The following is a 56226-nucleotide window of genomic DNA, read 5'->3' as shown; positions in this document are numbered from 1 at the left end:
ACCCAGCGCTGCGCTGGCGCCGTCGAGGATCTGGTCATAGCCATAACCCTCACGCAGATAGGGATCGCCGCGCAGCATTTGCGCGAAACCGGCGACCTCGATCGAGAAGCGGGTTTCCTGGTCCGCCGCCGCGAAATCGGTGACCGCATCGGCGGGCGTCACCGGCCGCTCGATCAGATTGCTCTCATCCTCGCCGGGATGCTTGTAGCGAATGCGCAGCAGGCCGTATTCCGATGACAGGTCTGATGCGGCCGCCGGCGCTTCGCCATAGCGCAGCGGATCGATCAGCGCGCCTTCAGAACCCGGCGCCGCAATCTCATAGATGGCGGTGACAGCATGGCCGGACCCGACCTCGCCGGCATCGACCGCGTCATTGTTGAAATCGGCGCGTTCGAGCATGCGCGTCTCATAGCCGATCAGACGGTACTCAGCGATGCGGGCCGGGTTGAACTCGACCTGGATCTTGACGTCATTGGCGATCGGGAACAGCGCGCTCGAGCTTTCCTCGACCAGCATGCGCCGCGCCTCGGCCCGGCTGTCGATATAGGCGGCGGTGCCATTGCCGGCCTGGGCGATGGTCTGCATCATGGCGTCGTTGTAATTGCCGCGACCAAAGCCCATCACCGAGAGATAGATGCCACTGTCGCGCTTGCGGGCGACGAAATCCTCAAGCCGCTCGTTCTGGGTGACGCCGACATTGAAATCGCCATCGGTCAGAAGCATGACGCGATTGACCGCCTCGGGATCGAAATTGCGTTCCGCGAGGTCATAGGCCAGTGACAGACCGGCCCCGCCGGCGGTCGATCCGCCGGCCCGCATGCGGTCCAGGGCCTCGTGGATCTGGCGCGCATCGCGGGCCTGGGTCGGCTCGAGCACGGCCCCGGCTGCACCGGCATAGACCACGATGGCGACGGTATCGTCGGGATCGAGTTCATCGACCAGCAAATGCATCGCCTGCACGGCGAGCGGCAGTTTATCGGGCGAATTCATCGAGCCGGAGACATCGATCAGGAAGACCAGATTGGCGCGCGGACGCTCCTCGGGCACCAGCTCATAGCCCTGCACCGAGACATGCATCAGCTGCGTCGCCGGTTTCCACGGATTGGGCGTCACCTGGACCCGGGCCGCGAAGGGCTCGTCCATGCTTTCGGGCAGCGCGTAGTCGTAATCGAAATAATTGACCATCTCCTCGACGCGCACCGCATCCTGGGGCGGCAGGTTGCAGTCATTGAGATAGTCACGCACGACGGCATAGCTGGCGGTGTCGACATCGATCGAGAAGGTCGAGACCGGTTCCTCGGCGGTCGCGTGCACGGTGTTGAGCTCGACATGCTCATAGCGTTCGCGGTCGACATTGCCCGGATGCGGCATCACCGGCAGTGGCGCATAGCCGCGCATGTTCTGCTCCTGCGGCGGCGCCATCATGTCGGCCTGTGCCACCGAAGAGTGCGGTGGCGGCGGTGGCGGCGGGGGTGGCGGCGGTGACGGCTGCGGCGCTTCGGCCTGGACCGCGCCGGCGATCAGGCGCGAGCCGGTCACGCTGACCTGTTCGCGCAGACCGACACCATCGCGCCCGCGATTGCGGCAGGCGGCGGGGATGGCGTCGAGCAATTCCTGCTTGGCCGCCTCGTCCCGGGCCAGCGCCATCGGCGCCGACTGTATCGAGGTGGCGGCAACCAGCGCAGCGAGCGCGGTGCCCATTTTCAGATTCCGTGTCATGCAAGTCTCCCCTTCCCGTTCCCAGCTCCGGCATTTGCACGCACGAATTGATCGGAGGCAAGGCGAGAACGGGGCGATCTCAAGGCGTCTTGTTCATCGCCGCGCGCGCCGTGACGAACACGCCCAGCCCCTTGACGAGTTCAGGCACCAGCAGGATCGGGACCGCCAGCAACAGGATACGCTGCCACGCCGCCCCGTCCAGCGGCACCGAATGCAGCACCAGCTGCAGCGGCGGCCAGTAGACCGCGCCCAGCTGCAGCGCGATCGAGACGGCGATCGCCAGCAAGAGCCAGGGATTGGAGAACAGGCCAATCAACGCCAGTGGCCGGTCGAGGGAGCGGAAATTGAGCACATTGGTCTTCTCGAACACGATCAGCCCGGTAAAGACCAGCGTCTGCGCGTAGAGCAGGCTCTCGCCGCGCGCCAGCGCATCCTGGAACAGCCACAGCGAGGCCAGCCCCATATAGCTCGCCAGCAGGATCACCACGACGAGCCCGCCGCGGCTGACCACGGCGGCATCGGCCGCGGCCGGCGGATGGCGCATCAGATCGCGGTCGGCCCGCTCGATCCCCAGCGCCAGCGCGGTGGGCCCGTCGGTGACCAGATTCATCCACAACACCTGCACCGGCAGCAGGATCAGCGGCCAGCCCATCAGCAGGGCCGCGCCGATGGCAATGAGTTCGGCCATGTTGGAGGAGAGGAGATAGCGGACGAATTTGCGGATATTGGCGTATTGCCGCCGCCCCTCCTCGACCGCACCGATAATGGTGGCGAAATTATCGTCCATCAGCACCATTTCAGCCGCATCCTTGGCCGCATCGGTGCCGCGTATGCCCATGGCGACGCCAATATCGGCACGCTTCAGCGCCGGCGCGTCATTGACGCCATCGCCGGTCATGGCAACGATCTCGCCATCACGCTGCAGGATCTCGACCAGACGCAGCTTGTGCTCCGGTGCCACGCGCGAGAACACGGCGCCGTCATGGATGGCGCGCAGCAGGGCGGCATCCTGCATCGCGTCGAGCTCAACGCCGGTCAAGGCAGACCGGGCATCAAGGCCGATACTGTGCGCCACCGCCAGCGCCGTCGCCGGAGCATCGCCTGTGATCATCACCACGCGCAGACCGGCGGTATGGGCCCGCGCAATCGCGGTCGGCACTTCCTCGCGCGGCGGATCCATGACGCCAAAAAAGCCCAGAAAGGTGAGATCGCGCTCGATTTCGGCATCGGGCGCGTGCGGGTCGGCCGTGGTCTTGCGCGCGACGGCCAGGACGCGCAAACCGCGTTCGGCCATGCCTTCGAACACCCGGTGCAGGTCCTGCACGCCGTCCGCGTCCAGCGGCACATCCGCCCCGCCATCGAACACGCTGCTGCAACGCGCCAGCACTTCTTCCGGCGCGCCCTTGAGATAGACCTTGGCGCAATCGCCGGCCGGGATGATCAGGCTCATGCGCTTGCGTGCCGAGCTGAAGGGGATTTCACGGGCATGCGCCGTCGAGGGCCGATCCAGGCCCGCCTTGAGCGCCGCCGTCACCAGGGCGCCTTCGGTCGGTTCGCCATCGAGCCGCCACAACCCGTCGCGCTCGAACACCCGCGCATGATTGCAGATCAGACCGGCCTCAAGCAGGGCCATCAGGCCGGGATGATTATCCGGATCAATGATATGGCCATGCGCCTTGAACGCACCGCTGGGCTCATAGCCGGCGCCGCCGATCCCGACTCCGGGGCCATCACCATCCTGCGGCGTCCACACCTGCGTCACCGCCATCTCGCCATGGGTGAGCGTGCCGGTCTTGTCGGAACAGATAATCGTCGCCGCCCCCAGCGTCTCGGCGGCCGGCAGGCGGCGTACCAACGCATTGCGCCGCGCCATCGCGCGCACGCCGAGCGCCAGGGTCAGGGTCACGACAGCGGGCAGGCCCTCGGGCACCATCGCCACAGCCAGCGCGACGCCGGTCAGGAACATCTCCAGCGCATCGCGCCCGAGCAGGAAACCGCTCAGCGCCAGCACGGCCGCGACCGCCGCCGCGATCATGCCGAGCCGGGCGCCGAGACGCGCCAGCCGCTTTTGCAGCGGGGTGATATCGCGGTCGATCGAGGTCGCCAGCAAGGCGATACGCCCGAACTGGGTCGCATAACCGGTCGCGGTGACCAGTCCGGTGGCGCGTCCGCGCACCACCAGCCCGCCGGCATAGGCGATGGAACGGCGCTCGGCGATGGCGGCGTCTTCCTCCACCGAGGCCGGGAGCTTGTCCGCGGCGTGCGACTCCCCGGTCAGGGCAGATTCATCGATCGCCAGATCGCGCGCCTCGACCAGACGCAGATCGGCCGGGGTGTGATCGCCCGGCTGCAACCGCACCAGATCGCCCGGCACCAGCTGGCTCGCATCCATCTGCCGGCTGACCCCGTCGCGAATGACCCGGCAACTCGGCGCCAGCAGACGTTTCAGCGCCGCCAGCGCCCGTTCGGCGCGGTATTCCTGGAAAAAGCCGAGCGCGGCATTGAGACTGACAATCGCCAGGATCGCGACGGCATCGACCGGATCGCCGAGCGCCGCGGAAACAGCGGCAGCCGCGAGCAGGATGATGATCAGCACGTCCTTGAACTGGCGCGCCAGCATCACGGGCCAGCGCAGTGTCTCGCGGGCTTCGAAGGCATTGGGCCCGTAGCGCTCCAATCGCCGGGCCGCCTCTTCGGCGCTGAGCCCGGACTCGGCATCGCTGTGCAACAGCTTTGCCGCCTCGTCCGGTGGCAGGGCGTGCCAGGCGCGGGCCTCCGGGCTGGCGACAGTGCTGTCCGCTGTTGATGTCTTGGGCAGGGGGGATGTCATGCCGGTATCAGGCTGCCGTCAGGCCGCGATAGCAAGCGCGATGATGTCGCGCCTCAATCCTCCGGATCGATCCGCCCGTCAAAACCCAGCGCCGCCACCATCGCCGCGATCTCGCCGATGACGGCATCGAGCGCGGCGTCGTCGGTCGAGCGGGCGACGAGATGGGTGCCGCGCTTCACTTCGCCCTGGCTGACCTCGAGGAAATACGGATAGCTGCCGATCGAGACCTGCGGATAGCGCGCCTGCATCTCGCCGAGCGGAATGGCGATATCGCCTTCGCGCAGATTGTCGGCCTTGACCGAGCGCGAGCGGGTGACGGCGCCGCCATGCAGGCGATGGGCGACATCTTCCAGCATGCCGCGCGTGATCGAGGGCACGCCGGCCATCACGAAGACGTTTTCGACCTGGAAGCCGGGCGCGCCGGTGACCGGATTGACGATCAGGCTCGCGCCGTCGGGGATGCGCGCCATGCGCTTGCGGCTCTCGGTCAGCGGCGTCTTGGTCTTGGCATACCAGTGCTCGATCACCTCCAGCGCATCATGGCGGATATCGATGCCGACGCCGAAAGCGGCGGCGATACTGTCGGCGGTGATGTCGTCATGGGTCGGGCCGATACCGCCGGTGGTGAAGACATAATCGGCCTTGGCCCGCAGCGTGTTGACGGTGTCGGCGATCACATCGGCATCGTCCGGAATGGTGCGGCATTCGATGACATTGATCCCCAGCGGCGCCAGGAATTGCGCGATCTGCTGCAGGTTCTTGTCCTGGGTGCGGCCCGAGAGAACCTCATCGCCGATCAACACCACTGCCGCGGTCACGCCTGACGCCTTGCCCATGAGATTGTCCCTCGTTTCCGTGTTCGCCTCGGGTATAGGTGGCGCAACAGGAGAATGCCAAGCCATGAAATTCGCCACACCGCTGATCGAGGGCCTGCTGGTCTCGCGCTACAAGCGCTTCTTTGCCGATGTCGAACTGCCCGGCGGCGAGGTCGTGACAGCGCATTGCGCCAATACCGGCGCCATGGCGGGCATCAAGGACGCCGGCCTCAAGGTCTGGCTTTCCCGGGCGGACAATCCCAAGCGCAAACTCAAATTCACCTGGGAGATCGTTGAAGCCCAGGACACGCTGATCGGCACCCTGCCCGGCCGCGCCAATGAGCTGGCCGAGGAAGCGGTGCAGGCCGGCATCCTCACCGAGCTGACCGGCTATGCCTCGCTGCGGCGCGAAGTGAAATACGGCGAGAACTCCCGCATCGACCTGTTGCTGGAACACGAAGATCGCCCGCCCTGCTGGGTCGAGGTCAAGAATGTCCACTGGATGCGCCAGCCCGGCCTGGCCGAATTCCCCGACGGCGTCACCAGCCGCGGCACCAAGCATCTCGGCGAACTCTCCGCCAAGGCGCAGGCGGGAGAGCGCGCCGTCCAGCTCTTCATCGTCCAGCGCAGCGATTGCGCCCGCCTGCGCCCGGCCGATGATACCGACCCGGTCTATGGCGAGGCCCTGCGCGCGGCGCACCAGGCCGGCGTCGAGATATTGGCCTATCGCTGCGAAGTGACACCGGCGGGCATCGCGATTACCCATCCGATGAGCGTGGAGCTGACATGATGAGCGATTTCCAGTGGGACCTGCCCAACCCTTACGTCCACCGCATCAAGGTGGTGGCCGCCGATATCGATGATTTCGGCCATGCCAATAATGCGCGCTATCTGGAATGGGCCGATGCCGCCGCCTGGACCCACTGGGCCTCGAAGGGATTTTCGCGCGAAGCGTGCGAGGCCGATGATCGCGGCATCGCCATCATCCGCACCGAGGCCGACTATCTCGGCCATGTCCGGCTCGGCGATGAACTTGACTGCGCTGTCTGGATCACCAAATCCGATGGCCGCCTGCGCGCCGAGCGGCGCTATCAATTCGTGCGCGTCAGTGACGGCGTGACGGTATTCCGCGCGCTCACCAAGGTCGTCTGTTTCCAGCTCTCGACCGGCAGGCCGGCGCGGATGACGGAGATCTTCCGCGCGCACTATTCGGTTCCGCCTTCGGTGGCGGCAGCGCTGTCAGCGCAGAACTGAGTCCCTAGAGCCAACCCTTCTCCCGCGCCAGACGCGCCGCCTCGATCCGGTTGGCGGCCCCGAGCTTGGAAATCGCGCTGTGCAGATAATTGCGCACCGTGCCGCGCGCCAAACCGGTCGCTTCGGCCATGGCCGGGCTTTCCAGCCCCGCCTCGGCCAGGCGCAGAAGACGGCGCTCGGCATCGGTAAGAGGATCGTTCTCGCTCCAGGCGCGCTCCGCCAGTTCCGGCGCGATCACCCGTTCACCGGCCGCGACACGCCGGACCGCATCGGCGAGACCGGTCGAAGGCCCGTCTTTCAAAATGAAACCCGCCACGCCCGCCTCGAGCGCGCGGCGCAGATAGCCGGGCCGGTCGAAAGTCGTCACGATCAGCACCCGCGCCCGCGCACCCTCGCGCTTGAGCAGGGCGGCGAGTTCCAGCCCGGTCATGTCCGGCATCTCGATATCGGTGACGACGACATCGGGGTCGTGGCGGCGCACGAGATCATGCGCCTCGCGGCCATTGGACGCCGTGCCGACAATCTCGATATCGGTCTCGAGCCCGAGCAGTGCCGCCAGGGCCTCGCGCAGCAGGGTCTGGTCTTCGGCCAGGATGAGTCTAGGCATGGTCTCCACCTCCACGTCCGGGCAGCCAGGCCTGGACCTGTGTTCCGGTTCCCGGCGTTACGGCCCCGACCAACATCCAGCCCGAGAGCGCCTCGATGCGCGCCGCCAGTCCGCCCAGCCCGCCGCTGCCGGTCCGGGCACCGCCGCGGCCATCATCGCCGATACTCAATTCAATACCGCCATCCAGGCTGGCCGTCCGGATCGTGACATGACGGGCTTCAGCATGGCGCAGGATATTGGTCGCTGCTTCGCGCACCACCATCGCCAGCGCCGTCGATTGCTCCGCCGTCGCGGGGCCTGCCTCAAGCTCGACCGAGACTGCCAGTCCGGCCGCCTCGAGATGCTGACGCGCTTCGGCGGTGGCACTCTCCAGGCTGCGGTCGCGCAGACCGGCGACCGCCTCACGCACCTCGGCGAGGGCCGTCCGGGAAATCGACTGGATTTCGGCCAGCTCGCTGCGAGCCCGTTGCGGCTCTGCATCGAACAACCGCGATGCGAGATCGGCCTTCAGGGTCACCACCGAGAGCGTATGACCGAGCAGATCGTGCAGATCGCGGGCGATGCGCTGGCGCTCGGCCTCGGCTGCGCGGTCCGAAGCCCGTCGTTGACGCGCTTCGCCATCGGCCTCCTGGCGACGGCGCCGCGCGCCCATCGCCGCTCCCCCGGCAGCAATCGCGGCGAGGATGAGGAGCACGGCGGCATAGGGGAGCGGTTGTTGCGTCAGCCAGCCCGCCGCGAGGATGGCCAGCGCGACAGCAACCAGGCCGACGGTGCGCGCCCGGGAATGCGGCAGCCAGCCCAGCATGGCGGCGGCGAAGACCAGATAAACCCCGCCGCCAATGGTCACCGGCATGAAGGCCAGGCCCAGCAGAGCCGCCCCCAGCGCCACCGGATACACTGTCCAGTCGCAGCGTCGCAGGCTGAAAATATAGAGGCTGACAAATCCGGCCATCGCCACCAGACCGATCACCACCTCGTCCCATCCGGGCGGCTGGTAAAGCCAGGCGAAGAAGAAAAAGCCCAGATAGACCAGATGCAGCCAGGGCCGGTTGGGCGATAACAGGGCAAGTATCCGCTGCATCATGGCCTCTCCCCCTTCACCTTCACCTTCACAGCGCGCCCGATCAGGCCGCGCTCACCCCGGCGCGGCGAAAGCGCAGGACTTCCCAGCGCAGGCCCGCAGCCGCGAAAAGATAGAGCCCGGCCACGACAAACGGAATGCCCGTCAGCCGCCATTCGGGAAAGCCGTACCAGATCACTGTCACGGCCGCGACCCGCACGAAGGCGTGGATCAGGCTGACCCGGCTGTGATAGGCCCAGCCGATGATCGGCCAGTGCAGGCTCATGCCGATGGCGAGGGTCAGCGGTGCCGCCTCGGGGAAACCACCGATCAGCAGGATATGAATCGGCCATAGCAGATTGATCGCGGCGATCGCCGCCATGGTGACACCCGACAGGGGCGATTTCGACTTCATGAAGGGCGAGCGCATCGGGGCCTGCAGCAGAATGCCGAGCGGGAAGATCAGTCCCGATCCCGCCGCCGCCGCAATCGCCCATTGTGATGGCGTGAGGTAGAAGCCGAGCCCGCCCATCACCGCCCAGTAGAGCGCGCCGGCGACGGGCAGCGACACACCGCCGCCGGCGGCGACGCAGTAGCGTTTGCGTTCGTGATCTATGGTCTGTCTCAGATCGGTCATGGTGAGGTCGTTCCTGTCCTGTTTGTGAGCTCACCTTGCCGCGCACGGCCACCGGGCGGCAGACACAGGCGTCACCCATCGTCCGTGACAACTGTCATGCCGGACCGGCTGCACCGCCCCTCGACCTCACGGATAATTAACATCCGCTCACATTGTGCCCATGCCTGCGCTCGCTATAGTCCGCGCCAACAATTACCGCTTTTCCAGAGGAGGCTTCGATGAAGTTTCTGGCACCAGCATTGGCCTGTCTCGCGCTCGTCGCCTGCGGCCCCACCGATACGACGATCGGCAGCGCCGTCGAAGCGCCCGCCGATTTCATGCCGAATGTACGCACCGGGAATATCGAGGCGCATATCCGCTTCCTCGCCTCGGACTATCTGCAGGGCCGCGATGTCGGCACGGATGGCTATGAAATCGCCGCCAATTATGTCGCGGCACAGATGCAATTGCTCGGGCTGGAACCGGCTGGCGACAATGGCGGCTATTTCCAGCAGGTACCGTTGCAGGATGTGAGCGCCGACGCGGCCTATAACAGCCTCAGCCTCGACGGCGAGACCTTCGCCCAGGGCGACGACGTCTATGTCGCGACCAATCCGAGCCTGCCCGAAGCGAGCGTCACGGCGCCGCTGGTGTTTGTCGGTTATGGCGTCTCGGCCCCCAATCGCGATCATGACGACTATGCCGGCCTCGACGTTGCCGGCAAGATCGTGGTCATCGTGAATGGTGTCCCGGGCGGCCTGCCCAGCGAAGAGCGGGCCCATCACTTGTCGTCCACCACCAAGCGCAATCTCGCCGCCGCCCATGGCGCCGTCGGCATGATCACCGTGACCAGCCGTACCGACGAGCAGATGCGCACCTACGCCAATGGCACCGCCGCGCTTCCGGTCACCAGCCTGACGCCGGCCACAGGCCCGTCCTCACGTGACCAGATCCGGGTGAGCGCCGAGGTTGGCGCCACGCTCGGTGCACGCCTGTTCGAGGGCGCCGAGATGAGCCTGGAAGACGTCCGGGCCGCGATGTCGGACGAGGAAAACCCGACCTTCCCGCGCTTCGATCTGCCGCACAGCGTCAGCCTGCAGCAGCGCACGATCTCGGAGCCTTTCACAGCCCCCAATGTGGCCGGCCTGCTGCGCGGCAGTGATCCGGTGCTGGCCGACGAGATTGTCGTGCTGACGGCGCATCTCGACCATATCGGCACCATCCACGATCACATGCGCGGCCGCGGTGGCTGCCGCTCAAATGACGGTGAGGATTCGATCTGCAATGGCGCGGTCGACAATGCGTCCGGCGTCTCGATCATGCTGGAAACGGCACGCGCCTTCATGCAACAGGGCACGCCGCGGCGTTCGGTGCTGTTCGTCGCCCTGGCCGGTGAGGAGAAGGGCCTGCTCGGTTCCGAGCATTTTGCCCGCAATCCGACAGTGCCGGCCGACGCCATCGTCGCCAATGTCAATCTCGACATGCCGGTCATCGTCTATGAGTTCAACGACGTCGTCGCCTTTGGCAGCGAGCATTCCAATCTCGGCCCGATTGCCACGCGCGCGGCGGCCCGGATGAATATCGAGGTCAGCCCTGATCCGATCCCGGAGCAATCGATCTTCGTGCGTTCGGACCACTACAACTTCGTGCGCGAGGGCGTGCCGTCGCTCTTCCTGATGACCGGCTTCTCCTCGCCGGATCCGCGCTGGGATGAGGGCGAGGGCTTCATGGGCTTCTTGAGCACCCATTATCATCGTCAGACCGACCAGCTCGACGGCGATCTGGAAGTCCTGTTCGACCAGGGCGCCAAATTTGCCAATATCAACTATCTGATCGCCCGCGAAATCGCCGACAGCGACGAGCGTCCGGCCTGGAATGATGACAGCTTCTTCGGCAATCTCTACGGCCAGGCCAGCGAATAACCGGAAAGAAATTACCAGCAATCCCAGCGCGCGCCGTTTCAAACGGCGCGCGCTTTGGCTATATGGGGGGATAACGGAGGACTGCCCCTTGACGACTGCCTATGACAGCATTGACGATTATGATGCCCCATCGCCGCGCGACGGGCGTATCAAGCTGCACGGAGCCGAAGGTTTCGAGGGCATGCGCAAGGCGGGACGTCTCGGCGCCCAGGTGCTCGACATGCTGGTGCCCGAGGTCAAGGCCGGCGTCACCACGGAGCATCTCGACCGGCTGACGCGCGAATTCATCCTCGATCATGGCGCCACGCCGGCGACGCTGCATTATCGCGGCTATCGCCACTCGCTGTGCACCTCGCTCAACCATGTCGTCTGCCACGGCATTCCCGGGCCCAAGGCGCTGCGCGATGACGATATTCTCAATATCGACGTCACCGTCATCGTCGATGGCTGGCATGGCGATACCAGCCGCATGTACACGGCCGGCCAGCCCAAGCGCAAAGCCGAACGCCTGATCGACATCACCTATGAAGCGATGATGGCCGGGATCGAAGCGGTCAAACCCGGCGTCACGCTGGGCACGATCGGCGCCATCATCCAGGAGCACGCCGAAGCCAATCGCTGCTCGGTGGTGCGTGATTTCTGCGGCCACGGCCTCGGCCAGCTCTTCCATGACAGCCCCAATGTGCTGCATTTCGGCACGCGCGGCGAAGGCGTCGTGCTCAGGGAGGGCATGTTCTTCACCATCGAGCCGATGCTCAATCTCGGCCGGCCCGATGTGAAAGTCCTGGGGGATGGCTGGACGGCCGTCACCCGCGACAAATCGCTCTCGGCCCAGTTCGAGCACTCCCTCGGAGTCACCGCCGATGGCTACGAGATTTTCACCAAATCGCCCAAGGGCCTCGACAAGCCCCCCTACAACGTCTGACGCCATGGCCGGCCCCGCGCAAAACGACGGTCACCGCGAGCGTTTGCGCCAGAAACTAACCTTGGCGGGTGGTGAGGCCCTGCACGATTACGAGCTGCTGGAGCTTTACCTGTTCCGCTCCATCCCGCGCCGCGATGTCAAACCGATCGCCAAGGCGCTGATCGCCCGCTTCGGCGATCTCGGCGGCGTCGCCGCAGCCCCGGTCGAACAACTCATCACCATTGATGGCGTCTCGGAGCGCTGCGCTGCCGAACTCAAGCTGATCCAGGCGCTCTCCGCCCGGCTAGCGCGCGAACAGGTAATCGGCCGCCCCGTCATTGCGTCCTGGGCGGCGCTGGTCGCCTATTGCCGCACGGCGATGCAACACGCCACCACCGAGCAATTCCGCGTCCTCTTCCTCGACCGCAAGAATAAGGTGATCGGCGATGAGGTGCTCGGCACAGGCACGATCGACCACGCCCCGGTCTATCCGCGCGAAGTCGTCAAACGAGCGCTGGCCAATGAGGCCTCGGCGATCATCCTGGTCCACAACCACCCTTCCGGCGACGCCACCCCCAGCCAGGCCGATATCGAGATGACGCGCACCCTGATCGATGTCTGCAAACCCTTCGAGATCGTCGTCCACGACCATCTCGTGATCGGGCGCGAGAACACAGCCAGTTTCAAGACACTGGGGCTGATGTGAAAGCTCTGGTCATGGCGGATCATTGCCCTAGCATGGGCGGCTGACACAACAGCAGAAGCGCCTCGCCATGAAACGACTGATCGCCACCGCCCTTGCCCTGCTCTTGCTGAGCTGGGGCGTGTCGCTGCGGGCGCCGACGGCGTCGCAGCACCAGATTTTCCATGGCGGCACCATCCGAACCATGGCCGGCGATCAGACGGTCGAGGCCGTCTATGTCCGCGACGGCGTCATCATCGCGACCGGCAGCAAGGCCGAGATCGAGGCGCTCGCGCCGTGGAACACCAAGCGGGTCAATCTGCTCGGCGGCACGCTTGTGCCCGGCCTGATCGAGCCGCACACGCATCCGCTCGCCTCGGCGCAGCTGGGCGCGGCGGTTGATGTCAGCGGGGTCAGCCATGCCAGCCGCGAAGAGATCATAGAGACGCTGCGCCGGGCCGCGAGCCAGCGCGGGCTGACGCCGTGGATCATCGCCTTCGGCTGGGATCCGGCGATGCTCGACCCGCTGCCACCGCCCGGCCTGGCCGAGCTCGACGCCATCGCGCCGGAGCGGCCGATGATCATCCTCACCCAGATGATGCATGAGGCCTTCGCCAATTCCGCCGCCCTGGCCGCCGCCGGTCTCGGCAGCACATCGCCCGATCCGGAAAACGGCCAGTTTGAACGCGATGCCGATGGCAATCTCACCGGCCGCCTGATCGAGATCAGCGCCATTGGCCAGGTGATGGCCGCCATGCCGCAGGCCGGCGATGCGGCGCTGAACCTGCTGCTCAATCTTCAATATGATGCCTATGCCCGCGCCGGCTACACCACGATCGGTGCCGCCAGCCTTGTCGGCAATGCCCGCGATCCGCTCGCCCTGGTGCACGGCGTCGCCAGCCAGCCGCGCGCCCCGGTCAACACCGTGCTCTACACGGCCCCGGCGCGGCGCGACCATGCGCTCGAGCTCTGGGCCGGACAGGATGCCAACACCTCGCTGGCCGGGGTCAAGATCTGGATGGATGGCTCGCCCTTCATCGGCGGCGCGGCACTGGCCGAGCCCTATCAGCGCTCGCACTTCACGCAAGACGTGCTGAGCCTCGCCCCCGACTGGCGCGGCACGCTCAACTACAGCCAGGACGCCGCCAATGCCCTGGTGCTCGAGGCCCAGCGCGGCGGCTATCAGATCGCCATCCACGCCCAGGGCGAGGCGGCGATCGAGATGGCGCTCAATGCCATCGAGGCGGCGCAGACCGCCGCGCCGGACCCCATGCTGCATCACCGGCTCGAACATCTCGCCCTGATCACCCCGGCCCAGATCGAGCGCGCCGCCCGGCTCGGCGTCAGCCTCGGCTTCTTCGTCGACCATGTCTGGTTTTATGGCCATATCCTGCCCGACCTGGTCGGCCCGGACCGCACCGCGCGCTACATGCCGGTCGGCGACGCCTTCGCCAGCGGCGCCGTCATCACCCTGCATGGCGATCATCCCGCCACCCCGATCGATCCGATGCGCACCCTGGCCACCGCCATCGAGCGCCAGCCGCGCCAGGGCGGCGAGCTGATCGGGCCCGACCAGCGGCTCAATACGCAACAGGCGCTTGAAGCGATGACGATCAATGCCGCCCGCCAGCTCGAGCTGGAGGCTGAGATCGGCACCATCGAGCCGGGCAAGCGCGCCGATTTCACCTGGCTGGCACGCGATCCGCTGAGCCTTGATGCCGGCGACTTGCGTCAGCTTGAAGTGCGCGGCACCTGGGTCGCCGGCCGTCCGGTCGACACCCGCATGATCACCCTGCGCCATGCCGGATTGGTGTTGAGGGCAATCTGGTCCAGTCTCACCACCTGATCACAAGCCCTGGAGCGCCCATATGCACCACGACTATGTCACCCATCTGGAATGCTCCGAGACCGGCAAGCATTACGACAAGGACCAGCCGCACAATCTCTCCGCCGCCGGCAAGCCGCTGCTGGTGCGCTATGACCTCGCCAAGGCGAAGCGCGAGATTGATCGCGGTGCCATATCGGCGCGGCGCGGCGGCTTCTGGAAATGGCGCGAGCTTCTGCCCGTCGCCGATGACGCGGATGTCTGCCGCCTCGGCGAGCTGACAACGCCGCTGATCGATGTGCCCGCGACGGCGAAAGCCTCCGGCGCCACCGGCCGCGTGCGCATCAAGGATGAGGGCCGCCTGCCGACCGGCAGTTTCAAGGCGCGCGGCCTCGCCCTCGCCGTCGCCATGGCCCACCGTTTCGGCCTCAAGCGCCTCGCCATGCCGACCAATGGCAATGCCGGCGCCGCGATGTCAGCCTATGCCAGCCGCATGGGGATGGAGAGCTATGTCTTCGCGCCCGATGACACGCCCGAGGTCAATATCCGCGAGATGGCGCTGCAGGGCGCCCATGTCTTCCGCGTCAACGGCCTGATCCATCATTGCGGCGCCCTGGTCGCCGCCGGCAAGGAGAAGATGGGCTGGTTTGACCTCTCGACCCTGAAGGAGCCCTACCGGATCGAGGGCAAGAAAACCATGGGCCTGGAACTCGCCCACCAGCTCGGCTGGCGCATGCCCGAAGCGATCTTCTACCCCACCGGCGGCGGCACCGGTCTGATCGGCATGTGGAAAGCCTTCGACGAGATGGAGCAACTCGGCTGGATCGGCAAACGCCGCCCGAAAATGATCGCCGTCCAGGCCGAGGGCTGCGCCCCCATCGTCCGCGCCTGGGACAAGGGCGAGCGCCACGCCGAAGAATGGCTCGACGCCAGCACCGCCGCGATGGGCATCCGCGTCCCCAAGGCGATCGGCGACTTCCTGATCATCGATGCCTGCCGCGAGAGCGAAGGTTTCGCCATCGCCGTCTCCGAGGCGTCCATCGAGGCGGCCCGCGTGCGCTGTGCCCGCGAGGACGGCCTCCTCTTGTGCCCGGAAGGCGCCGCAACGCTGGCCGCGATGGAAAAGGCGATGAATGACGGGCTGATCGAGCGCGATGCGGATTGCGTGCTGTTCAATTGTGGCTCGGGTTTGAAGTATGCGATGCCGGATGGATCGCGGGTGCTGGATCGCAACGCTGAGGTGGATTGGGGGGCGATGTAGCCCCATTCCCTCTCCGCGAGGAGAGGGTGCCCGGCAGGGCGGGTGAGGCGGGCGATGGGCACGGTGCAGGACTGCGTCGCCCCCGCCAATCGCCCACGGTGATTTTGCCCGCCTCATCCGGCGCTTCGCGCCACCTTCTCCTCTCGGAGAAGGACGTGCCCTCCCCTTGACCTTTTCGCCCCCATAACGCATCTCCCGCGCTTGCTCACAACGCGCCGACGGAGCCGCCCATGATCCCCCGCTATACCCGCCCGCAAATGGCCGCCATCTGGTCGGACCAGAACAAGTACAAGATCTGGTATCTGATCGAGGCGCATGCGACCGAGAAGCTGGCGGAGCTGGGTGTGGTGCCGCAATCGGCGGTGGCGGCGGTGTGGTCGGCGAAGGATGTCGAGTTTGATGTCGACCGGATCAATGAGATCGAGGCCGAGGTCAAACATGATGTCATCGCCTTCCTGACCCATCTCGGCGAGCATGTCGGCGAGCAGAGCCGCTTTGTGCACCAGGGCCTGACCTCATCCGACGTGCTCGACACCTGCCTGGCCGTGCAGATGCGCGACAGTGCCGATCTTCTGCTCCAGGGCATGGACCGGGTGCTCGCGGCGCTGAAGACGCGGGCGCTGGAGCATAAATTCACCGTCTGTATCGGCCGCTCGCATGGCATTCATGCCGAGCCGACGACGATGGGGCTGAAATTCGCCCGCTTCTATGCCGAGTTCAAACGCAACCGGGCGCGGCTTGTTGCGGCGCGTGACGAGATCGCCACCTGCGCCATTTCCGGCGCCATCGGCACCTTCGCCAATATCGATCCGCGCGTTGAGGAACATGTCGCAAACGCGATGGGCCTCGCGGTCGAGCCGATCTCGACCCAGGTCATCCCGCGCGACCGCCATGCCAATTATTTCGCTACCCTCGGCCTGATCGCCTCGGCGATCGAGAACCTCGCCATCGAGGTGCGCCATCTGCAGCGCTCCGAAGTGCGCGAGGCGCAGGAGTTTTTCTCCAAGGGGCAAAAGGGCTCCTCGGCAATGCCGCACAAGCGCAATCCGATCCTGACGGAAAACCTCACCGGGCTGGCGCGCCTGGTGCGCTCCGCCGTCACCCCGGCGATGGAAAATGTCGCGCTCTGGCATGAACGAGACATCTCCCACTCCTCGGTCGAGCGCGGTATCGGGCCGGACGCCAATGGCCATCTCGATTTTGCGCTGCAGCGCTGTGCCGGCATGGTTGAAGGTCTGATCGTGCATGCTGATCGCTGCCAGGAAAATCTCGACGCCCAGGGCGGCATCCACAACTCCCAGCGCCTGCTTCTGGCCCTGACCCAGGCCGGTGTGTCACGCGAGGACAGCTATCGCCTCGTGCAGCGCAATGCGATGAAAACCTGGGATGAAGGCGGCCAGCTGGTCGACCATCTCAAGGCCGATCCCGAGGTCACCGCGCATATGAGCAATGCGCAGATCGAAGCCTGTTTCGACGAGGCCTATCACCTCAAACATGTCGACACGATCTTCGCCCGGGTGTTTGCCGACTAGCGACTTTTCTCCCCGGCTCGCCGCCCCATCGGCCCGGACTGCGTCCGGCCCACTTCCCCGTCAGGGACGGGGAAGAAAGCCCGGCGAATGGATGGAAATCATCCGGGTCCCGGCATAAGCTTCTCCCGAGCGAGGGAGACATCCATGAGCAAGATCTACGAGACGATAGACGACAAGGTCACAGCCTTCATCGCGGCGCAGAAGATGTTCTTCGTCGCCACCGCGCCGTCGGGCCATGGCCATGTGAATCTCTCGCCCAAGGGCCACGACACTTTCCGCATTCTCGGCCCGCACGAGGTGGCCTATCTCGATCTCGGCGGGTCCGGCATCGAGACGGTGGCGCATCTGCGCCAGAATGGCCGCATCACCTTCATGTTCTGCGCCATGGACGGGCCGGCCAAGATCTTGCGCCTGTATGGCAAGGGCCATGCGGTGTGTTTCGACGAGCCCGGCTTTGCCGAGAAGCGCGCCCTCTACGGTGATTTCCCCAAGGCGCGCGCCGTCATCACCGCCCGCATCTCGCGCATCCAGGACAGCTGCGGCTGGGGCGTGCCGCTCTACGAGTTCAAGGGCGAACGCGACCAGCTGCTGCGCTATAACGAACACCGCACCGACGCCGAATGGCGCGAGCGCCGCTACACCGGCAACGCCCTGTCGATCGACGGCCTGCCAGGCCTGATCCGGCCGGAAGAGGCGGAGTGAGGCTCACATAACGCGAGTGTGATGGCGGCCGCGCTCGCCTTATCGCCTCGCCCGCCTATAGTCCGGACAGGCATCACACGGAGCTTCGCCACATGCGTACCGCCCTCATCGTCCTCGCCCTGCTGGGGGCTTTTCTGGCGCCGAATTTTCTGCGGGCGGAATGGAGCGCCGAGGCCGAGACCTCGCAGACCGAGCAGGAACGGCCGCGGCTGGTGGCGGCGATGTTTCGCTCATCCTGGTGCGGCGCCTGCCGCATCCTGGAACCGCGCATCGATGATGTCCGCCCCGACTATGCCGATGCCGCGGTGGAATTCGTCCGCTTTGACTTCACCCTCGGTCAGCGCGCCGCGGTGCGCGAACGCGCCGTGGAGGCGGGCATCACCGGGCTCTACGACCAGATGGTCGGCCGCACCGGTTTCCTGGTCCTGATGGACCGCGAGACCGGCACGGTGTTCGAGATCATCACCACCAATTACGACCGCGACCATATCCGCGAGGCGCTGGATCGCTGGCTGTCGGTGACGGCGGAGGTTGAGGCGGCGGGCTGACCCCGCCGCGCGCCTAGCTTTCGGTCTGGATCTGGTCGCGGGCGGTCGCCATCAGTTCATCCATCTGCTTGCGCAGGAGATGATCGGAGAGTTCGACCTTTTTCGCGTCGAGATCGGCGCGGATCTTGCGGAACACGTCGTCATCGCCGGCTTCCTCGAAATCGGCGACGATCACCGTCTTGGCATAGGCCAGGGCTTCCTCGCTATCGAGGCCCATCAGTTCGGCCGCCCACAGGCCCAGCAGCTTGTTGCGCCGGGCATTGGCCTTGAAGTCCAGTTCCTGGTCATGGGCATACTTGTTTTCGAAACCGGATTCGCGATCATCAATGCCAGACATGGCGGCTCTCCTTGGGGATGGGTCGTTGGGGGATTGGTTAGCTTGCCCGCTGCATGAAATCAATCGCCACGGCACAGGCCATGCCGCACCGCAGCAAGGGATTGCGAATAACACAAAGGCCGGATAATTTGCCCCCTCAACGCGCGGTCCGGACTCCGATTCGGGCCGCGTCGCGCATTTTCGGTCCGAACATGACCCGGACCCCGACTGGAGCGCCGCCCATGTCCCGCCGCAAGAAACTCTACGAAGGCAAGGCCAAGATCCTCTATGAAGGTCCCGAGCCGGGCACGATCGTCCAGTATTTCAAGGACGACGCCACCGCCTATAACGGTGAGAAAAAGGCGACGCTCGAAGGCAAGGGCGTGCTCAACAACCGCATCAGCGAATATGTCATGATGCAGCTGGCCCATATCGGCATCCCGACCCATTTCATCCGCCGCCTCAACATGCGTGAGCAATTGGTGCGTCAGGTCGAGATCATTCCGCTGGAAGTCGTCTGCCGCAATGTCGCGGCCGGCTCGATCAGCAAGCGCCTCGGGATCGAGGAAGGTCAGCAATTGCCGCGGGCCATCGTCGAATTCTATTACAAGAAGGACGAGCTCAACGATCCCATGGTATCGGAGGATCACATCACCTCCTTCAACTGGGCCAGCCCGCAGGAAATCGACGACATGATGGCGCTGACCCTGCGCACCAATGATTTCCTCTGCGGCCTGTTCGCGGCCGTCAATATCCGTCTGGTCGATTTCAAGCTCGAATTCGGCCGCCTCTATGAGGGCGATATGGTCCGCACCGTGCTGGCCGATGAAATCAGTCCCGACAGCTGCCGGCTGTGGGACATGGAAACCAATGAGAAGATGGACAAGGACCGCTTCCGCCGCGATCTCGGAAATGTCACCGAGGCCTATGCGGAAGTTGCCCGCCGTCTCGGCGTCATGAAGGACATGCCGCGCTCGGTGCCCGACGCAGCGGACGAAGCGGGCAAATAGTTCGCGGTCCGAACCGGCTTGAGAGCGCCCCCGCATCGCCGGGGGCGTTTTCATGTCTGAAGCGGCCGATCAACTGGCGCTGCTTGATTGCATCGGCAGGCCGCGCGCTTTATGCAGGGCGCATCCGAAGCAGGCCTTAAAAGCGAGTCGTTCCCGTGAAAGCGAAAATCCACGTCTACCTCAAGCCTGGCGTTCTCGACCCACAGGGCGCTGCCGTTGCCGGTGCGCTGCACAATATGGGTTATGCCGAGGTCGCTTCCGTCCGCCAGGGCAAGCTGATCGAGCTTGATCTGACCGGAGATGACATCGAGGCCGCCCGGGTCCGCGTCGACGAGATGTGCGCCAAACTCCTCTCCAATCCGGTGATCGAGAGCTACTCGATCGAGCTGGAATAGGGGCGGCGTGACCATGAAATCCGCCGTCATCGTCTTTCCCGGGTCCAATTGCGACCGCGACGCCCATGATGCGATCGAACGCGTCACCGGCACCGCCCCCGCCATGGTCTGGCACCAGGAAACCGCCCTGCCCGAAGGCACGGATTTCGTCATGGTGCCCGGCGGGTTTTCCTATGGCGACTACTTACGCTGCGGCGCGATGGCGACGCACTCGGCGATCATGCCGGCGATCATCGCCCATGCCGCTACCGGCGCGCCGATCCTGGGCGTGTGCAATGGCTTCCAGATCCTGACCGAATGCGGCCTGCTGCCCGGCGCCCTGATGCGCAATGCGCAGCTCAAATTCGTCTGCGAAGACACCCCCGTCACCGTCACCAACGCCAATACGCGCTTCACATCGCGCTATCCGGCCAATGCCAAGCTGATCATCCCGATCGCGCATCATGACGGCAATTATTTCGCCGACGCCGAAACCCTGGTCCGGATCGAGAATGAAGGCCAGGTCGTCTTCCGCTACGGCGCCAACCCCAATGGCTCCGCCAATGACATTGCCGGCATCGTCAACGAGCAAGGCAATGTGCTCGGCATGATGCCGCATCCCGAGCGCGCTGTTGATGCCAGGCATGGCGGGACTGACGGGCTGGCGCTGTTTGAATCTCTGCTTGGATCGGCCTGATCACATGACTCAATACGCCGAAAATATCACCGCCGAAATCGTCAAGGAACACGGGCTGTCCGAGGCCGAGTACCAGGTCATCCTCGACCGGATGGGCCGGGCTCCGAATATCGTTGAGCTCGGGATTTTCTCGGTGATGTGGTCGGAGCATTGCTCCTACAAGTCCTCGCGCCTGCACCTGGGCAAACTGCCGACCAAGGGCGGACGTGTCATCCAGGGGCCGGGCGAGAATGCCGGCGTGGTTGATATCGGCGATGGCCAGGCCGCCATCTTCAAGATGGAAAGCCATAATCACCCCTCCTATATCGAGCCCTATCAGGGCGCGGCGACCGGGGTTGGCGGCATTTTGCGTGATGTCTTCACCATGGGCGCGCGGCCGATTGCGCTGATGAATGCGCTGCGCTTTGGCGCGCCGGACCATGCCAAGACACGGCAATTGGTCGACGGCGTCGTTGCCGGGATTGGCGGCTATGGCAATTGCGTCGGCGTGCCGACGGTCGGCGGCGAGACCAATTTCCATGCCGGCTATAACGGCAATATCCTCGTCAACGCGATGGCCGTGGGCCTGGCCGATGCCGACAAGATTTTCTATGCCCGCGGTGCCCAGCCGGGCCAGCCGATCGTCTATGTCGGCTCCAAGACCGGCCGCGACGGTATTCACGGCGCCACCATGGCCTCGGCCGAGTTTGATGATGACAGTGCCGAAAAACGCCCCACCGTCCAGGTTGGCGATCCCTTCACCGAAAAGAAGCTGATTGAGGCCTGCCTCGAGCTGATGGCCACCGATGCCATCGCCGCGATCCAGGACATGGGCGCCGCCGGCCTCACCTCCTCCTCGGTCGAGATGGCCGACAAGGGCGACATCGGTATCGAGCTCGACATGGACAAGGTGCCGCAGCGCGAAACCAATATGTCGACCTATGAGATGATGCTCTCGGAAAGCCAGGAGCGCATGCTGGTGATCATGAAGCCGGGCCGCGAAGACGTCGCGATGCGGATTTTCGAAAAATGGGAACTCGATGTCGCCGTCATCGGCCAGACCACGGATTCCAAGCGCATGGTCCTCACCCACAAGGGCGAGACCGTCTGCGATATCCCGATCGCGCCATTGGCCGATGATGCCCCCAAATATGACCGCCCCTGGTTTGCGCCGGAAGTGCGGGCCCAAATCCCGGCCGGCGATGTCGCCAAACCGGCGCATATGGGCGAAATTCTGCTCAAGCTGATGGGTTCATCCGACATGGCGTCGAAGGCCTGGATCTGGTCGCAATATGACCGCCACGTGATGGCCGACACCGTCGCCAGCTCACAGAACCCGTCCGACGCCGCCATCGTGCGCATCCACGGCACCAATAAGGGTCTGGCGATCACCACCGACTGTACGCCACGCTATTGCCAGGCCGATCCGTTCGAGGGCGGCAAACAGGCCGTCGCCGAAGCCTGGCGCAATCTCACCGCCGCCGGTGCCGATCCGATCGCGATCACCGATTGCCTCAATTTCGGCAATCCGGAACGGCGCGAGATCATGGGCCAGTTCGTCGGCTGTATCGATGGCATGGCCGAAGCCTGCGCCAAGCTCGACTTCCCGGTCGTGTCCGGCAATGTCAGCCTGTACAACGAGACCAATGGTGCCGCCATTCCGCCAACGCCCGCCATTGGCGGTGTCGGCCTGATCCCCGATCTCGACAAGCGCGGCCAGTTTGGCGGCCTGAAAGCCGGCGATATCCTGCTGCTGGTCGGCGAGACCAAGGGCGCGATGGGCGCCTCGGTCTATCTCAAGGAAATCGAGGGCCGCGAGGAAGGCGGTGCGCCGCATGTCGATCTCGCGGTCGAAAAAGCCAATGGCGATTTCGTGCGCGGCCAGATCCGCTCCGGCCGCCTGACCGCCTGTCACGACCTCTCCGATGGCGGTCTCGCCTGCGCCGCCGCCGACATGGCACTGGCCTCGGACCTTGGCATCAAGCTCGCCCATGAAGGCGATGTGCCGATGCATGGCTTCCTGTTCGGCGAAGACCAGGCGCGCTATCTCATCGCCGCCAAAAAGGAAGACGCCATCGCCATCCTGCAGGACGCGAAAGCCGACGACATCCCGATCCAGGTGGTCGGTCTGGGCGGCGGCACGGCCATCACGGTCAATGGCGCCCACAGCCTCGAACTGACCCGTCTGCGCGAGGCGTGGGCAGGCTGGCTGCCCGGTCTGATGAACAAGGTCGCGGTGGCGGCGGAATAGCAAGCCCGGCGCGAATTCACAGGTATCGGCGCACCCGGCCACAATAGGCGCGATAGGCGTCACCGAGATCGCGCCTCAGATGAGGCTCCTCCACGCCGGTGACGAACACATGGATGAAGGCGGCGAAGACGAGCGCACCGCCCAGCGCCAGGGCTGACCCTGACGCCAGGCTGCTCCCCAGCATGAGGGCGAAATAGCCGACATATTGCGGGTTCCGTGAACGCCGGTACACGCCCTGTTCAATCAGTTCGTCCTCGCGCAGGCCGTAGACCCGCGCCGTGGAACCAAATCGTCTGCGTCCGATATGGATCATCCATCCGCCAGCTGTGGCCAGGACAAGCCCCGCGACAAGGATGACCGGCGTGACGGCATAAAGGCTGCCTCGATCACTGAAGGCGAGCCCGAGAATGGCCAGCGCCAAACCATGCATCAACACCCCGGAGGCCAGCGCGACGGGGAGCGACCATCGGCCCAGTCGGGCGAAATCCCGCCGGGCTAGGATCACGAAGGGGATGGAAGCCAGCGCGATCACGCCGATGGCAACCAGGAAGGCGACGGTCATTCCAGACATGAGAACCTCACGAAACAATCCTCGAAACGAGTGCCGTGAGCTTAATCTCTCTAGTCGCTAGAGCTTCAAGCCCTGATTTTCCCTAAACTCAGCGCCCCGACCGGTCGCCGATCAAGTCGAGCTGACGGTCGGACTCGCGGGCGAAATCGACCACCGTCTCCGAGGCGTCCTGGAAGAAATCCAGCGTCATGTTCTCATAGGTATCGGTCGGCTCGTGATAATGCGGGTGATAATCGACGCCGAGATAGATGAAGGGGATGCCGACGGCATGGAAAGCGCCGCTATCGGTCGCATTGGTCCAGTCGGCGCCATGATCCTCGGACGGCTCGTCAAAACCGGTCGGCAGATTGACGGCAGAACGCGCGCGCACCGCCTCCACGACCGGCATCAGGAAGGGATAGTGATAGGTCCCGACCGCCCAGAGAATGCGCTCGTCGGACATCGCAAGCATGTCGAGATTGAGATTGAAGGCGATGGTCTCGATCGGCACCGGCGGGCTGGCGACAAAGGCCTCGGCGCCGCGCAGGCCATGCTCTTCGGCATCGAAGGCCACGAAAACAATATCATGTTCGGGCGGGCTGGCGGCAAAGCTCGCGGCCGCCGCCAGCAGGGCCGCGACACCGGAGGCATTGTCATCGGCGCCATTCCAGATCTGGCCGCCGCGCTCGCCCATATGGTCATAATGCGCACTGAGCACCATCACCCGGCCGCTATCGCCGGTGCCGCGCAGGCGGCCGATGATATTGGTGCCGACCGTGGTCGGGCTCCAGCCATTGGGGCGATCGAATTCGAAGGTCGACACGAAGCTGTCATTGATCGGCTCGATGCCGATCTCCTGGAAGCGCGAAATAATATAGGCGCGGGCGCGTTCACTGCCCGCCGTCGCCACGAGGCGGCCTTGCATGTCATCGGCCGCGAGAATGCGCAGATCCTCGAGCAATTGCGCCCGGTCCATCGCCGGTGCGACGGCGGAACCGGCAGCCGCCGCGGTCTCGGCCTCCGGTGCGGAGATTGTCGTCGGTGCCTGGCACGCAACAGCAAGGACAGTACAGGCGGCAGTGGCCAACAGGTGCAGGTAACGCATGAGATCTCCCCGTATAATCTGCGTCGCACTCTGCCACGGCGTCGGCGTCAACCCCATTTGTTTTTCTGCGAGTTCAGAACCAACGGCTCGGGCGAGCCGCCGGACCGGCCTCGAGCGCGGGCCAATTGGCTTCCGAGCGGGCCAGATAGCCGGGGATGTCGGATTGCCAGCGGCGATGGATGGCGGGAGAGAAATTGAGGTAGAGCCGGCCATCGACAATCTGCCAGGCCAGCGGATCGCTGCGCACCTTGCGGCCATCAGCGAGGGCAAAGGCGCAATGCCCGTCATAGGCCGGGGCGTAGCGAGACGGGTCTGCCAGGAAGGCCTCCCGGCTGGCCTCGCTGGCAAACCACCAGCTGGCGCCATTATGGTCGGCGGTGATCGTCTCCAGCCCCGGCACGGGCCCGGTCTCGCTGAAATAGCTGACCACGTCATAGCCGTTGAGGGCGCGTCCCTCGCGATCGGTGTATTGCTCGCCGGCCCGGGCGATCCCGGCGGGCAGGACCAGCAGGGCGATGAGCGCGAACAGCGCCGCCGGGCGCCAAGCCGGGAGGGCGGCTGCAGGTGAACGGGACATGGACTTCTCCTTGGCGAGGGTGACGTATAGCGTGGCCTCCTGTATGAGCCCGATGCCGGGACTTGAACACCGCCGCGGAAGCGCGAAACGGTCACGCCTTGATCCCGGCGCCGACAAGATTTCGTGATCACAGCAACACCAGGATGCCCGACCATGCCGATGCCCGCCGAAGAGATCATCGCCCACATCAAGGCCGGCCTGCCGGACGCAAAAATCGAGCTGGAGGACCTGGCCGGCGATAATGATCACTGGAAGGCCATCGTCACCAGTGAGGCGTTCCGCGGCAAGTTGCGCGTCGCCCAGCACCAGATGGTCTATGCGACGCTCGGCTCGAAAATGGGCAATGAGCTGCACGCCCTGGCGCTGGAAACCCGCACACCCGATGCCTGAGGCATGAGCGATCCGGCCCCCCTCTCCCGTCTCGGTTTCGGTGTCACCGGACCGCATGCGTCCCTGGCCGTCTCGCGGCGTGACACACAGCGTCTGATCGCCGAGGCGATCGATCTCGGCATCACCCTGTTCGATACCGGGCCGGCCTATGGGCGCGGCGAAGGCGAACGCCGCCTTGGCGAGGCCCTGCGCGGGCGCCGGCGCGACGGATTGTTCATCGCCACCAAGGCCGGCATCGATATCGACCGCCACCGGGACTTCTCCGCCGGCGGCATCGAGATGTCCGTGCGCGGCTCGCTGGAACGTCTGCGAACGCCCTATATCGACCTGCTGTTGCTGCACGGCCCCTCCGCCGCCGAAATGTCGGACCGGCTCATTCGCCGCCTCGAGGCCCTGCGCGAGCGCGGCATGGTGCGCCAGATCGGCGTGTGTGGCCGCGGGCCCGAGCTCGACGCGGCGATCGATCTCGGTGTGTTCGATGCGCTGATGGCGCCCGTCCATGCCGGCCTCGACACCGCCGCCCTCGCCCGGCTGGCGCGCGCCAGCGAGGCCGGGATGAAGGTGATCGGTATCGAGGCGATCAGCGCCTCGGCGCGGCCGGACCTGCGCTTTCCGGCTTCGCGCGCTGATCTGTGGTATCTCGCCCGCGCCGCCAAACGCGCCCTCACCGCAGCAAAGACCCAGCGCATCACTGCGCCGCCCGGGGGTGCGCTGAAATGGGCACTCGCCCGGAGGGGCGTCGATGCGGTAGTATGCCTGACAACGCGATCCGCCAATCTCGCTGCCAATGCGCGGCAGGCGGGTCTTGCAGCGGGAGCCGGGACCCCCCAGCTCTCCGGTACGGATTTACCAGGAGCACCATGATGTCCACCAATGCCCACGACGCCATCAAGGCCACCGTCGAGAATAACGACATCGTGCTGTTCATGAAGGGCACGCCGGTCTTCCCGCAATGCGGGTTTTCCTCGGTCGTGGCGCGCGTGCTCGACCATCTCCAGGTCGATTTCGAAAGCGTCAACGTGCTCGAAGATGCCGACATCCGTCAGGGCATCAAGGATTTCTCCAATTGGCCGACCATCCCCCAGCTCTATGTGAAGGGCGAGTTTGTCGGCGGTTGCGACATCATCAAGGAAATGTTCGAGACGGGCGAGTTGCAGGCCTATCTCAAGGACAAGGGCGTGCTCGAAAGCGCCTGACCGGAAAGGGCCGCCATGACAGACACACCGGACCGCCCCATCCTGCAGCCCGGGATCGACCATCCGCTGGAATTGCGGGAGATCGATGATCAGGTCCGCATCCGTGTTGGCGATGAAGAACTGGCCGGCGCGGCCCAGGCACTGGAGCTGCGCGAGCACACCTGTTCGCCCGTGCTCTATGTCCGCCGCAGCGATATCGCGCCGCGCTTCCTGCAGCGCTCGATGCAGACCAGCTGGTGCCCCTATAAGGGCAAGGCGAGTTATTTCCATATCCGGCTGAAGGATGGATCGCGGCTCGCGAATGCGGTGTGGAGCTATGAAAGCCCTTTCGCCCATATCGCGGCGATCAAGGACCGGCTGGCCTTTTATCCCGACAAGGTGTCCGTCGAGCGGCTGCAGGCAACCCCGGCCTAGCGTTGCGCCATATCCTGGCGGCCACTCTCGTTCCAGTCCCAGGCGCGCTGGTCGATCGGGTTGAGCACGATGACGCGGCCACCGATCGGCACGCCCAGCTCCTCGAAACCAAAGCCGAGCTGTGCCCCCCAGGGCAGGGTCTGTCCGCAACGGTCCGGCTGGGTGCGCACCAGCCGCACGGTGTAGACATCGCGATGGTACTGCTCGACATCGACCGTGAAATCCGAGCGCACGGTGCAGCCATGGGTATCGGCATGCACCACCAGGATATCGTCATCGATCACGCGCCAATAGACCACCGGCTCGAGATCGGGATCGACCTGCGGCGCCTGGCGGTTTGTGCCCGGCAAGTGGATATTGGCCAGATTGACGTCCGGCATGTGAATCGTCGGCAGCGACGGCATTGATGGCAGGGAGGCGAGCAGCCCCGGGCGCGCATCCGGCTCCGGAGCCGGCGTGCTCGAACAGGCGATACAGGACATCGCGGCACCGAACACCGCCAGAAAATGCATACGCATGGTCTATCCCCCCAAGGACGTGCCGGCACTGCACCCAGCGACCGGCGGCTCCAGACCCAAACTGAAACACTTTGTTCATAAGTCGCAAAATGAAGGCCAAATCAACGCGATGACGGTGGCGCACACGCCATTGGCAATCGCGCAGCAAAAAGGCCGCCCGGCATAACCGGACGGCCTTTTCATGTCTGGATATTCGCGTCGCCTAGGAGGAGTAGAACTCGACCACGAGGCTTGGCTCCATCTGGACCGGATACGGCACTTCGGCGAATTCAGGGGTACGCACGAAGGTGACCTTCATCGCTTTCGCGTCGAGATCGATGTAATCCGGGATATCGCGTTCGGCACTTTCCAGCGCTTCGAGCACCAGGGCCATCGAGCGCGAACGTTCGCGAACTTCAACCACATCGCCGACCTTGCAACGGTAGGACGCGATATTGACGCGCTTGCCATTGACCAGGACATGGCCGTGATTGACGAACTGACGCGCGGCAAACACGGTCGGGACAAACTTGGCGCGGTAGACCAGCGCATCAAGGCGGGATTCCAGCAGACCGATCAGGTTCTCGGCGGCATTGCCCTTGCGACGCGAAGCTTCGTCAAAGGTGCGGCGGAACTGCTTCTCGGTGATATTGCCGTAATAGCCTTTCAGCTTCTGCTTGGCGCGCAGCTGAAGGCCGAAATCGGAGACCTTGCTCTTGCGACGCTGACCATGCTGGCCAGGACCGTAAGAACGGGAATTGACAGGAGATTTTGGACGGCCCCAAAGGTTTTCACCCATGCGGCGGTCAATTTTATACTTCTGGCTATGACGTTTTGACATGTTCTCTCTTTTCGATGCGGCCCGGTGAACCTCCCTCAAGGCTCACGATCTAAACGGCGGTCCACGCATCGTCCCGTTGGGGTTGATCCACACAGAGCAAGGCTCCGGCGAGGGAAAAGGGGTTCTAGACGTGTGGAGGCGAATGTCAATGGCTGTGGGCGGCGGGAGAGTAACCGGCACTGCCGGAGGCGCCGTTTGACTGGAAGTTCCGCCCCGACTAGGGAAAGCACATGCTCAAAACACTCACGGCCACCATCGCCCTGTTCGCCCTGCTCCTCGTTTGGCCCGCCGCCGTACGCGCACAGGACAGCACGTATCTCGCCCGGCTCGCAGCGACCGCCTATGATCAGGCAGCCGCCGCGATCGCTGACGATCCCGCCCCGGGCATTTCCGTAACGGTGCTGCTGCCCAGCGGACACTGGATTGATGCCACGGCAGGGCTCGCGGACCGAGTCTCACACACCGTCGTGTCGCCGGATACCCGATTCCTGTCTGGCAGTATCGGCAAGAGCGTGACGGGCCTGATCGCCGCGGAACTGGCGAGTGAAGGCGTGATCGATCTCGACGCCCCGATCTCGACCTGGCTTTCCGGCCAGCCGTTCTGGCCCGACTTGCGCAATGCCGAGGCTATCACCCTGCGCATGCTGCTCAATCACACCGCGGGTGTGCCGGATTATCTCGAGGATCCGGGCTTTTTTCTCTCCGGATTCCTGCGCGGCGGGCGCGGCTATACTCCGGCGGAACTTGTCGGCTTCGTTGCCGATGAGGCGCCCATCAATACGCCGGGAACCGCTTTTTCCTATTCCGACACCCACTACATCCTCATAGGCCTGATCCTGGAAGCCGCTACCGGGCAGGACTATCATTCACTGGTGCGCGAGCGCGTGATCGAGCCGCTCGGCCTGACGGATACGGAAGTGCTTTCCGGCCGCGATCATGATCGTTTGGCCAGCGGCCATGTCAGGGGGGTGTTCGGGCTTTCCGCCACTGCCCGCAATCACCGCCTCAATCACAATCTCGACCATGAGTGGGCGGCCGGTGGACTGGTGACCACGCCGGGCGACCTCGCGCGGTTCTATGCCGCGCTTGGTTCGGGTGAACTGTCCGCGCCCGGCGCACAGATGCGCGCCAACGCCTTTGTCGTCGATGCGGAGCGAGGCTCCAGCTATGGATTGGGCCTTTATGTGCGCACCTATGAGGATGGCGCGTTCCGCATCGCCCATGGCGGTGATTTCGGCGGCTATCGCTCCGCAGCGGTCTACGACTCGAAGACCGGCATCACGATCGCAGTCCAGGCGAACGGGAAGAGTTTCGAAGCGCCGGACTTTGCCTTTGCCCTGATGGACGAAATTGCCGCCATCACGCCCTGACGGCGGTCTTCAGCCAAACCCGCTTCCCCCATCGCCGCAAATGCGGCAAACCATAGCCAGCCCGTGGGGGAGCCGGCCTTGTTATTCAATTCGATCCAATTCCTGTTTGTCTTCCTGCCTGTAACGCTGGTGTTGTACTACACCGCGCGGCGCTATGCCGGTCACCAGGCAGCGCTGGCTTTGCTGACGCTGGCCTCGATGGTCTTTTATGGCTGGTGGAATGCCAGCTATCTGGCACTGCTGCTCAGTTCGATCATCGTCAACCACGCGTTCGGCGTCGCGATCCGCCGGCGCGGCTCCCAGCCCTGGCTGGCGATCGGCATCGTGTTCAATCTGGCGCTGATCGGGGTCTATAAATACGCCGACTTCTTTGTTGCCAATACCAATGCCGTCACCGGGCTCGACCTGCCGCTGGCGCATCTGGCGCTGCCGCTGGCGATCTCCTTCTTCACCTTCCAGCAGATCAGCTATCTGGTCGATGTCGCGCGCAATCATGCCAATCCGGGCAGCCTGGTGAAGCATGCCCTGTTCGTCTCCTTCTTCCCGCAATTGATCGCCGGCCCGATCATTCGCCACCAGGAGATTGCCGACCAGTTCGATGACGCCAGGCGCAAGGACGTGCTCGCCGACAATCTCGGCATCGGCTTCACCATCTTCGCCCTCGGCCTCGCCAAGAAAGTCCTGCTCGCCGACAATCTGCAACCCTTTGCCTCGAGCGGCTTTGATATTGCGGCCCATGGCGGCGAGGTCGGCGCGCTGGCGGCCTGGACCTCGGCCCTGTGCTATGCCTTCCAGATCTTCTTCGACTTTTCCGGCTATTCCGACATGGCCCTCGGCCTGGCGCGGATGTTCGGCTTCCACATCCCGGCCAATTTCAACGCACCCTACCGCGCCACCTCCATCGTCGATTTCTGGCGCCGCTGGCACATCACCCTGTCGCGTTTCCTGCGCGACTATCTCTACATCCCGCTCGGCGGCAACCGGAGGGGCGAATACCGCCGCTGGGCCAATCTCTTCATCGTCATGCTGCTCGGCGGCCTCTGGCACGGCGCCGCCTGGACCTTTGTCGTCTGGGGCGGTCTGCACGGGATGGGGCTGGCCTGGTGTCACTGGATCGACAGCAAATTCCCGGGTGGCCTGTTCCCGAAACCGCTGAAATTCCTCGCGCCGCTCTTCACCTTCCTCTTCGTCACCTTCGCCTGGGTCTTCTTCCGCGCCGACAGTTTTGCCGCCGCCAATGCGATGCTCGCGGGCATGGCCGGGTTTAACGGGCTCGGCGAGAATGTCGGCGACGATCCTTTCATCGCGATCATCATCAGCCTGGCGATCATCTGGTTCCTGCCCGACACCATCTCGGCGGTGTCGCGCTATCTCGACCCGCGCACGCTGGCGGGCCAGGAGAACCACCTGCAAAAGGGCTGGCGCTGGTCAGCGAGCACCACCAGCGCGATCCTGATTGCCAGCCTCTTCTTCCTCGCCATCATCAATTCCTGGACCGTGGCGGAGTTCATCTATTACCGCTTCTGATCCCCCCGATGCCGATGCGTTCAAGCGTCTGGCCCGTTATGCGCGCATCTTCGCGGCAACCCTGGTTGCGTGGCTGATCGGCTTTGGCGGCTTCACCCTTGTGGTCGACCCCTATGAGATCGCGCCCTGGATCTCGATCGATGGCGTCAATGCCCGCCGCACGCGCGCGCATGAGGACGGCTACCGGGTCCATGTCGGCCACCGCCTGCTGACCAGCGAGGCCGGCACCATCACCCTGGGCAGTTCGCGGGTGATGGACGGCTTCCCGCGCGACCTGCCCGACTGGCCCGGCGGCTATGAGAATCTCGCCATGGCCGGGACCTCGGCATTCGAGCTCGCCCGCGCCAGCGCCCTCGCCGCGCGCAATGAGGCGATCAATTGCGTCATCATCGGCGCCGATCTGCGCGAGTTTTCCACCGACACCAATACCCAGGCGACCTACTGGATCACGCCGATGGCCGGCGGCTCGCAGATCGCGGCGCTGGCGAAGATGGCCCTGTCACCGAGCGCCTTTGCCCGCGCCCTGCAGACCGTCGACGACAATCGCACCGGCGGCTCCGACGAGCGCTGGGAGCATGCCTATAACGAGGCCGGGCTGCCAGCGCGCTTCGAGGAAGAACTGGCCAAGCGTTACCGCTATTACGCCTCGTATGAATACGATCCGGAACGCGTCGCCTTCCTGTTCCGCGGCATTGATGCCCTGCTCGCCTCGGGCAAACAGGTCGTGGTCTTCATCCACCCGGTCCATGCCTGGTATGAGGAAGCCCGCCAGCGCGCCGGTGCCGGCCCGGCCGAGATCGCCCTGCGGCGCGATATTGCCGCCCAGATTGCGGCGCGCGGCGTCACGGCAGAGGCCAATCAGGCCTGTTTCGACGGACCGGCCCTGCAGGGCTGGGATTTCGGCGGTTTCTCCGAGCCGGCGCAAAGCGCGCCGCCCGCCGGCGATGGCTCGGCGCCCAATCCCTGGTATTACGTACCGTCGCATTATCGGCCCGCCCTGGGCCAGGCGATCCTGGACCGGCTTGCCGGGCACAGCGATACCGGACAGGTCGGCGAGGGGTTTGGCCGCCGGCTCGACGGTGACACGCTGGAGGCCGATCTCGCCGCCTTGCAGGCGGGCCGTGAGCGCTGGCTGCAATCGGGCACGCCCTGGCAGCAGCACGCGGCGCAGGCGTTTGACGCCTTCGACATCGATCCGCCGGCACCGGAAGCCGGACCGCGCATATTCCTCAGCCATGGTGACCGGGTTGATCTCGAGCGTGATGTGCGGCGGATCGAGGAGCAGTACCGCAGCGACCGCTAGAATCGCCTCAGTCGTCCTGCACGGTACGCGCCCGGCCGCGACCGCGCGCCAGCGCCTTCACACAGCCACGAAAGGTGCGCACTTCCTGGGTGGTCCAGCGGCCGCGCACGAAGGCGGCGCGCAGGTTTTGCACCATCAGCGGGGTCTTGTCGGGCGGGTAGAAGAAGCCGGACCGTTCCAGCTCGGCTTCGAAATGCTCGAACATGCCCTCGAGATCAAAGCGCGAGGCAACATCGGAGACCGGGTCGAACACCGCCGGGGCGCCCTCCTCGGCCATCCACTCATAGGCGAGAATGCCGACCGCCTGGCCGAGATTGAGCGAGGAAAAACTGCGATCGACTGGCAGGGTGATAATGACATCGGACAGGGCGACGGCATCATTGAGCAATCCGCCCTTCTCGCCGCCGAACAATATGCCGACCTTCTCGCCCGTCGCGATTGCGGCGCGGGCATCGGCCATGCCCTCGCGGGCCGTCATCACCGGCTTCTCCATGCCGCGCGGCCGTGCCGTCGTCGCGTAAAGCCTTGTAAAACCGCCAACTCCCGCCGTCAGATCATCCACCAGCCTCGCATTGTCCAGCACGGGCGAGCCGACCGCCATCGAGACCGCCTTCGGATTGGGCCAGTCATCGCGCGGCGCCACCAGCACCAGATCCTCGAGGCCGAAATTGCCCATCACCCGCGCCGCAGCCCCGATATTCTCGCCCAGTTGCGGGTGAACGAGGACGAAGGAGGGCGCAGCGGTCGCTTGGGTCATGGAGCAGGGCCTTCACCTTGGGGCGCGCCAATGCTAGAGAGCGCGCAAATCAGAATACAGGGCCATACCTAGCGCCTTACACACCCGTCCGAAAAGAAAGCACAACACCATGGCGAAGATCAAAGTCGATACCCCGGTCGTCGAACTCGACGGCGATGAGATGACCCGCATCATCTGGCAGCTGATCAAGGACAAGCTGATCCTGCCCTATCTCGACATTGATCTGAAATATTACGACCTCTCGATCGAAAAGCGCGACGAGACCAATGACCAGATCACGGTCGATTCGGCCGAGGCGATCAAGAAATACGGCGTCGGCATCAAATGCGCCACGATCACCCCGGACGAGGCCCGCGTCGAGGAATTCGGCCTCAAGAAGATGTGGCGTTCGCCCAATGGCACCATCCGCAACATTCTTGGCGGCGTTGTCTTCCGCGAGCCGATCGTCATTTCCAATGTCCCGCGCCTGGTGCCCGGCTGGACCCAGCCGATCGTCATCGGCCGCCATGCCTTCGGTGACCAGTACAAGGCGACCGATTTCCTCGCCCCGTCTGCCGGCAAGCTGACCATGACCTTCCAGCCGTCCGACGGTTCCGAGCCGATCACGCGCGAAGTGTTCGACTTCCCGAGCCCCGGTGTGGCGATGGGCATGTATAATCTGGATGACTCGATCCGCGATTTTGCCCGCGCCAGCCTGAATTACGGCCTGCGTCGCGGCTGGCCGGTCTATCTGTCGACCAAGAACACGATCCTGAAAGCCTATGATGGCCGCTTCAAGGACCTGTTCCAGGAAATCTACGACACCGAGTTCAAGGACGCTTTCGCGGCCAAGGGCATTTCCTACGAGCACCGCCTGATCGACGACATGGTCGCCGCAGCGATGAAATGGTCCGGCGGTTTCGTCTGGGCCTGCAAGAATTACGACGGCGATGTCCAGTCCGACACGGTCGCCCAGGGCTTCGGCTCGCTCGGCCTGATGACCTCGGTTCTGATGTCACCCGATGGCTCGGTGGTCGAGGCGGAAGCCGCCCACGGCACCGTGACGCGCCACTATCGCCAGCATCAGCGCGGCGAGCAGACCTCGACCAATCCGATCGCCTCGATCTTCGCCTGGACCCAGGGCCTGTCGCATCGCGGCCGCATGGATGACAACCAGGCGCTGATGGACTTTGCCGCCAAGCTGGAAGACACGATCATCAAGACGGTGGAAGCCGGCTATATGACCAAGGATCTGGCGCTGCTGGTCGGCGATCACCAGGGCTGGCTCACCACCCAGGGCTTCCTCGACAAGGTCGACGAACGCTTCAAGGCGGCGATGGCCTGATCGCCTCGAAATAACCCCTGCCGGACGGACGCCTCCTCGACGGGGGGCGTCCGCCGGCGCCGGGAAAGCCGTTAAAACCCGGGCCAGCAACGCCGCGCCTGGCGAGATTGGACACCGATGCCCTCCTCGTATGAATTTTCTGCTGAGGACCAGCTCTGCGTCTGGACCATGAGCGGCCGGCTCAGGGTGGATGCGATGCTCGAGTCCGTTCTGGCGGCGCGCGCCGATCCGCGCTGGTCCAACGAGTACGATTTCCTGACCCTTTTCATCGATGCCAGCCTCGCCGACGTCACGCCCGATGATGCCAGCGCGCTGGTGGAGAGCTTCGCGACGCTGGACACGCCCCGTGCCGACGGCCTGCGCAAGCGCGCCGGCATCGTGTGCAGCGACGAAATGGCGGCCGGGCTGCTGGTCTATTACGAGGTCAGGTCGGACAGCGCGCGCGCCAGCATCGAGCGCTATTTCCGGACCGAACGTGAAGCGCGCGCCTGGCTGGCCAGCCCGCGCGAAAAATAGGCCTCAGCCCTGGCGTTTCAGGGTCACGAAGATTTCCGCCTCGATCGTCCAGCGTGCGCCGTCAAAGCGCCATTTGGCGAAGTAACGGCCGCTATAGCGGATCGAAAACCCCTCGCTTGACCAGGCGCCGCGCCAGCGGCCCGTCTCGCCGGCCAGCTCGCCATCCTCACCGATCTCGATCCGCGCCGGTGTGCGCACATAGCTGACATCGGGCATATTGGTGAAGATCGACTGCCAGGCCTCCAGCTGCGCCTCGCGGCCGGTAATCAGCACCGCATCATCGCCGGGCACCAGGGTGACCGCATCAGACAGGGTCTCAGCGATCACGGCCATGTCGCGCGCCGCCAGTGCCGCGTTGAATTGGGCCCGCGCCGCCGCAACAGCGCGCGCTGCGGCCTTGTCGCCAACCAGCTGCACCTCGGCGCCGGGTGCCGGACGCGCGAGCCGGGCCATCAGGCGCCCAGTGCGGTGCGGATCGCGTCCAGCCCGGCCTGGGCCTTGGCACCGTCCGGCCCGCCGGCCTGTGCGAAGTCAGCGCGGCCACCGCCGCCCTTGCCGCCGACCGGCGCCGCCCCGGCACGCACCAGCTCCACGGCCGAAAAGCGATCCGCCAGGTCATCGGTGACACCGACCGCCAGCGCCGCCTTGCCGTCATTGTTCGAGATGAAGGCGGCGATGCCCGAGCCCATCTGCGTCTTGGCCTCATCGATCAGGCCGCGCAAATCCTTGCCGCCCACGCCTTCGACAACGCGGCCAATGAATTTGATGCCGGCAATATCTTCCGGACCGGCCGGTGCACCGGCCGTGCCGCCGCCCATCGCCAATTGCTTCTTGGCCTCGGCGAGCTGGCGCTCGAGTTTCTTGCGCTCATCGATCAGGCTCGCCACCCGTGCCGCCAGTTCAACGGGCGGGGTCTTGAGCGTATCGGCAGCGGCGCGGCCGAAACCGATCTGTTCTTCCATGAACAGGCGGGCCGCCTCGCCGGTCAGCGCCTCGATCCGACGCACGCCGGAGGCGACCGAGCTTTCCGCCACGATCTTGAACAGGGCGATATCGCCGGTGCGCGCGACATGGGTGCCGCCGCACAGCTCGACCGAATAGGGCTTGTCGCTGCCATCGAGCGCATGGCCCATGGCGAGCACACGCACCGTGTCGCCATACTTCTCGCCAAACAGGGCCAGCGCCCCGGCCTCGATGGCGGCGTCGGGCGTCATCTCGCGGGTCGAAACGGCGAGATTCTGGCGGATCACGGCATTGACCTGGGCCTCGACCGCCGCGAGATCGGCGGCGCTGATCGGCTTGTTCTGGCTGAAATCAAAGCGCAGCCGGTCGGGGCCGACATAGGAGCCCTTCTGCGACACCTGCGGCCCGAGCACATCGCGCAGGGCGGCATGCAGCAAATGCGTCGCGGAGTGATTGGCGCGCGTCGTATTGCGGCGCGCCGCATCGACCCTGAGCACGGCATGATCGCCGAGCGTGATTTCGCCGCGCTCGAGCACGCCGACATGCGCATGCATGTCGCCGCCGCGCTTTTGCGTGTCGGTGACGCGGAAAATGGCGCCATTTTCGAATTCGATCAGACCACTATCGCCGGCCTGTCCGCCGGATTCGCCGTAAAACGGCGTCGCATCAAATACCAGCTCGCCGCGCTGGCCGGCACCGAGCGCCTTGGCCTCGTGGGCATCGGCGATAATCGCGGCCAGCCTGCCGCGGCCTTCCAGCCCGTCATAGCCGAGGAATTCGCTGGCGCCGGCCTTGTCGCGCACGGCAAACCAGACCTCGTCCGGGGCCGCCTGGCCCGAGGAGAATTTGCTGGCGCGCGCATCGCTGCGCTGCTTGTCCATCGCGGTCTCAAAACCGGCCTCATCGACCGTCATCCCCTTGGCGCGCAGGGCATCCTGGGTCAGATCGAGCGGGAAGCCATAGGTATCGTAGAGCTTGAAAGCGGTGTCGCCCGGCAGAACCGCACCGGCGGCGAGGCCGGCGGTGGCTTCCTCGAGCAGGCCAAGCCCGCGGCCGAGCGTGGTCTGGAAGCGCTCTTCCTCGATGCGCAGCGTATCCTCGAGCATCGGCTGGGCGCGGACCAGTTCGGGATAGGCCTCGCCCATCTCCACCTTGAGCGCTTCGACCAGCTTCCACATCACCGGCTCGGTCGCACCGAGCAGATGCGCATGGCGCATGGCGCGGCGCATGATGCGGCGCAGGACATAGCCGCGGCCCTCATTGGACGGGCTGACGCCATCGGCCATCAGAAAACAGGTCGAGCGCAAATGATCGGCGATCACACGGTGGCTGGCCAGCGCCGTACCCTCCGCCTTGACGCCGAGTACGCTTTCGCCGGCCCGGATCAGATTGGCGAACAGATCGATCTCGTAATTATTGTGCTTGCCCTGCAGGATCGCGGCGATGCGCTCCAGCCCCATGCCGGTATCGATCGACGGCTTGGGCAGGTTGACGCGCTCCTCGGGGGAGAGCTGCTCATACTGCATGAAGACGAGATTCCAGATCTCGATGAAACGGTCGCCATCCTCGTCCGGCGAACCTGGAGGCCCACCCGGAATGTCGGCGCCATGGTCGAAGAATATCTCCGAGCACGGACCGCACGGACCGGTATCGCCCATCGACCAGAAATTGTCCGAGGTCGAGATCGAGATGATGCGGTCGTCGGAGAGGCCGGCGATCTTGCGCCACAGGGCCCGCGCCTCCTGGTCTTCGGAATAGACCGTGACCAGCAGCCGGTCGGCGCTCAGGCCGTATTCCCGGGTGACCAGCTGCCAGGCATGATGGATCGCCTGCTCCTTGAAATAATCGCCGAACGAAAAATTCCCGAGCATTTCAAAGAAGGTATGGTGGCGCGCCGTATAGCCGACATTGTCGAGATCATTGTGCTTGCCGCCGGCGCGGACGCACTTCTGCGACGAGGTTGCGCGCGTGTAGGGGCGCTTTTCCTTGCCGGTGAAGACATTCTTGAACGGCACCATGCCGGCATTGACGAAGAGCAGGGTCGGATCGTCCTGCGGCACCAGCGGGCTGGAGGGCACGACCTCATGGCCATTGCGGCCGAAGTAGTCGAGAAAAGTCGCCCGGATATCGCGCAAGCTGGCCATGGAATCATCCTGTTTAGCATCGTCATTTCGGCGCCCGGCCGAAGCCGCTGCGTTACCAGTTTTCAGGAGATATGGAAACGTGGCGGCCTGTGCAAGCCGTGCGTCTCAACCCGCAGGCGCGATCGTCCCGACCTCGCCGAAATGACGGAACCCCTTGCCTTGCCGGATGTCCTCGAGCCAGGCATCGGGCAGGCGGTAGGCGGCGACTGCAGCCTCGAGCGTATCGACATAGCGCCGGTCCTTTTGGGTGCATTCCGGATCATGCGTGAATTCACGCCATAGCCTCGCCTCGCTGCGCACCTGCTCCGGCATCACCCAGATGGTTTCATCCGGCAGGACATCATCTCGAGTACGCCTGGCTTCAAAGAACCGGTCAGCCAGGGCGCCCAGATCCTCCGCCTCGATTTCGGCCAGCGACACATCGGGTGCGAAATGGACGATCTCGCGATCGGTGAAGCGGTAGTGCTCGCGATCAATGTAGCGCGTGGCCACGAATTCAAGATCGGCGGGTGTGACACTACCGCTGAAGGTAAAGATCCGGATGCCCCGTTCCAGATCGACAGACATACCAATGGCCATAACAAGACTTTCAAAAGACACTAGACGGCAAAAAGGCCGGACCTCCTGTCAAGGAGACCCAGCCACATTTACCACCCCTAAGCCAGACGCCACCTTGCGCGGGACTGGTTAATGAAAAATGGCCGGCCTGCGCGCAAATCCGTGCGGGCCGGCCGGATTATCGTCAGCCAGCCGCCGCCTGGTCGTCTTCCAGATCCTTGCCGACCAGCAGGACATCGGCGATCAGGCCGGCATTGGCGCGGACCTTGTTCTCGATTTCCTGGGCCATGGCCGGATTGGCGAGCATGAATTTGCGGGCATTCTCGCGGCCCTGGCCGATGCGCTCCGAATTATAGGAATACCAGGAGCCGGACTTCTCGATGATGTCGCCCTTGACGCCAAGATCGATCAGCTCGCCCATTTTCGAGATGCCTTCGCCATAGAGAATGTCGAACTCGACCTCACGGAAAGGCGGCGCGACCTTGTTCTTGACGACCTTGACGCGGGTCTGGTTGCCGATCACCTCGTCGCGGTCCTTGATCGCGCCGATGCGGCGGATGTCGAGACGGACCGAGGAATAGAATTTCAGCGCATTGCCGCCGGTCGTGGTTTCCGGACTGCCGAACATGACACCGATCTTCATGCGGATCTGGTTGATGAAGATCACCATGCATTTCGATTTCGAGATCGAGCCGGTCAGCTTGCGCAGCGCCTGGCTCATCAGCCGGGCCTGCAGGCCGGGCAGGCTGTCGCCCATCTCGCCCTCGAGCTCGGCGCGCGGCGTCAGGGCGGCGACCGAGTCGATCACCAGAACATCAACGGCGCCGGACCGCACCAGCGTATCGGCAATCTCCAGCGCCTGTTCGCCGGTATCGGGCTGGGAGACCAGGAGTTCGGCGACATCGACGCCGAGCTTGCCGGCATAGACCGGGTCGAGCGCGTGTTCGGCATCGATAAAGGCGCAGACGCCACCGAGCTTTTGCCCCTCGGCAATCGTGTGCAGCGCCAGCGTCGTCTTGCCGGAGCTTTCCGGGCCGTAGATCTCGATGATCCGGCCCTTTGGCAGGCCGCCAATGCCGAGGGCAATGTCCAGCCCCAGCGAGCCGGATGAGATCGCCTCGATCTCCATCGCCGGCTTGGCGCCGAGCTTCATGACCGAGCCCTTGCCGAAGGCCTTGTCGATCTGGCCCAGTGCGGCCTCGATCGCTTTTTTCTTGTCCATGCCTGTATCGTTCACGAGTCGAATCGCGCCCTTGCTCATATCGATATTCCCTTATTTCACGCCCCTCGGTCACGGGCAACCGAGACACAACGTACCAGTTTTGTTCCAGAACACAAGTGGAACATTTATGGTTAACAAAACGGAACAAAGCGACGCCGCCAGGACTGACTTGGCGGGGGCGCGGCGAGCGCTTATCGTTGGAGCGATGATCCCTGCCCGATTTCTTCGCGCCATGGCGATGGCATCCATCCTGACCGCTTGCGGCCCGGCGGCCGTGCCCGGCGGTATCGCCTCGGTGGAGGCCTTGCAGGCACGCGGAAGCCTCATCGTCCTGACCCTTGAGGGCCCGACCAGCTATATGGCGGGCGAAGACGGCCCGAGCGGCTATGAGGTCGACCTGGTCCGCGCCTTCGCGGGCCATCTCGGCGTCGATGCACATTTCGAGACACGGCCCTCGATTACGGCACTCACGGCCGCCCTCGCCGCCGGCGAGGGTGATATCGCTGCGGCCGGCCTGACCGTCACGCCTTCGCGCGAAGCGCATATGGTGTTTGGCCCCGCCTACAAGACGGTCACCGAACAACTGGTCTGCCATGCGGGCGGCCCGGTTCCGACCACGGTGGACGATCTCGGTCGGGCCCGCATCGTGGTATTGTCGGGTTCAAGCTATCTGGAGACGCTGCAGGCCCTGCCGGCCCGCGATGACGAGCTGCACTGGACCGAGCGCCGCGCGGGGTCGGCCATGCCGCTGCTTGAGGCCGTCGATGCCGGGAAGTTCGACTGCACCATTGCCGATTCGCACCTCGCGGACTTCGCGCGCCGCCGCCATCCCGATCTCGTCGTGGCGATGGATTTGACCGGCGAGCAATCCCTCGCCTGGGCCTATTCCGGCCATATCGAGGGCCTCGGCGACACCATGGCGGCCTGGTTTCGCCAGATCCACGACGGCGATCTGCTGGAACGGCTGGACGAGACCTGGTTCGGCCAGTTCGGCGATTTCAATTATGTCGACGTGTCCAGCTTCGTCGACCGGGTCGAAACCCGCCTGCCGCGCTATGAGGACTGGTTCGAGGCCGCCGCCGAGCAGACCTCGTTCGACTGGGATCTGCTCGCGGCCCAAGCCTATCAGGAGTCGCACTGGAATCCCGACGCAGTCAGCGATACCGGCGTGCGCGGCCTGATGATGCTGACCCTGTCGACGGCCGAGCGGGTCGGAATCGAGGATCGCACCGACCCGCGCCAAAGCATTGAAGGCGGCGCTGCCTATCTGGAAGACCTGTACCAACGCGTCCCGGACAGCGTCACCGGCGAGGACCGGGTCTGGTTTGCCCTTGCTGCCTATAATATCGGCATGGGTCACATGTATGACGCGCGCGCCCTGGCCGAACGGCAGGGTCTGGACAAGGATAGCTGGGAGGATCTCGCCATTGTGCTGCCCCTCCTGTCCGATCCGGCGCATTATCGCGGTCTGCGCTATGGCTATGCCCGCGGCCAGGAACCGGTGCGATACGTCCAGAAAGTGCGCGAATACCGGGCCCTGCTCAATGCGCAGCCCCTTTGAAGGCGACCCTGGCTGCCCGCCTCGCGATACCGTCACCAGCTCCGCCCCGGCACTTATCCCCCACCGCCGACAATTATCCCACGACATCCCGGCGAAGGCCGGGACCTCGACGTGACAGGGTCGGAGCCTGCGATATCGAGGTCCCGACTTGCGTCGGGATGACGAAATTTGAGTGAACTTATCCCCCCCCCTGCAGCCTGGCGCATAATCACAGCGTTCCGGTTGCACGGGAGGCGTGAGCTCAGTCACTTGCGGCGATCGGGAGCGTGGAGCTCGTCCGGGCAGAGGGGTGACATCCTTAAGCCCCGGCGTGGCCACCGGAGAGGAAAGGCGGCACAAAGCTCGACCGCACAGTCCATTCCGGTTTCGAGACGGGGGCCGTAAGGCGTCCGAGCAAATCTCCACGTGCGGGACGTTTCGAATGTCTCAACTACTTATTGCGCTAAACGGCATTCGCCGCGTCCCGCACACCTCCCAATCCGGGGAGGCACCACCCAAACCTCCAGCGGCGAGCCCGCGTGGAGATTTTCGTGCAGCACTCAGTTTTTTTCGGCCCGTTTCACCATCTCCTGCTTCACCTTCTCGGCCAGCTGGATCAGGGTGAAGGGCTTGGGCAGGAAGGAGACTTCCTGCTCTTCCGACAAGGTCTTGGAGAATTCCTCGGCGGCATAGCCGGAGATGAAGACCACGCGGGTATCGGTCAGCATATGCCGGGCCTTTTGCAGCAGGCCGGGGCCATCCAGCCCGGGCATCACGACATCGGACAGAAGGAGGTCAAAGCCTTCCTCATCATCCTCAAGGATCTCATAGGCCTCCTCGCCATCGCAGGCCTCGACCACCTCATAGCCGCGCTTGACCAGGGTCTTGGCGGCGATATTGCGCACCGCATCCTCGTCCTCGACCAGCAGGATGCGGCCATAACCGGACAGGTCGGCCGGCGCCGGCTCGACGGTGCGCGCCTCTTCGGCCTGCTTGTACTCGGCGCTCTCTTCGTCGGTGGGGAGATGGCCGGGCAGATAGATGGTGAAGGTCGTACCCTTGCCGACGGCACTGTCGGCGAACAGGAAACCGCCCGATTGCTTGACGATGCCATAGACGGTCGCCAACCCGAGCCCGGTGCCCTTGCCGGCCTCCTTGGTAGTGAAGAAGGGCTCGAAGATCTTCTCCAGCGTTTCGGCATCCATGCCATGGCCTTCATCGCTGACGGCGATCGCCACCCAGGGACCGGGCCGCGGATTGGGGCCGCCGGCCTTGCGGACGTCCTCGTCGGAGAGCACCGAGGTGCGGATCACCAGCGAGCCGCCGCCCTGGTCGCGCATGGCATCACGGGCATTGGCGGCGAGATTGATGATGGCGGTTTCCAGCTGGCCCTTGTCGACCTTGATCAACGGCACATCGCGGCCATGGATGATGTCGAGCCGCACCGTCTCCTCGACGATCTGGCGCAGCAGGACCGAGACGTCGGACAGCAGATCGCCGATATCCATCGCTTCCATGCGGAAGGTCTGCTTGCGCGAGAAGGCGAGCAGTTTGCGCACCAGTCCGGCGGCGCGCACCACGGTCTGGTTGATCGATTGCAGCTCGCCATAATCGGGATCGCCGACCGGGTGGCGGTTGAGCAATTCATCGCAATTGAGCCGCACCGCGGTGAGCAGATTGTTGAAATCATGCGCGACACCACCGGCCAGCTGGCCGACTGCCTGCATCTTGTTGGCCTGGGAGAATTGCCGCTCGAGCTCCTTCCACGCCGTGACATCGATGATGTAGGCGACGCGCTTGCCGCCGCGTGCCGGAGCGAAGGCGAGGTGGACATAGGTCGCCGTCTCGCTGTCGAGCCGCGCCTCGGCCGGCTCCTTGCCGCCGGCCATCGCCACGGCAAAGGCGTCGGTCGCCGAACGCCCGTCTTCCCAGTTGAAGATCTCGCGGAACTTGACCCCGGGGATCGCCTTGCCGCCGGAAAGCTGGACCAGGGCCGGATTGACGTCCTCGATCATCGCGGTTTCCGGGTCGGCACCATCGAGGCGCACGACGCCGAAGGGCGCGCTGGCGAACATGTCGTCGAGCGTGCGTCCGGCCGGACGCGTCTCGCCCATCGACTGGGCCACGCCCGGCGGCGAACCGGTCGGCGACAGGCCGTAGAGCACACCGCGGCCGATAGAGGGTTCACCCGGCGCCCATTCGATCGCGACCACGACCGGGCTCTCAATGCCGTCACGGGCGCGCAGCCGGCAGTCAATGCGGGCGATCCCCTCGCCGCCGCGCGTCTGCAGCACGGACTTGGCACCATCGCCGGTGAGCACATCGCCGAGAGCAGGGAAACCCTGTCCCTCGATCAGACCGAGCCATTCGCGCAAGGTGGCATTGCCCATCGCGATCTCGCCATTGGCGCGCAGCGAGAACAGGCCGACCGGCGCATGCTGCGACCAGTCGGCCATCGAGGAAGCCTGGCCCATCGAGCGTTCGCCGACCGGCGTCAGGCGCCACAGGATCATCTGGTCAGGCTGTGGCATGGCGTCGAGCTGATACTGGCCAATCGCGCCGTCTGCGAGATCAAGCGGTGGCAGCAATTCGCACGCGCCCTCGCCGCGTGCCGCAGCACGGGCCAGCCGGTAAACCGCGCCGTCACCGCCCCCGGCGCCGGCCCAGATGCGGTCAATGCCGGGAATGCCGAAGCTCTGGCCGAAACCGGCCGTGGCCCGGGCGAGATCGCGATAGGCCGCATTGGCCCAGCGCGCCGCACCGCGCTGATCGGTCATCAGGACCGGATCGGGAAAGGCTTCCATCGCCTGACCGGCCAGCATGGCCGGGCTCGGCGCCTTGTTCTGGTTGATCTGCTTGCGCATGCTGCGCCCGGCGGTCTCGCCGGCGGCAATGGCGTAGAGCACCAGAAAGCCGATGGCGGCGAGGCCGGACAGCAGGATGAAACCCTGCCAGCCATCCTGGCCGGCGGCGAACAGCGCCGCCAGCGCGGCCAGGCCCACGATGAAGACACAGACCCAGAAGGCGACCCGGCCGAAAGGCTTCGACCAGAAGGACTTGCGCCCGGCAGCGGGCCGGGTGTCGGTATCGGTGGCGGGCAATTCAGCCATGGGAGGCTCCAGCACGAATCAAAAAGCGTGGGGTACAGACTACTCGCTCGCAGCGTATTGTGCGCGACCGCGTGAGAGCGACAGCACATAGCCGATGATCTTGGCCACGGCCTTGAAGTGGTCGACGGGAATTTCCTGGTCCAGCTCGGCGGTTGCGAACAGGGCCCGGGCCAGCGGCGGATCCTCGACGATCGGGATATCATGCGCCTTGGCGACTTCCCGGATCCGCAGGGCGACTTCGTCGATCCCCAGCGCCAGACAAACCGGCGCCGGGGTCGTGCCCTGCTCATACAGCAGCGCAACGGCATAGTGGGTCGGGTTGGTGATGATCACGGTCGCCTCGGGCACCCGCGCCATCATCCGCCGCTGCGAGCGTTCATGCCGCAATTGGCGCAGCTTCGCCTTGACGTGGGGATCGCCCTCGGAATTCTTGTGCTCGTCCTTGATTTCCTGCTTGGACATGCGGTTGCGCTTCATGAAGCTCTGCTTCTGGAAGGCATAATCGGCCGCCGCAATCATCGCGTAGACGATCAGGCAGGCGAGCATCAGTTCGATCGAGATCTGGCGCGCCAGGCCCAGGATCGCCGAGACATCCAGCGCCGGCATGCCGGCGAGCAGGTCGCGCTTGGGGAACAACACCACGAAGGCGGCGAGCCCGACCAGGCCCATCTTGCCGATGCCCTTGAGGAAGTTGGCGACGCCCTGGGGGCCGAAATTGCGCTTGAAGCCTTCCACCGGATTGATCTTGGAGAGCTTGGGCTGGATCTTGTCGGTGGTGAACAACATCCCCTGCTGCAGGTAGTGACCGGCAAAACCGGCGGCGGCGAGCACCAGGATCGGCACGCCGACGATCACCGCAACATGCCAGGCGGTGGCGCGGACCGTCGCCATCAGGGCATTCGGATCGGTTGCAAAGGCGTCGGCATGGTCGAAATAGACCACCAGCGTCCCGGCGAGATTACGCGCCATCGGCGGGAACATGAAGCTCAGCAGGGCCAGCCCCGCGGCGAGGACAAACCAGCCGGGCACTTCCTGAGACTTGGCGACATCGCCCTTCTCGCGTGCATCGTCGAGCCGCTTCTGGGTCGGTTCCTCGGTTTTCTGACTTTCGTCTTCGCCTTCGGCCATCCCCGCCCCCGCTAGGTCATATCAAGGGCGAACGCGCGCATCCGGTCGAGCCAGACCGCGCTCATCGCGCCGAGCGATATGGTGAGAATGAACAGGCCGACCATGATGTTGGACGGCATGGCGATGAAGAATATCTGCGCCTGCGGCATCAGGCGCGAGAGCACGCCGAGCGCCAGATAGAAGACCAGGCCGAACACGATCATCGGCGCGGCAATCTGGATGCCGAGCCGGAAGGCGTCGGTGAAGGCATTGAGCGCCCATTCCGCCGCATCGGCCAGCGCCGGCAATTCCCCCGGCGGAAAGACGAGATAGGAATTGGTCGTCGTCAACAACAGGAGATGGTGCAGATTGGTCGAGAACATCAGGATCAGGAAAATCAGGTTGAGCAGGGTGGCAAACAACGCCCCCTGCTGCCCCTGCGACGGATCGAAGGTCTGGGCGAAGGCGAGGCCGCTCTGCATGCCGATCACCTGGCCCGCAACGGCGGCCATCGACATCAGGATGCGTGCGATCCCGCCGATCATAAGCCCCACCAGCATCTCGCCCATCACCAGGCCGGCCATCGGCAGCGGCTGGTCCGGCATAGGCGGCAGGGCGGGTGACACGATCGGACCGAGCATCAGCGCCACCAGCAGGGCGAAGGAGAGCCGGATCCGCATCGGTATGCTCGGCTCGGCAAACCCCGGCATCAGCATCAGGATCGAGCCGACCCTGGCGAAGACCAGACCGGCGGCGAAGACCAGCCCTGGCAGGTCGGGAATCATGGATTGACGATCCGGTCGATCACCGAGGCCATGAAGCCGGACAGCAGCGCCCCCATCAAGGGCAGGAAGATCAGCATCGAGACGAAGATGGCGATGATTTTCGGCACGAAGACCAGCGTCATTTCCTGGATCTGGGTCAGGGCCTGGAACAGGGCGATCACGATCCCCACGGTCAGCCCGGTCAGCATGATCGGTCCGGCCATCGCGAGGGTGAGCCAGATTGCATCGCGTGCAAAGTCGAGGACTTCGGGTCCGTTCACGTGTGTCGCCTCGGCCGGCAAAGAGAATCGGGGTTACGGTTAATTATCTTTACGCTTCGCCGCGTCGCGTTAAGAAAGAGTCAATTTTCGGCTTTCAAGGGGGATGGACCACCATGGCATTGCGATCACTTCTGACCGGCAGCAGCGCGCTGATCCTGCTCGCCGCCTGCTCACCGCAGACCGGCGAAAACACAGCTGCGCCGGCCGAGACCGCCGCGACTGAAACGGGGCACGAAACCGCGACCGCGGCCGTGCAGTCCGAGACCGAACGCCTCAATGCCTGGTTCGACGAGCAGTTCGCCGCCGAGCTCGCCTTCTCGCCTGAGGGCAAGACCTATCTGGGCATGCTCGATGATCTGGACGCCTATGGCCAGTGGGATGATCCCTCCGAAGCCGCCTTCCGGGCCGGGCTCCAGCGTGCCGCTGACCGCCTTCGCTACATGCAGGAGAATTTCGACTATGACGCCCTGACCGAAGAAGCCCAGGTCAGCTGGCGCTTTGCCGAATTCATCGCCGCCAACGACGCCCAGCAGGGCGAGTTCCGCGACCACAACTACACCTTCACCCAGTTCTTCGGCCCGCATACGGGCATGCCCACCCTGTTGATCGGCTATCACCGGGTCGACAACATCGAACAGGCCGAAGCCTATCTCAGCCGTCTGTCCAGCCTGGGCGAGACGCTCGAAATCCACACCGCCCAGGCCGAGGCGCAGGCACAGGCCGGGATCATCGCGCCGGCCTTTGCCTATCCGATCGTGATCGGCGCGGCGCAGCGCTTCATCACCGGGGCGCCCTTCGACGACAGTGGCGAGGATTCGCCGCTACTGGCTGATTTCCGCGCCAAGGTCGAAGCACTCGAGATCGATGATGCCGCGAGAGCCGCCCTGATCGACCGGGCGATCACCGCGCTGACCGATGGCGTCGCGCCGGCCTACCAGCATCTGATCGAGGTGATGGGGCAGCATGCCGAGCTCGCCGACGGCCGCAATGATGGCGCCTGGGCCCTGCCCGATGGCGAAGAGTATTATCGCAGCCAGCTGACCAATTACACGACCCGGACCGACCTGAGTGCGGCCGATATCCACCAGACCGGCCTCGACGAGGTCGCCCGCATCCATGGCGAGATGCGCGCCATCATGCAGCAGGTCGGCTTTGAGGGCACGCTGCAGGAATTCTTCGCCTTCCTGCGCACCGATCCGCAATTCTATTATGCGGATACCGAGGAGGGCCGCGCGGCCTATCTCGCCGAGGCCACCGCCATCATTGACCGCGTCATGGACGCGGCGCCGGACTATTTCGGCCAATTGCCGGCTGCCGATCTGGAAGTGCGTGCCGTCGAGGAATACCGCATCACCACCGCGACCGGCGCCTTCTATGAACCCGGCTCGCTCGATGGCACACGGCCCGGCGCCTATTACGTCAATCTGGCGAACATGGCGGAAAGCCCGACCTATCAGATGGAGACCCTCGCCTATCATGAAGGCGCTCCGGGCCACCATTTCCAGAGCTCACTGGCCCAGGAGCTCGAAAGCGCGCCGATGTTCCAGCGCCTGACCTGGTATTCCGCCTATGGCGAGGGCTGGGCGCTTTATGCCGAAAATCTCGGCAAGGATATGGGCTTCTTTACCGACCCCTACATGGATTTCGGCCGCCTCTCCTATGAGGTCTTCCGCGCCGCCCGCCTGGTCGTCGATACCGGCATTCACGATCTGCACTGGAGCGAGCAGCAAGCGGTCGACTACATGACCGAAAATACGCCGATGGCCGACAGCGATATCCAGAACGAGATCCGCCGTTATATCGTCTGGCCGGGCCAGGCGGTGTCCTACAAGATCGGCATGCTCACCATTCTCGACCTGCGCCAGCGCGCGATGGATCAGCTTGGCGATGATTTCGACTGGGGCGAATTCCACGATGTCGTGCTGACGCATGGCTCGGTGCCGCTGACCCTGCTGGCGGAACTGGTGGACGACTATATCGCCGACAAGCTCGCAGCGCGCAGCGCCGAGTGATGCGGCGTGCCGGAGGAGGCCCCCTCCTCCGGCCCCGCCCTCCGGGCAATACTGCCGCAGGCGGGTCTTGACCGGGCCGGAATATCCGCTGACGGTATTGTCCGGATAATGACCAAGCCGGACGCAGGCGAGAGCCTCGCAGGACTGCCGGCGGCAGACATCGGGGAAACAAGATGCGTCGCATGATCCAGGCACCCTTGGCGGTGTCTCTGTTCGCATTGATGGCAGCATGTTCGCCATCGCAACCAATAACGGGCGAAACGGCCGCGCCGGCCGAACAGGGCGCCGCGGCCACCCAGACCGAATCGCAGCGGCTCAACGCCTGGTTCGCTGACCTGTTCGAACAGGATCTGGCACGCTCGCCGGAGTCACAGACACAGCTCGGCCGGGTCGATGATCTCGATGCCTATGGCCGCTGGGACCCGGTTGACGATGCCGATGCCGCCGCGACCAATGAGCGCCGCATCGAGCGTCTGGCCCGCCTGCATGAGGAATTCGATTTCGACGCGCTCGACGCCCAGGCGAAGGCCTCCTACCGGGTGTTCGAATATCTGCAGGAAACCGGGATCCGCAATTACGGCTTCCGCGACCAGCGCTATATCTTCACCCAGATGTTCGGCCCCCATACCGGCATGGCGACGACGCTGATCAGCCAGCATCGCATCACCAGTCCGGACCAGGCCGAGGCCTATATCCGCCGGCTCGAAGGCATGGGTCCGATCCTGCGCGAATTGATGGATCAGGCCGAGGCCCGCGCCCGGGCCGGTGTCATTCCGCCCCGCTTCGCCTTTGCCTATCTGATCGACAATACCGCCCGGCTGGTTGCCGGCGCGCCCTTCGACGATAGCGGCGAGGTCTCGCCGCTGCTGGCCGATTTCACCGCCAAGGTCGAGGCGCTCGAGATCGGGGACGCCGCCAGGGCCGATTTGATTGCCCGCGCCACGACGGCGCTGCTGGAACAGGTCGGACCTGTCTATACCGAGCTGCTGGCGATGTTCGAGCGGCATCGCGAGATGAGCGATGACCGCGACGGCGCCTGGAAATTGCCGCGCGGCGAGGCCTATTACCAGTCCCAGCTCGCCACATTCACGACGATGGTCGACCTCTCGCCGGAGGAAGTCCACCAGACCGGTCTCGACGAGATCGCCCGCATCCATGACGAGATGCGCTCCATCATGGACCAGGTGGGTTTTGAGGGCTCCCTGGCGGAATTCTTCGAATTCATGCGGACGGACGAGCAGTTCTACCTGCCCAATACCGATGAGGGCCGTGCCGAATACATGTCCCGCATCGACGCGATCTTCGACCGCGTCCGCACCGTCCTGCCAGACTATTTCGACACCATGCCGCGCGGCGAGCTGGTCGCCCGCCAGGTCGAACCCTACCGCGCCGCCGGCGCGCCAAGCGCGTTCTACAACACCGGCACCATGGACGGCACACGGCCGGGCATCTTCTACGCCAACACGTTGAACATGCGTAACCTGCCGCTCTACCAGATGGAGACGCTGGCCTATCACGAAGGCATTCCGGGCCATCACTTCCAGTTGACCCTGGCCCTGGAAGCGGCGGATGCGCCGATGTTCCAGCGCCTGCTCTACCTGCCTGCCTTTGGCGAGGGCTGGGCGCTGTATTCCGAGAGCCTGGGCAAGGATATGGGCATGTTCACCGACCCCTATCAGGATTTCGGACGCCTCGCCTACGAGCTGTGGCGGGCCGGCCGGCTGGTAGTTGATACCGGCATCCACGCCATGCAATGGTCACGCGAGGATGCGATCGATTATCTGCGCTCCAACACCTCCTTCACCGAGGAGGAGATCACCCGCGAGGTCGAGCGCTATATCGTCTGGCCGGGTCAGGCGACCGCCTACAAGACCGGCCAGATGCGCATCCAGGCGCTGCGGGACTTCGCGCAGCAGGAATTGGGTGATGCCTTCGATTATGGCGAGTTCCATGATGTGGTGCTGACAAATGGCTCGCTGCCGCTGCCGGTCCTCACCGAGCTCGTCAATGATTATGTCGCGGCCAAACGGGCCGGGACCGCGCAATAGGAAGACAAGAGATGAAACAGTTCAAACCCCTCCTCGCCGGCACCGCCATGGCTGCCCTGCTGGCCGCCTGTTCCGGCCCGACCGGCTCGGACACCGATACCGCAGCGGCACCAGCCCCTGCAGCCACTCCGGCTCCGGACACGGCACCGGCTGTCGACACCCAGGCCGTCGCCGCTGAATCCGAGCGCCTCAATGCCTGGTTCGAGGACATCTTCCAGCGCGATGTCGGCCGCTCGCCGATGATGCAGACCTTCCTCGGCCGCAAGACCAATTACGACCAGTGGGGCGATGCCTCGCCGGCCTTCGACCTGGAATCCTATGCCCTGAGCCAGGCCGATCTCGCCTATATGCACGAGAATTTCGACTTCGATTCGCTCGATGACAGTGCGCAGATCTCCTGGCGCCTGTTCGAATATGACGTGCAACGCGAGGCCGATGGTCAGCGCTGGGCCGATCATGGCTATACCTTCACGCCGCGCTCGGGTCCGCACATGAATGCGCCGACCTTCCTGATCAATAATCACCGCGTCGACACCGTCGCCGATGCCGAGGCCTATATCGGCCGCCTGCGCAATCTGGGCCCCTGGATGGACCAGAATATCGAGAACTCGCGGCGCTCCTTCGCGCTCGGCGTCTCGACGCCGGACTGGACCTATGAGCCGATGATCGCGACGGCGCGCAATATCATTTCCGGCGCCCCGTTCGCGGATGGCGAAGACAGCCCGCTGATGGCGGATTTCCGCGCCAAGGTGACCCGTCTCGGCCTCGAGGATGCCGAACGCGACCGCCTGCTCGCCGAAGCCTCAACGGCCCTGCGCGAGGTCGTCCAGCCGGCTTACCAGCGCGTCATCGCCCTGTTCGAGGAACAGGCCGAGAGCGCCACCGGCGATGATGGTGTCTGGAAACATCCCGATGGCGGTGAGTTCTACAACTACCTGCTCAACGGCTACACCACGATGGATATCTCGGCCGAGGAAATCCACCAGCTCGGCCTGTCGGAAGTCGCCCGCATCCACGACGAAATGCGCGGCATCATGGACCAGGTCGGCTTCGAGGGCTCCCTGCAGGACTTCTTCGAGTTCATGCGCACCGACCCGCAATTCTATTATTCCAATGACGAGGCCGGCCGCACCGCCTATCTCGCCGACGCCACGGCGCTGATCGACACCATGCGTGAAACCCTGCCGCAAATGTTCAACACTTTCCCGCGCGCCGAGCTGGAAGTGCGCCGGGTCGAAGCCTTCCGCGAAGCCTCGGCCGGCAAGGCTTTCTACAACCGCCCGGCGCCGGACGGTTCACGGCCGGCCTATTATTACGCCAATCTGCGCGACATGGCCGACATGCCGACCTACCAGATGGAAGCGCTCGCCTATCATGAGGGCATTCCAGGCCACCACATGCAGCTGGCCATCATGCAGGAACTCGAAGGCGTGCCCTCCTTCCGGCGCTTTGGCGGCTACACCGCCTATACCGAGGGCTGGGGTCTCTACACCGAATATCTGCCGCGCGAATTCGGCTTCTATTCCGACCCCTATTCCGACTTTGGCCGACTGGCGATGGAGCTGTGGCGCGCCTGCCGTCTCGTCGTCGACACCGGCATTCACCACCACCAGTGGTCACGCCAGGACGCCGTCGACTATCTCGCCGAAAACACGCCCAACCCGCAGGGCGATGTCGAGAATGCGATCGATCGATATGTCGTCTATCCAGGCCAGGCCAATGCCTACAAGATCGGCATGCTGGAAATCCTGCGCCTGCGCGGCATCGCCGAAGCCGAGCTCGGTGAAGCCTATGATATCCGCGACTTCCACGATGTCGTCCTGACCCAGGGCGCCATGCCGCTGGCGATCCTGGAGGAGCGCGTCCAGGACTATATTGCTGCCACCCCGCACTAGGCTTGGCAGTCAGACAGACAAAGGGCCGCCCGATCCAGTCGGGCGGCCCTTTTTGTTGGCAGACGCTGCAGCAAGCCTACATCGGCATGCGCAGGATTTCCTGATAGGCGCGAACCACTTCGTCACGAACCGCGACCATGGTTTCCAGCGAAATCTCGGCGGCCGAAACGGCGGTGGCCACATCGACCAGTTCGGCCTGTCCGGTGGCCGAGGCAGCCGTCAGCTGCTCGGCATTGCCCAGCGCACCCGAGGTCTGGTTGATCGCATCGGCGACCATATTGCCGAAATCGAATTCCGACGATTCGACCTTGTCGCTGCCGCCGGCAACATTCTGGGCGGAACGGATCGCGGCCTGGTAGGCCTGTACTCCGGTAAGATCGGCTGCCATGGTCTGGCTCCTTCAAACTCGTTCTGAGCGTTGTGCGCTAGCGGCGCAGAAGATCAAGCGCACGCTGCTGCATGCTGCGACTGTTTTCAATCATGTTCAGATTGGCCTCATAGGTCCGCATCGCCTCACGCATATCCATCATTTCCACCAACATGTTGACGTTGGAGGTGCGGACATAGCCATCGGCGTCGGCGGCCGGATGGCCCGGATCGAATTCGAGCGTGAAGTCGGACGTGTCCTGCGCGACATCGGTCATGCGGACGCGATTGATCCCGGTGGCCCGGTCAAGCTCGGTATCGAACACCGGGATCTGGCGCTGATACGGATCACCCCCGGCCTCGCGTGCCGTCGAATCGGCATTGGCGATATTCTCGGAGATAATCCGCATCCGGGCCGCCTGGGCCCGCATGCCCGATGCCGAAACCTGCATTGCGTCTGATGCGTTTCCCATGACTCAATCTCTCACTTATCGACCGGACTGGCGGATCGCCGTGCGGATCATGCTCAGGCTTTTCTGGTAGAGGCTCAGGGCGCTCTCGTATTCCAGCCGGTTTTCATTGGCCCGGATCATCTGCTCCTCGAGCACGACCGAATTGCCGTTGACCGTGGTCTCGGAATCCGGCGCATCCTGTGACTGCCACTGGCGCGTGGGCGAACTCAGCGCCGGGACACTTGCAGCGCCGCGCGCCGCTGTGCTGCCGCCGGCACGGGCCTGCAACAGATCCTGCAGTTCACGCTGGAAGGCGTTCTGGTCGAGATCCTGGGCGACATAGCCGGGTGTATTGGCGTTGGCGACATTTTCCGCAATCACCCGCTGACGCTGGGCGTGAAAACTCATTGATTGCTTCAAAACGCCCAGTACGGGCACGTCATCGGGTCGCATGGCGAATCGCTTTGTGGCTGGCATTCAGGCTGCGCCCGCACGGTTAACGCTGGCTTAACCGCATCGGCCCACAAGGCGAAGGGAAGCGACACGCGGCCCTGTCCATGAACGATATCATCGATTGGAACCAATACCTGCTCGCGCTGATGGTCCTGCTGGGCCTGCTCGGCGCCATGGGCCTGTTTGGCTATGCCGTGCAGCGCGGCTGGATTCTGCAGGGCGTCACCGGCCTGCGCGCCCTGAGACCGACCACCCGCCGCCTGGCGATCTCCGAGACGCTGATCATCGATCCGCGCCGGCGCGTCGTGATCCTGCGCTGCGATGAGCGCGAACACATTCTTCTGCTCGGCGCCGAACGCGAAACCATCCTGGCCAGCCATGAGCTGCCAGCCGAGACAACACTGGATCACGGGGATACCGGGGCATGAAAAAAGCGTTCTGGCTCTATCTCGCCCTGTTTGCGATCGGCGCCGCCCTGCTGTTTGGCGGCGGCGCCCAGGCCCAGTCGATCACGCTCGATACCGGCACCGAAGGCGGGCTGACCGAACGCGTGCTCCAGCTCGTCGCCCTGATGACGGTCCTGTCGCTGGCACCGTCGATCGTCATCATGACGACCAGTTTCGTGCGCATCACGGTGGTGCTGTCGCTGTTGCGTACCGGGCTTGGCCTGCAGCAGAGCCCGCCCAATGCGGTCCTGGTCAGCCTGGCGATCTTCCTGACCGCCTTCATCATGGCGCCGGTCTTCACCCAGTCCTATAATGAGGGTATCGAGCCCTTGCTGAACAACGAGATCGAGCTCACCGAGGCCTTTGATCTCACCACCGGGCCGGTGAAGACCTTCATGCTGATGCATACCCGCGAGGATGATCTCGGCCTGTTCATCGGCATGTCGCAGGAAGGCGTGCCCGAAACCCCGGCCGATGCCTCCTTCTTCGTCGTCGCTCCGGCCTTCATGATTTCCGAATTGCGCCGCGCCTTCGAGATCGGCTTCCTGCTCTTCATCCCCTTCCTGGTGATCGACCTGGTCGTCGCCTCGATCCTGATGTCGATGGGCATGATGATGCTGCCGCCCGTGGTCATCTCACTGCCGTTCAAACTGATCTTCTTCGTGCTGGTCGATGGCTGGCGGCTGGTCACCGGCGCGCTGGTGCAGAGTTTCGGCACGATCGGGTGACGACGGACCTGCCATCAATCCCGCGCTGAACCGGAGTGCCGGCCCGTAGAGCCTCACCTGACTGGATCAGGCTGGCCCACCACCATTATTGAAGCGGGCCCGGAAGGGTTCCATGAAGGCGTCGAGCGTATCGATGCTGGCAATTCGCGCCGCCAGGTCCGAGAAGCGGACATTGCCCGGCGGGATATCATCATCCGTCAGGACCTCGAAGGCGGCGCCCCCCTCGGTGATCGACATGGCCTCACCATAGCGGCGCCCCAGACGGCCGGCCGCGGCGCGGTCTCCCGACATTGAATAGGCGATGGCCGCGCGAACGAGATCGGACTGTTCCGACGGGGTCAGCGGGGCGGCATCCTGGTAGCGATTACCGAGCAGCGCCTCGAGGCGGCGGCCGGTATTGGGCCAGTCCCGCTGCGCCCAGGTCACATCGGCCCGCAACCGGGCCGCGGCCGGCGACTGGTCATCCTGGATCAGTTCCAGCGCCTGCTCGTGGCGGCCCAGCTCGGACAGGGCACGGGCCTCAAGCAGGTAACGCTCGTCGACCAGCGCTTCGGGCAGACCGGCGACGCGTGAGCTGCGGATGGTGTTGAGGGCGTCCTCATAGCGGTGGTCCATCAGATAGACCACGGCGAGATCGGTCGCGACACGCGCCCGCGCCGTCGGTTCGCGCAGGCGGTAGGTGCAATCACTGCCCTCGCTGATGCGGTGGCAACCGACCTGATGCTGCAACAATTCGGAGGCCGGGCCAAGCAGGTCGAAGGCAATCAGTCGGTCGGCGAGGCGCCGGATCATGCGGTCACCATCGGAGCCGATCGGGGCCAGGTGCTGGTACTGGTAGAAGATCGCGACAGCCTCGACCGGATCCA

General features: G+C 64.5%; 55 protein-coding genes (2 of these 55 running past the window's edge). 30 read left to right on the top strand and 25 right to left on the bottom strand.

Translation table 11 applies throughout. The features are described from left to right. From ACN0YL_RS10345 to ACN0YL_RS10335, 3 genes are all read right to left on the bottom strand, one after another. Positions 1 to 1719: the 5' portion of a vWA domain-containing protein gene (locus ACN0YL_RS10345; RefSeq protein WP_417497923.1), read on the bottom strand. Its footprint begins 90 nt before the window's first position; the window shows 1719 of its 1809 coding nt (coding positions 1-1719); it begins with the start codon at positions 1717 to 1719; its stop codon lies beyond the left edge, outside the window. A gap of 79 nt (positions 1720 to 1798) precedes the next feature. Further along, positions 1799 to 4549, bottom strand: coding sequence for a cation-translocating P-type ATPase (locus tag ACN0YL_RS10340; RefSeq protein WP_417497922.1), 2751 nt, complete (start codon positions 4547 to 4549; stop codon positions 1799 to 1801). Positions 4550 to 4602: 53 nt separating this feature from the next. Next, entirely contained in the window at positions 4603 to 5385 is a 783-nt protein-coding gene (locus ACN0YL_RS10335) for a competence/damage-inducible protein A (RefSeq protein WP_417497921.1), read from the bottom strand. Positions 5386 to 5449: 64 nt separating this feature from the next. On the opposite strand from ACN0YL_RS10335, the gene sfsA reads away from it, so the two are divergent. Together sfsA and ACN0YL_RS10325 are read left to right on the top strand one after the other, a co-directional pair. Further along, a complete protein-coding gene (gene sfsA / locus ACN0YL_RS10330; protein ID WP_417497920.1) occupies positions 5450 to 6154 on the top strand; it encodes a DNA/RNA nuclease SfsA in 705 nt (234 codons plus the stop codon). Next, positions 6154 to 6618 carry an acyl-CoA thioesterase gene (locus ACN0YL_RS10325; protein WP_417497919.1) on the top strand — a complete coding sequence of 155 codons (465 nt, stop codon included), beginning with the start codon at positions 6154 to 6156 and terminating at the stop codon, positions 6616 to 6618. Before sfsA ends, ACN0YL_RS10325 begins: the two co-directional genes overlap by 1 nt. 4 nt (positions 6619 to 6622) lie before the next feature. Here ACN0YL_RS10325 and ACN0YL_RS10320 read toward each other — a convergent pair whose 3' ends face one another. The 3 genes from ACN0YL_RS10320 to ACN0YL_RS10310 are packed head-to-tail and all read right to left on the bottom strand — an operon-like array spanning position 6623 to position 8922. Then, complete coding sequence (locus tag ACN0YL_RS10320) at positions 6623 to 7225, bottom strand: response regulator transcription factor (protein ID WP_417497918.1); 603 nt, start codon at positions 7223 to 7225, stop codon at positions 6623 to 6625. Next, positions 7218 to 8306, bottom strand: a complete 1089-nt coding sequence (locus ACN0YL_RS10315; protein WP_417497917.1) for a sensor histidine kinase — start codon at positions 8304 to 8306, stop codon at positions 7218 to 7220. The genes ACN0YL_RS10320 and ACN0YL_RS10315 overlap by 8 nt, the downstream gene beginning before the upstream one ends. Before the next feature lie 43 nt (positions 8307 to 8349). Further along, entirely contained in the window at positions 8350 to 8922 is a 573-nt protein-coding gene (locus ACN0YL_RS10310) for a DUF7010 family protein (RefSeq protein WP_417491361.1), read from the bottom strand. Between the two features lie 218 nt (positions 8923 to 9140). Here ACN0YL_RS10310 and ACN0YL_RS10305 point away from each other — a divergent pair, with 218 nt between their 5' ends. The 8 genes from ACN0YL_RS10305 to ACN0YL_RS10270 all read left to right on the top strand — a co-directional run bounded on the left by ACN0YL_RS10305 (position 9141) and on the right by ACN0YL_RS10270 (position 18277). After that, positions 9141 to 10823: a M28 family metallopeptidase gene (locus tag ACN0YL_RS10305; RefSeq protein ID WP_417497916.1), complete on the top strand. Its 1683-nt coding sequence runs from the start codon at positions 9141 to 9143 to the stop codon at positions 10821 to 10823. 88 nt (positions 10824 to 10911) lie between these two features. Then, positions 10912 to 11748, top strand: a complete 837-nt coding sequence (map, locus tag ACN0YL_RS10300; RefSeq protein WP_417497915.1) for a type I methionyl aminopeptidase — start codon at positions 10912 to 10914, stop codon at positions 11746 to 11748. A gap of 4 nt (positions 11749 to 11752) precedes the next feature. Next, positions 11753 to 12433, top strand: a complete 681-nt coding sequence (gene radC, locus ACN0YL_RS10295) for a RadC family protein (RefSeq protein WP_417491358.1) — start codon at positions 11753 to 11755, stop codon at positions 12431 to 12433. Positions 12434 to 12500: 67 nt separating this feature from the next. Beyond that, entirely contained in the window at positions 12501 to 14255 is a 1755-nt protein-coding gene (locus tag ACN0YL_RS10290) for an amidohydrolase (RefSeq protein ID WP_417497914.1), read from the top strand. Between the two features lie 22 nt (positions 14256 to 14277). Next, a complete protein-coding gene (locus tag ACN0YL_RS10285) occupies positions 14278 to 15495 on the top strand; it encodes a threonine synthase (protein ID WP_417497913.1) in 1218 nt (405 codons plus the stop codon). 230 nt (positions 15496 to 15725) lie between these two features. Beyond that, positions 15726 to 17027, top strand: coding sequence for an adenylosuccinate lyase (gene purB, locus ACN0YL_RS10280; protein ID WP_417497912.1), 1302 nt, complete (start codon positions 15726 to 15728; stop codon positions 17025 to 17027). Between the two features lie 144 nt (positions 17028 to 17171). Next, positions 17172 to 17729, top strand: a complete 558-nt coding sequence (locus tag ACN0YL_RS10275) for a pyridoxamine 5'-phosphate oxidase family protein (protein ID WP_417497911.1) — start codon at positions 17172 to 17174, stop codon at positions 17727 to 17729. A 92-nt stretch (positions 17730 to 17821) separates the two neighbouring features. Further along, entirely contained in the window at positions 17822 to 18277 is a 456-nt protein-coding gene (locus ACN0YL_RS10270) for a thioredoxin domain-containing protein (RefSeq protein WP_417497910.1), read from the top strand. Positions 18278 to 18290: 13 nt separating this feature from the next. On the opposite strand, the gene ACN0YL_RS10265 is transcribed toward ACN0YL_RS10270, so the two are convergent. Continuing rightward, positions 18291 to 18614: a DUF1476 domain-containing protein gene (locus ACN0YL_RS10265; protein ID WP_417310350.1), complete on the bottom strand. Its 324-nt coding sequence runs from the start codon at positions 18612 to 18614 to the stop codon at positions 18291 to 18293. 221 nt (positions 18615 to 18835) lie between these two features. Here ACN0YL_RS10265 and purC point away from each other — a divergent pair, with 221 nt between their 5' ends. From purC to purL, 4 genes are all read left to right on the top strand, one after another. Beyond that, the gene (gene purC / locus ACN0YL_RS10260) at positions 18836 to 19603 is read left to right on the top strand and encodes a phosphoribosylaminoimidazolesuccinocarboxamide synthase (RefSeq protein ID WP_417310351.1); all 768 of its coding nucleotides are present in this window, start codon (positions 18836 to 18838) and stop codon (positions 19601 to 19603) included. A gap of 155 nt (positions 19604 to 19758) precedes the next feature. Beyond that, a complete protein-coding gene (purS, locus tag ACN0YL_RS10255) occupies positions 19759 to 19998 on the top strand; it encodes a phosphoribosylformylglycinamidine synthase subunit PurS (protein WP_417491352.1) in 240 nt (79 codons plus the stop codon). A gap of 13 nt (positions 19999 to 20011) precedes the next feature. Beyond that, a complete protein-coding gene (purQ, locus tag ACN0YL_RS10250) occupies positions 20012 to 20674 on the top strand; it encodes a phosphoribosylformylglycinamidine synthase subunit PurQ (protein WP_417497909.1) in 663 nt (220 codons plus the stop codon). Between the two features lie 4 nt (positions 20675 to 20678). After that, on the top strand, positions 20679 to 22904 hold the full coding sequence (purL, locus tag ACN0YL_RS10245) for a phosphoribosylformylglycinamidine synthase subunit PurL (RefSeq protein ID WP_417497908.1): 2226 nt from the start codon (positions 20679 to 20681) through the stop codon (positions 22902 to 22904). Positions 22905 to 22920: 16 nt separating this feature from the next. Here the strand turns inward: purL and ACN0YL_RS10240 are convergent, their stop codons facing one another. The 3 genes from ACN0YL_RS10240 to ACN0YL_RS10230 form a co-directional block, all read right to left on the bottom strand. Beyond that, positions 22921 to 23466 carry a methyltransferase family protein gene (locus ACN0YL_RS10240; RefSeq protein ID WP_417497907.1) on the bottom strand — a complete coding sequence of 182 codons (546 nt, stop codon included), beginning with the start codon at positions 23464 to 23466 and terminating at the stop codon, positions 22921 to 22923. Between the two features lie 97 nt (positions 23467 to 23563). Further along, positions 23564 to 24559: a M20/M25/M40 family metallo-hydrolase gene (locus ACN0YL_RS10235; protein WP_417497906.1), complete on the bottom strand. Its 996-nt coding sequence runs from the start codon at positions 24557 to 24559 to the stop codon at positions 23564 to 23566. 73 nt (positions 24560 to 24632) lie between these two features. Continuing rightward, a complete protein-coding gene (locus tag ACN0YL_RS10230) occupies positions 24633 to 25136 on the bottom strand; it encodes a YHS domain-containing (seleno)protein (RefSeq protein ID WP_417491346.1) in 504 nt (167 codons plus the stop codon). Positions 25137 to 25289: 153 nt separating this feature from the next. Here ACN0YL_RS10230 and ACN0YL_RS10225 point away from each other — a divergent pair, with 153 nt between their 5' ends. From ACN0YL_RS10225 to ACN0YL_RS10210, 4 genes are read left to right on the top strand one after another with little or no spacing between them, the layout of a single operon-like run. After that, complete coding sequence (locus ACN0YL_RS10225) at positions 25290 to 25526, top strand: BolA family protein (protein ID WP_417310358.1); 237 nt, start codon at positions 25290 to 25292, stop codon at positions 25524 to 25526. A 3-nt stretch (positions 25527 to 25529) separates the two neighbouring features. Next, positions 25530 to 26390, top strand: a complete 861-nt coding sequence (locus ACN0YL_RS10220) for an aldo/keto reductase (RefSeq protein ID WP_417497905.1) — start codon at positions 25530 to 25532, stop codon at positions 26388 to 26390. Beyond that, positions 26390 to 26722, top strand: coding sequence for a Grx4 family monothiol glutaredoxin (gene grxD, locus ACN0YL_RS10215; RefSeq protein ID WP_417310360.1), 333 nt, complete (start codon positions 26390 to 26392; stop codon positions 26720 to 26722). Before ACN0YL_RS10220 ends, grxD begins: the two co-directional genes overlap by 1 nt. 15 nt (positions 26723 to 26737) lie before the next feature. Further along, complete coding sequence (locus tag ACN0YL_RS10210) at positions 26738 to 27136, top strand: DUF427 domain-containing protein (protein WP_417497904.1); 399 nt, start codon at positions 26738 to 26740, stop codon at positions 27134 to 27136. Here ACN0YL_RS10210 and ACN0YL_RS10205 read toward each other — a convergent pair. Next, on the bottom strand, positions 27133 to 27654 hold the full coding sequence (locus ACN0YL_RS10205) for a hypothetical protein (protein ID WP_417497903.1): 522 nt from the start codon (positions 27652 to 27654) through the stop codon (positions 27133 to 27135). The two genes, ACN0YL_RS10210 and ACN0YL_RS10205, sit on opposite strands and share 4 nt — an antisense overlap. Here ACN0YL_RS10205 and ACN0YL_RS10200 point away from each other — a divergent pair. After that, positions 27653 to 27820: a hypothetical protein gene (locus tag ACN0YL_RS10200; protein WP_417497902.1), complete on the top strand. Its 168-nt coding sequence runs from the start codon at positions 27653 to 27655 to the stop codon at positions 27818 to 27820. The two genes, ACN0YL_RS10205 and ACN0YL_RS10200, sit on opposite strands and share 2 nt — an antisense overlap. 36 nt (positions 27821 to 27856) lie before the next feature. Here ACN0YL_RS10200 and rpsD read toward each other — a convergent pair whose 3' ends face one another. Continuing rightward, a complete protein-coding gene (rpsD, locus tag ACN0YL_RS10195; protein ID WP_417497901.1) occupies positions 27857 to 28474 on the bottom strand; it encodes a 30S ribosomal protein S4 in 618 nt (205 codons plus the stop codon). Between the two features lie 230 nt (positions 28475 to 28704). Between rpsD and ACN0YL_RS10190 the strand changes: the two genes are divergently transcribed. The 3 genes from ACN0YL_RS10190 (at position 28705) to ACN0YL_RS10180 (ending at position 32674) form a co-directional block, all read left to right on the top strand. After that, a complete protein-coding gene (locus ACN0YL_RS10190; RefSeq protein WP_417497900.1) occupies positions 28705 to 29844 on the top strand; it encodes a serine hydrolase domain-containing protein in 1140 nt (379 codons plus the stop codon). A 78-nt stretch (positions 29845 to 29922) separates the two neighbouring features. Beyond that, positions 29923 to 31371, top strand: a complete 1449-nt coding sequence (locus ACN0YL_RS10185) for an MBOAT family O-acyltransferase (protein ID WP_417497899.1) — start codon at positions 29923 to 29925, stop codon at positions 31369 to 31371. Positions 31372 to 31471: 100 nt separating this feature from the next. Further along, positions 31472 to 32674 (top strand): hypothetical protein, encoded by a 1203-nt coding sequence (locus ACN0YL_RS10180; protein WP_417497898.1) that lies wholly within the window; start codon positions 31472 to 31474, stop codon positions 32672 to 32674. Positions 32675 to 32681: 7 nt separating this feature from the next. Here the strand turns inward: ACN0YL_RS10180 and ACN0YL_RS10175 are convergent, their stop codons facing one another. Continuing rightward, a complete protein-coding gene (locus ACN0YL_RS10175) occupies positions 32682 to 33431 on the bottom strand; it encodes an RNA methyltransferase (protein ID WP_417497897.1) in 750 nt (249 codons plus the stop codon). Positions 33432 to 33540: 109 nt separating this feature from the next. Here ACN0YL_RS10175 and ACN0YL_RS10170 point away from each other — a divergent pair, with 109 nt between their 5' ends. Together ACN0YL_RS10170 and ACN0YL_RS10165 are read left to right on the top strand one after the other, a co-directional pair. Further along, positions 33541 to 34755 (top strand): NADP-dependent isocitrate dehydrogenase, encoded by a 1215-nt coding sequence (locus ACN0YL_RS10170; RefSeq protein ID WP_417497896.1) that lies wholly within the window; start codon positions 33541 to 33543, stop codon positions 34753 to 34755. Between the two features lie 195 nt (positions 34756 to 34950). Beyond that, positions 34951 to 35271, top strand: coding sequence for a hypothetical protein (locus ACN0YL_RS10165; RefSeq protein WP_417497895.1), 321 nt, complete (start codon positions 34951 to 34953; stop codon positions 35269 to 35271). Between the two features lie 3 nt (positions 35272 to 35274). Here ACN0YL_RS10165 and ACN0YL_RS10160 read toward each other — a convergent pair whose 3' ends face one another. The 4 genes from ACN0YL_RS10160 to recA form a co-directional block, all read right to left on the bottom strand. Further along, positions 35275 to 35724, bottom strand: coding sequence for a nuclear transport factor 2 family protein (locus tag ACN0YL_RS10160; protein WP_417491336.1), 450 nt, complete (start codon positions 35722 to 35724; stop codon positions 35275 to 35277). Beyond that, entirely contained in the window at positions 35724 to 38378 is a 2655-nt protein-coding gene (alaS, locus tag ACN0YL_RS10155) for an alanine--tRNA ligase (protein WP_417497894.1), read from the bottom strand. Before alaS ends, ACN0YL_RS10160 begins: the two co-directional genes overlap by 1 nt. Positions 38379 to 38483: 105 nt before the next feature. Further along, the gene (locus ACN0YL_RS10150) at positions 38484 to 38945 is read right to left on the bottom strand and encodes a hypothetical protein (protein ID WP_417497893.1); all 462 of its coding nucleotides are present in this window, start codon (positions 38943 to 38945) and stop codon (positions 38484 to 38486) included. Between the two features lie 175 nt (positions 38946 to 39120). Further along, complete coding sequence (recA, locus tag ACN0YL_RS10145; protein ID WP_417491333.1) at positions 39121 to 40197, bottom strand: recombinase RecA; 1077 nt, start codon at positions 40195 to 40197, stop codon at positions 39121 to 39123. 166 nt (positions 40198 to 40363) lie between these two features. Between recA and mltF the strand changes: the two genes are divergently transcribed. After that, on the top strand, positions 40364 to 41719 hold the full coding sequence (gene mltF / locus ACN0YL_RS10140; RefSeq protein ID WP_417497892.1) for a membrane-bound lytic murein transglycosylase MltF: 1356 nt from the start codon (positions 40364 to 40366) through the stop codon (positions 41717 to 41719). 539 nt (positions 41720 to 42258) lie between these two features. Here the strand turns inward: mltF and ACN0YL_RS10135 are convergent. The 4 genes from ACN0YL_RS10135 to fliQ are packed head-to-tail and all read right to left on the bottom strand — an operon-like array spanning position 42259 to position 46960. Then, on the bottom strand, positions 42259 to 44808 hold the full coding sequence (locus tag ACN0YL_RS10135; RefSeq protein WP_417497891.1) for a response regulator: 2550 nt from the start codon (positions 44806 to 44808) through the stop codon (positions 42259 to 42261). Positions 44809 to 44847: 39 nt separating this feature from the next. Beyond that, positions 44848 to 45936 carry a flagellar biosynthesis protein FlhB gene (gene flhB, locus ACN0YL_RS10130; RefSeq protein WP_417491330.1) on the bottom strand — a complete coding sequence of 363 codons (1089 nt, stop codon included), beginning with the start codon at positions 45934 to 45936 and terminating at the stop codon, positions 44848 to 44850. 11 nt (positions 45937 to 45947) lie between these two features. Beyond that, the gene (gene fliR, locus ACN0YL_RS10125; protein ID WP_417497890.1) at positions 45948 to 46700 is read right to left on the bottom strand and encodes a flagellar biosynthetic protein FliR; all 753 of its coding nucleotides are present in this window, start codon (positions 46698 to 46700) and stop codon (positions 45948 to 45950) included. Continuing rightward, positions 46697 to 46960, bottom strand: a complete 264-nt coding sequence (gene fliQ, locus ACN0YL_RS10120; protein WP_417470071.1) for a flagellar biosynthesis protein FliQ — start codon at positions 46958 to 46960, stop codon at positions 46697 to 46699. The genes fliR and fliQ overlap by 4 nt, the downstream gene beginning before the upstream one ends. Positions 46961 to 47073: 113 nt before the next feature. On the opposite strand from fliQ, the gene ACN0YL_RS10115 reads away from it, so the two are divergent. The 3 genes from ACN0YL_RS10115 to ACN0YL_RS10105 all read left to right on the top strand — a co-directional run bounded on the left by ACN0YL_RS10115 (position 47074) and on the right by ACN0YL_RS10105 (position 52915). Further along, positions 47074 to 48972, top strand: a complete 1899-nt coding sequence (locus ACN0YL_RS10115; RefSeq protein WP_417497889.1) for a DUF885 domain-containing protein — start codon at positions 47074 to 47076, stop codon at positions 48970 to 48972. Positions 48973 to 49145: 173 nt separating this feature from the next. Then, positions 49146 to 51020, top strand: coding sequence for a DUF885 domain-containing protein (locus ACN0YL_RS10110; RefSeq protein ID WP_417497888.1), 1875 nt, complete (start codon positions 49146 to 49148; stop codon positions 51018 to 51020). 11 nt (positions 51021 to 51031) lie between these two features. Next, on the top strand, positions 51032 to 52915 hold the full coding sequence (locus tag ACN0YL_RS10105; protein ID WP_417497887.1) for a DUF885 domain-containing protein: 1884 nt from the start codon (positions 51032 to 51034) through the stop codon (positions 52913 to 52915). Positions 52916 to 52991: 76 nt separating this feature from the next. On the opposite strand, the gene fliE is transcribed toward ACN0YL_RS10105, so the two are convergent. The 3 genes from fliE to flgB are packed head-to-tail and all read right to left on the bottom strand — an operon-like array spanning position 52992 to position 54186. Beyond that, a complete protein-coding gene (gene fliE / locus ACN0YL_RS10100; RefSeq protein ID WP_417470064.1) occupies positions 52992 to 53303 on the bottom strand; it encodes a flagellar hook-basal body complex protein FliE in 312 nt (103 codons plus the stop codon). Between the two features lie 37 nt (positions 53304 to 53340). After that, a complete protein-coding gene (flgC, locus tag ACN0YL_RS10095; protein WP_417470062.1) occupies positions 53341 to 53754 on the bottom strand; it encodes a flagellar basal body rod protein FlgC in 414 nt (137 codons plus the stop codon). A gap of 15 nt (positions 53755 to 53769) precedes the next feature. Next, entirely contained in the window at positions 53770 to 54186 is a 417-nt protein-coding gene (gene flgB / locus ACN0YL_RS10090; protein ID WP_417491326.1) for a flagellar basal body rod protein FlgB, read from the bottom strand. Positions 54187 to 54290: 104 nt separating this feature from the next. Between flgB and ACN0YL_RS10085 the strand changes: the two genes are divergently transcribed. Together ACN0YL_RS10085 and fliP are read left to right on the top strand one after the other, a co-directional pair. Beyond that, a complete protein-coding gene (locus ACN0YL_RS10085) occupies positions 54291 to 54614 on the top strand; it encodes a flagellar biosynthetic protein FliO (RefSeq protein WP_417491325.1) in 324 nt (107 codons plus the stop codon). Further along, positions 54611 to 55360, top strand: a complete 750-nt coding sequence (gene fliP / locus ACN0YL_RS10080) for a flagellar type III secretion system pore protein FliP (RefSeq protein ID WP_417497886.1) — start codon at positions 54611 to 54613, stop codon at positions 55358 to 55360. The genes ACN0YL_RS10085 and fliP overlap by 4 nt, the downstream gene beginning before the upstream one ends. Before the next feature lie 66 nt (positions 55361 to 55426). Here the strand turns inward: fliP and ACN0YL_RS10075 are convergent, their stop codons facing one another. Then, positions 55427 to 56226, bottom strand: the 3' end of a protein-coding gene (locus ACN0YL_RS10075) for a tetratricopeptide repeat protein (RefSeq protein ID WP_417497885.1). The gene runs 2641 nt beyond the window's last position; only the last 800 of its 3441 coding nucleotides appear in the window; its start codon lies off the right edge, out of view; it ends in the stop codon at positions 55427 to 55429.

This window comes from Maricaulis sp., assembly GCF_048269565.1.
In the GTDB taxonomy this organism is placed as follows: domain Bacteria; phylum Pseudomonadota; class Alphaproteobacteria; order Caulobacterales; family Maricaulaceae; genus Maricaulis.
The sequence above is the reverse complement of the archived record's forward strand: the minus strand, read 5'-3'. Positions and strand labels throughout refer to the sequence as shown.

Bases quoted from the DNA above. Each gene is read 5' to 3' on its own strand.
- ACN0YL_RS10340 (WP_417497922.1), bottom strand. From the start codon at position 4,549: ATGACATCCCCCCTGCCCAAGACATCAACAGCGGACAGCACTGTCGCC.
- ACN0YL_RS10335 (WP_417497921.1), bottom strand. From the start codon at position 5,385: ATGGGCAAGGCGTCAGGCGTGACCGCGGCAGTGGTGTTGATCGGCGAT.
- sfsA (WP_417497920.1), top strand. From the start codon at position 5,450: ATGAAATTCGCCACACCGCTGATCGAGGGCCTGCTGGTCTCGCGCTAC.
- ACN0YL_RS10325 (WP_417497919.1), top strand. From the start codon at position 6,154: ATGAGCGATTTCCAGTGGGACCTGCCCAACCCTTACGTCCACCGCATC.
- ACN0YL_RS10320 (WP_417497918.1), bottom strand. From the start codon at position 7,225: ATGCCTAGACTCATCCTGGCCGAAGACCAGACCCTGCTGCGCGAGGCC.
- ACN0YL_RS10315 (WP_417497917.1), bottom strand. From the start codon at position 8,306: ATGCAGCGGATACTTGCCCTGTTATCGCCCAACCGGCCCTGGCTGCAT.
- ACN0YL_RS10310 (WP_417491361.1), bottom strand. From the start codon at position 8,922: ATGACCGATCTGAGACAGACCATAGATCACGAACGCAAACGCTACTGC.
- ACN0YL_RS10305 (WP_417497916.1), top strand. From the start codon at position 9,141: ATGAAGTTTCTGGCACCAGCATTGGCCTGTCTCGCGCTCGTCGCCTGC.
- radC (WP_417491358.1), top strand. From the start codon at position 11,753: ATGGCCGGCCCCGCGCAAAACGACGGTCACCGCGAGCGTTTGCGCCAG.
- ACN0YL_RS10290 (WP_417497914.1), top strand. From the start codon at position 12,501: ATGAAACGACTGATCGCCACCGCCCTTGCCCTGCTCTTGCTGAGCTGG.
- ACN0YL_RS10285 (WP_417497913.1), top strand. From the start codon at position 14,278: ATGCACCACGACTATGTCACCCATCTGGAATGCTCCGAGACCGGCAAG.
- purB (WP_417497912.1), top strand. From the start codon at position 15,726: ATGATCCCCCGCTATACCCGCCCGCAAATGGCCGCCATCTGGTCGGAC.
- ACN0YL_RS10275 (WP_417497911.1), top strand. From the start codon at position 17,172: ATGAGCAAGATCTACGAGACGATAGACGACAAGGTCACAGCCTTCATC.
- ACN0YL_RS10270 (WP_417497910.1), top strand. From the start codon at position 17,822: ATGCGTACCGCCCTCATCGTCCTCGCCCTGCTGGGGGCTTTTCTGGCG.
- ACN0YL_RS10265 (WP_417310350.1), bottom strand. From the start codon at position 18,614: ATGTCTGGCATTGATGATCGCGAATCCGGTTTCGAAAACAAGTATGCC.
- purC (WP_417310351.1), top strand. From the start codon at position 18,836: ATGTCCCGCCGCAAGAAACTCTACGAAGGCAAGGCCAAGATCCTCTAT.
- purQ (WP_417497909.1), top strand. From the start codon at position 20,012: ATGAAATCCGCCGTCATCGTCTTTCCCGGGTCCAATTGCGACCGCGAC.
- purL (WP_417497908.1), top strand. From the start codon at position 20,679: ATGACTCAATACGCCGAAAATATCACCGCCGAAATCGTCAAGGAACAC.
- ACN0YL_RS10240 (WP_417497907.1), bottom strand. From the start codon at position 23,466: ATGACCGTCGCCTTCCTGGTTGCCATCGGCGTGATCGCGCTGGCTTCC.
- ACN0YL_RS10235 (WP_417497906.1), bottom strand. From the start codon at position 24,559: ATGCGTTACCTGCACCTGTTGGCCACTGCCGCCTGTACTGTCCTTGCT.
- ACN0YL_RS10230 (WP_417491346.1), bottom strand. From the start codon at position 25,136: ATGTCCCGTTCACCTGCAGCCGCCCTCCCGGCTTGGCGCCCGGCGGCG.
- ACN0YL_RS10225 (WP_417310358.1), top strand. From the start codon at position 25,290: ATGCCGATGCCCGCCGAAGAGATCATCGCCCACATCAAGGCCGGCCTG.
- ACN0YL_RS10220 (WP_417497905.1), top strand. From the start codon at position 25,530: ATGAGCGATCCGGCCCCCCTCTCCCGTCTCGGTTTCGGTGTCACCGGA.
- grxD (WP_417310360.1), top strand. From the start codon at position 26,390: ATGTCCACCAATGCCCACGACGCCATCAAGGCCACCGTCGAGAATAAC.
- ACN0YL_RS10210 (WP_417497904.1), top strand. From the start codon at position 26,738: ATGACAGACACACCGGACCGCCCCATCCTGCAGCCCGGGATCGACCAT.
- ACN0YL_RS10200 (WP_417497902.1), top strand. From the start codon at position 27,653: ATGGTCTATCCCCCCAAGGACGTGCCGGCACTGCACCCAGCGACCGGC.
- ACN0YL_RS10205 (WP_417497903.1), bottom strand. From the start codon at position 27,654: ATGCGTATGCATTTTCTGGCGGTGTTCGGTGCCGCGATGTCCTGTATC.
- rpsD (WP_417497901.1), bottom strand. From the start codon at position 28,474: ATGTCAAAACGTCATAGCCAGAAGTATAAAATTGACCGCCGCATGGGT.
- ACN0YL_RS10190 (WP_417497900.1), top strand. From the start codon at position 28,705: ATGCTCAAAACACTCACGGCCACCATCGCCCTGTTCGCCCTGCTCCTC.
- ACN0YL_RS10175 (WP_417497897.1), bottom strand. From the start codon at position 33,431: ATGACCCAAGCGACCGCTGCGCCCTCCTTCGTCCTCGTTCACCCGCAA.
- ACN0YL_RS10170 (WP_417497896.1), top strand. From the start codon at position 33,541: ATGGCGAAGATCAAAGTCGATACCCCGGTCGTCGAACTCGACGGCGAT.
- ACN0YL_RS10165 (WP_417497895.1), top strand. From the start codon at position 34,951: ATGCTCGAGTCCGTTCTGGCGGCGCGCGCCGATCCGCGCTGGTCCAAC.
- ACN0YL_RS10160 (WP_417491336.1), bottom strand. From the start codon at position 35,724: ATGGCCCGGCTCGCGCGTCCGGCACCCGGCGCCGAGGTGCAGCTGGTT.
- alaS (WP_417497894.1), bottom strand. From the start codon at position 38,378: ATGGCCAGCTTGCGCGATATCCGGGCGACTTTTCTCGACTACTTCGGC.
- ACN0YL_RS10150 (WP_417497893.1), bottom strand. From the start codon at position 38,945: ATGTCTGTCGATCTGGAACGGGGCATCCGGATCTTTACCTTCAGCGGT.
- recA (WP_417491333.1), bottom strand. From the start codon at position 40,197: ATGAGCAAGGGCGCGATTCGACTCGTGAACGATACAGGCATGGACAAG.
- mltF (WP_417497892.1), top strand. From the start codon at position 40,364: ATGATCCCTGCCCGATTTCTTCGCGCCATGGCGATGGCATCCATCCTG.
- ACN0YL_RS10135 (WP_417497891.1), bottom strand. From the start codon at position 44,808: ATGGCTGAATTGCCCGCCACCGATACCGACACCCGGCCCGCTGCCGGG.
- flhB (WP_417491330.1), bottom strand. From the start codon at position 45,936: ATGGCCGAAGGCGAAGACGAAAGTCAGAAAACCGAGGAACCGACCCAG.
- fliR (WP_417497890.1), bottom strand. From the start codon at position 46,700: ATGATTCCCGACCTGCCAGGGCTGGTCTTCGCCGCCGGTCTGGTCTTC.
- ACN0YL_RS10115 (WP_417497889.1), top strand. From the start codon at position 47,074: ATGGCATTGCGATCACTTCTGACCGGCAGCAGCGCGCTGATCCTGCTC.
- ACN0YL_RS10110 (WP_417497888.1), top strand. From the start codon at position 49,146: ATGCGTCGCATGATCCAGGCACCCTTGGCGGTGTCTCTGTTCGCATTG.
- ACN0YL_RS10105 (WP_417497887.1), top strand. From the start codon at position 51,032: ATGAAACAGTTCAAACCCCTCCTCGCCGGCACCGCCATGGCTGCCCTG.
- fliE (WP_417470064.1), bottom strand. From the start codon at position 53,303: ATGGCAGCCGATCTTACCGGAGTACAGGCCTACCAGGCCGCGATCCGT.
- flgC (WP_417470062.1), bottom strand. From the start codon at position 53,754: ATGGGAAACGCATCAGACGCAATGCAGGTTTCGGCATCGGGCATGCGG.
- flgB (WP_417491326.1), bottom strand. From the start codon at position 54,186: ATGCGACCCGATGACGTGCCCGTACTGGGCGTTTTGAAGCAATCAATG.
- ACN0YL_RS10085 (WP_417491325.1), top strand. From the start codon at position 54,291: ATGAACGATATCATCGATTGGAACCAATACCTGCTCGCGCTGATGGTC.
- fliP (WP_417497886.1), top strand. From the start codon at position 54,611: ATGAAAAAAGCGTTCTGGCTCTATCTCGCCCTGTTTGCGATCGGCGCC.